This is a genomic window from Chryseobacterium sp. MMO-72 (assembly GCF_037146035.1).
GTDB lineage: Bacteria > Bacteroidota > Bacteroidia > Flavobacteriales > Weeksellaceae > Chryseobacterium > Chryseobacterium indicum.
This window is the reverse complement of the sequence record NZ_JBBCWG010000003.1, coordinates 346028-387832: the sequence shown is the minus strand read 5'-3', so window position 1 is coordinate 387832 and position 41805 is coordinate 346028. Positions and strand designations below refer to the sequence as shown.

Annotated in this window: 41 protein-coding genes and 1 tRNA gene (1 of these 42 running past the window's edge); 23 read left to right on the top strand and 19 right to left on the bottom strand. The window is 36.7% G+C overall.

Going from position 1 to position 41805, the window contains the following annotated elements; all coding sequences use genetic code 11:
* Positions 1 to 137: 137 nt before the first annotated feature.
* The 4 genes from WFH39_RS07025 to WFH39_RS07010 all read right to left on the bottom strand — a co-directional run bounded on the left by WFH39_RS07025 (position 138) and on the right by WFH39_RS07010 (position 4482).
* Positions 138 to 512: a VOC family protein gene (locus WFH39_RS07025; protein ID WP_336689323.1), complete on the bottom strand. Its 375-nt coding sequence runs from the start codon at positions 510 to 512 to the stop codon at positions 138 to 140.
* Positions 513 to 590: 78 nt separating this feature from the next.
* Complete coding sequence (gene uvrB / locus WFH39_RS07020) at positions 591 to 2582, bottom strand: excinuclease ABC subunit UvrB (protein ID WP_235132300.1); 1992 nt, start codon at positions 2580 to 2582, stop codon at positions 591 to 593.
* Positions 2583 to 2737: 155 nt separating this feature from the next.
* Positions 2738 to 4111 (bottom strand): M56 family metallopeptidase, encoded by a 1374-nt coding sequence (locus WFH39_RS07015; protein WP_336689322.1) that lies wholly within the window; start codon positions 4109 to 4111, stop codon positions 2738 to 2740.
* On the bottom strand, positions 4108 to 4482 hold the full coding sequence (locus WFH39_RS07010) for a BlaI/MecI/CopY family transcriptional regulator (protein ID WP_336689321.1): 375 nt from the start codon (positions 4480 to 4482) through the stop codon (positions 4108 to 4110). Before WFH39_RS07010 ends, WFH39_RS07015 begins: the two co-directional genes overlap by 4 nt.
* A 106-nt stretch (positions 4483 to 4588) precedes the next feature.
* On the opposite strand from WFH39_RS07010, the gene WFH39_RS07005 reads away from it, so the two are divergent.
* Positions 4589 to 5809, top strand: coding sequence for a PQQ-dependent sugar dehydrogenase (locus WFH39_RS07005; protein ID WP_336689320.1), 1221 nt, complete (start codon positions 4589 to 4591; stop codon positions 5807 to 5809).
* Positions 5810 to 5875: 66 nt separating this feature from the next.
* Here WFH39_RS07005 and WFH39_RS07000 read toward each other — a convergent pair whose 3' ends face one another.
* From WFH39_RS07000 to WFH39_RS06980, 5 genes are all read right to left on the bottom strand, one after another.
* Complete coding sequence (locus WFH39_RS07000; RefSeq protein WP_336689319.1) at positions 5876 to 8311, bottom strand: TonB-dependent receptor plug domain-containing protein; 2436 nt, start codon at positions 8309 to 8311, stop codon at positions 5876 to 5878.
* A 222-nt stretch (positions 8312 to 8533) separates the two neighbouring features.
* Positions 8534 to 9691 (bottom strand): pyridoxal phosphate-dependent aminotransferase, encoded by a 1158-nt coding sequence (locus WFH39_RS06995; protein WP_336689318.1) that lies wholly within the window; start codon positions 9689 to 9691, stop codon positions 8534 to 8536.
* 1 nt (position 9692) lies between these two features.
* Complete coding sequence (locus tag WFH39_RS06990) at positions 9693 to 10778, bottom strand: FAD-dependent oxidoreductase (protein WP_336689317.1); 1086 nt, start codon at positions 10776 to 10778, stop codon at positions 9693 to 9695.
* 206 nt (positions 10779 to 10984) lie between these two features.
* Positions 10985 to 11602, bottom strand: a complete 618-nt coding sequence (locus WFH39_RS06985) for a DUF502 domain-containing protein (RefSeq protein WP_214587972.1) — start codon at positions 11600 to 11602, stop codon at positions 10985 to 10987.
* Positions 11603 to 11614: 12 nt separating this feature from the next.
* Positions 11615 to 12196: a tRNA-(ms[2]io[6]A)-hydroxylase gene (locus WFH39_RS06980; RefSeq protein WP_214587974.1), complete on the bottom strand. Its 582-nt coding sequence runs from the start codon at positions 12194 to 12196 to the stop codon at positions 11615 to 11617.
* 151 nt (positions 12197 to 12347) lie between these two features.
* Here WFH39_RS06980 and WFH39_RS06975 point away from each other — a divergent pair, with 151 nt between their 5' ends.
* Entirely contained in the window at positions 12348 to 12590 is a 243-nt protein-coding gene (locus WFH39_RS06975; RefSeq protein ID WP_235132306.1) for a hypothetical protein, read from the top strand.
* Here the strand turns inward: WFH39_RS06975 and WFH39_RS06970 are convergent.
* The gene (locus WFH39_RS06970) at positions 12587 to 13678 is read right to left on the bottom strand and encodes an acyltransferase family protein (RefSeq protein ID WP_336689316.1); all 1092 of its coding nucleotides are present in this window, start codon (positions 13676 to 13678) and stop codon (positions 12587 to 12589) included. The genes WFH39_RS06975 and WFH39_RS06970 overlap by 4 nt on opposite strands.
* Positions 13679 to 13793: 115 nt before the next feature.
* The gene (locus tag WFH39_RS06965) at positions 13794 to 14681 is read right to left on the bottom strand and encodes a metalloprotease (RefSeq protein ID WP_214587978.1); all 888 of its coding nucleotides are present in this window, start codon (positions 14679 to 14681) and stop codon (positions 13794 to 13796) included.
* Positions 14682 to 14863: 182 nt separating this feature from the next.
* Here WFH39_RS06965 and rplU point away from each other — a divergent pair, with 182 nt between their 5' ends.
* From rplU to WFH39_RS06945, 4 genes are all read left to right on the top strand, one after another.
* Positions 14864 to 15253: a 50S ribosomal protein L21 gene (rplU, locus tag WFH39_RS06960; protein ID WP_336689315.1), complete on the top strand. Its 390-nt coding sequence runs from the start codon at positions 14864 to 14866 to the stop codon at positions 15251 to 15253.
* A 29-nt stretch (positions 15254 to 15282) separates the two neighbouring features.
* Entirely contained in the window at positions 15283 to 15540 is a 258-nt protein-coding gene (rpmA, locus tag WFH39_RS06955; RefSeq protein WP_100076262.1) for a 50S ribosomal protein L27, read from the top strand.
* 203 nt (positions 15541 to 15743) lie between these two features.
* A complete protein-coding gene (locus WFH39_RS06950) occupies positions 15744 to 15905 on the top strand; it encodes a bacteriocin-like protein (RefSeq protein ID WP_214587979.1) in 162 nt (53 codons plus the stop codon).
* A 61-nt stretch (positions 15906 to 15966) separates the two neighbouring features.
* Entirely contained in the window at positions 15967 to 16152 is a 186-nt protein-coding gene (locus tag WFH39_RS06945; RefSeq protein ID WP_336689314.1) for a bacteriocin-like protein, read from the top strand.
* A 36-nt stretch (positions 16153 to 16188) separates the two neighbouring features.
* Here the strand turns inward: WFH39_RS06945 and WFH39_RS06940 are convergent, their stop codons facing one another.
* The 4 genes from WFH39_RS06940 to WFH39_RS06925 form a co-directional block, all read right to left on the bottom strand.
* On the bottom strand, positions 16189 to 18714 hold the full coding sequence (locus tag WFH39_RS06940) for a DUF5686 family protein (protein WP_336689313.1): 2526 nt from the start codon (positions 18712 to 18714) through the stop codon (positions 16189 to 16191).
* A 243-nt stretch (positions 18715 to 18957) separates the two neighbouring features.
* A tRNA-Asn gene (locus tag WFH39_RS06935) sits at positions 18958 to 19034 on the bottom strand.
* Between the two features lie 80 nt (positions 19035 to 19114).
* The gene (gene rseP, locus WFH39_RS06930) at positions 19115 to 20464 is read right to left on the bottom strand and encodes an RIP metalloprotease RseP (protein ID WP_336689312.1); all 1350 of its coding nucleotides are present in this window, start codon (positions 20462 to 20464) and stop codon (positions 19115 to 19117) included.
* Between the two features lie 104 nt (positions 20465 to 20568).
* Entirely contained in the window at positions 20569 to 21009 is a 441-nt protein-coding gene (locus tag WFH39_RS06925; protein ID WP_336689311.1) for a DUF6646 family protein, read from the bottom strand.
* 104 nt (positions 21010 to 21113) lie between these two features.
* On the opposite strand from WFH39_RS06925, the gene WFH39_RS06920 reads away from it, so the two are divergent.
* Positions 21114 to 21866: a nitrilase family protein gene (locus WFH39_RS06920; RefSeq protein ID WP_336689310.1), complete on the top strand. Its 753-nt coding sequence runs from the start codon at positions 21114 to 21116 to the stop codon at positions 21864 to 21866.
* Positions 21867 to 21929: 63 nt separating this feature from the next.
* Here the strand turns inward: WFH39_RS06920 and WFH39_RS06915 are convergent, their stop codons facing one another.
* The gene (locus WFH39_RS06915) at positions 21930 to 22229 is read right to left on the bottom strand and encodes a thioredoxin family protein (RefSeq protein ID WP_116098328.1); all 300 of its coding nucleotides are present in this window, start codon (positions 22227 to 22229) and stop codon (positions 21930 to 21932) included.
* Between the two features lie 182 nt (positions 22230 to 22411).
* Positions 22412 to 23821: an MBL fold metallo-hydrolase gene (locus WFH39_RS06910; RefSeq protein WP_336689309.1), complete on the bottom strand. Its 1410-nt coding sequence runs from the start codon at positions 23819 to 23821 to the stop codon at positions 22412 to 22414.
* 271 nt (positions 23822 to 24092) lie between these two features.
* Between WFH39_RS06910 and WFH39_RS06905 the strand changes: the two genes are divergently transcribed.
* From WFH39_RS06905 to WFH39_RS06830, 16 genes are all read left to right on the top strand, one after another.
* Positions 24093 to 25625, top strand: coding sequence for a helicase HerA-like domain-containing protein (locus WFH39_RS06905; RefSeq protein WP_336689308.1), 1533 nt, complete (start codon positions 24093 to 24095; stop codon positions 25623 to 25625).
* 117 nt (positions 25626 to 25742) lie between these two features.
* The gene (locus tag WFH39_RS06900) at positions 25743 to 26966 is read left to right on the top strand and encodes a 3'-5' exonuclease (RefSeq protein WP_087708492.1); all 1224 of its coding nucleotides are present in this window, start codon (positions 25743 to 25745) and stop codon (positions 26964 to 26966) included.
* Between the two features lie 246 nt (positions 26967 to 27212).
* A complete protein-coding gene (gene lysA, locus WFH39_RS06895) occupies positions 27213 to 28412 on the top strand; it encodes a diaminopimelate decarboxylase (RefSeq protein ID WP_175608795.1) in 1200 nt (399 codons plus the stop codon).
* 46 nt (positions 28413 to 28458) lie between these two features.
* Positions 28459 to 28890 carry a hypothetical protein gene (locus tag WFH39_RS06890; RefSeq protein ID WP_336689307.1) on the top strand — a complete coding sequence of 144 codons (432 nt, stop codon included), beginning with the start codon at positions 28459 to 28461 and terminating at the stop codon, positions 28888 to 28890.
* A gap of 155 nt (positions 28891 to 29045) precedes the next feature.
* Positions 29046 to 30779, top strand: a complete 1734-nt coding sequence (locus tag WFH39_RS06885; RefSeq protein ID WP_336689306.1) for a thiamine pyrophosphate-dependent enzyme — start codon at positions 29046 to 29048, stop codon at positions 30777 to 30779.
* 83 nt (positions 30780 to 30862) lie between these two features.
* On the top strand, positions 30863 to 31351 hold the full coding sequence (locus tag WFH39_RS06880) for a hypothetical protein (RefSeq protein ID WP_214587996.1): 489 nt from the start codon (positions 30863 to 30865) through the stop codon (positions 31349 to 31351).
* Positions 31352 to 31368: 17 nt separating this feature from the next.
* A complete protein-coding gene (locus WFH39_RS06875) occupies positions 31369 to 31785 on the top strand; it encodes an energy transducer TonB (RefSeq protein WP_336689305.1) in 417 nt (138 codons plus the stop codon).
* A complete protein-coding gene (locus tag WFH39_RS06870) occupies positions 31778 to 32506 on the top strand; it encodes a hypothetical protein (protein WP_336689304.1) in 729 nt (242 codons plus the stop codon). Before WFH39_RS06875 ends, WFH39_RS06870 begins: the two co-directional genes overlap by 8 nt.
* A 126-nt stretch (positions 32507 to 32632) precedes the next feature.
* Positions 32633 to 34069 (top strand): tRNA (N6-isopentenyl adenosine(37)-C2)-methylthiotransferase MiaB, encoded by a 1437-nt coding sequence (gene miaB, locus WFH39_RS06865; RefSeq protein ID WP_336689303.1) that lies wholly within the window; start codon positions 32633 to 32635, stop codon positions 34067 to 34069.
* A 185-nt stretch (positions 34070 to 34254) separates the two neighbouring features.
* The gene (locus WFH39_RS06860) at positions 34255 to 35361 is read left to right on the top strand and encodes a PDDEXK nuclease domain-containing protein (RefSeq protein WP_336689302.1); all 1107 of its coding nucleotides are present in this window, start codon (positions 34255 to 34257) and stop codon (positions 35359 to 35361) included.
* The gene (locus tag WFH39_RS06855; protein WP_336689301.1) at positions 35345 to 35776 is read left to right on the top strand and encodes a hypothetical protein; all 432 of its coding nucleotides are present in this window, start codon (positions 35345 to 35347) and stop codon (positions 35774 to 35776) included. The genes WFH39_RS06860 and WFH39_RS06855 overlap by 17 nt, the downstream gene beginning before the upstream one ends.
* An 88-nt stretch (positions 35777 to 35864) precedes the next feature.
* Positions 35865 to 37157 (top strand): sigma-54 interaction domain-containing protein, encoded by a 1293-nt coding sequence (locus tag WFH39_RS06850; protein WP_336689300.1) that lies wholly within the window; start codon positions 35865 to 35867, stop codon positions 37155 to 37157.
* 18 nt (positions 37158 to 37175) lie between these two features.
* Positions 37176 to 37865 (top strand): hypothetical protein, encoded by a 690-nt coding sequence (locus tag WFH39_RS06845; RefSeq protein WP_336689299.1) that lies wholly within the window; start codon positions 37176 to 37178, stop codon positions 37863 to 37865.
* Positions 37855 to 38406, top strand: a complete 552-nt coding sequence (locus WFH39_RS06840; RefSeq protein ID WP_214588012.1) for an LptE family protein — start codon at positions 37855 to 37857, stop codon at positions 38404 to 38406. Before WFH39_RS06845 ends, WFH39_RS06840 begins: the two co-directional genes overlap by 11 nt.
* Before the next feature lies 1 nt (position 38407).
* Positions 38408 to 40753: a hypothetical protein gene (locus WFH39_RS06835; RefSeq protein WP_336689297.1), complete on the top strand. Its 2346-nt coding sequence runs from the start codon at positions 38408 to 38410 to the stop codon at positions 40751 to 40753.
* A gap of 15 nt (positions 40754 to 40768) precedes the next feature.
* Positions 40769 to 40960 carry a hypothetical protein gene (locus tag WFH39_RS06830; protein ID WP_336689295.1) on the top strand — a complete coding sequence of 64 codons (192 nt, stop codon included), beginning with the start codon at positions 40769 to 40771 and terminating at the stop codon, positions 40958 to 40960.
* 35 nt (positions 40961 to 40995) lie between these two features.
* On the opposite strand, the gene WFH39_RS06825 is transcribed toward WFH39_RS06830, so the two are convergent.
* Positions 40996 to 41604, bottom strand: coding sequence for a DUF4126 domain-containing protein (locus WFH39_RS06825; protein ID WP_336689294.1), 609 nt, complete (start codon positions 41602 to 41604; stop codon positions 40996 to 40998).
* A gap of 127 nt (positions 41605 to 41731) precedes the next feature.
* Positions 41732 to 41805, bottom strand: the final stretch of a protein-coding gene (rnpA, locus tag WFH39_RS06820; protein ID WP_271160089.1) for a ribonuclease P protein component. The gene runs 301 nt beyond the window's last position; only the last 74 of its 375 coding nucleotides appear in the window; the start codon falls outside the window, past its right edge; the stop codon is at positions 41732 to 41734.

Genomic DNA, 41805 nt, shown 5'->3' with positions numbered 1-41805 from the left:
GTTTGTGCGTATCCTTTGGGGGTGGGTTGTTCAATAAAAAAACCAAAAAAACAAAAACAATAAAAATATTACCAAAATTGTCGCCGCCCACCCCCCCCCCCCCCCGAAACTTTTTTTATCTCAAAATAAATCAAAAATTATTTAGGCTCCCAAAGCTCAACCTTATTTCCTTCAAGATCAAGAATATGTACAAACTTTCCGAAATCATAAACCGCGATCTCATCTAAAATTTCAACATTCTCTTTTTTCAGTTCTTCAACTAAAGCTTCAAGATTATCAACCGTATAATTAATCATAAAGTCCCTCGTGGAAGGCTCAAAATAATTAGTGGTTTCAGGAGAAGGACTCCATGTCAAAGAACCATTTGGATTGGATTCCGCAGCCTCTTTCCATTCGAAAGTTGCGCCGTATTCGTTAACATCAATTCCAAGATGAGTTGTATACCATTCTTTTAAAGCTTTTGGATCTTTACACTTGAAGAATATTCCGCCGATTCCTGTTGCTCTTTTCATTTTATAGCTGGTTGGTTTTTTAAATATATTTCAGGTTTCGGCGGTTGCGGCTTTGCCGCGACCGCCGAAACCTAATTATTATCCTTTCAAAGCAGCAATTTCATCTCTCAGTTTAGCTGCTTTAATAAAATCAAGATTTTTCGCTGCAGATTCCATTTCCTTCTGCTTTTGCGCAATTACCTTTTCCATATCTTCAGAAGTATAGCTTGCTTTTGCTTCGGCAACTTTCTGAAGAATTTCTTTTTGTGTATATTTTTCATCAGGAAAATCCTTGCTTCTTCCGACAAGACTTTCAGAAATCTTCTTATTTAAAGCTACCGGAACTTTTCCATGCTCTTCATTATACTGCATTTGTTTTGCACGACGGTATTCTGTTTCATCTAGCGTTGCCTGCATCGATTTGGTGATCTTATCGGCGTACATAATCGCTCTTCCGTTAAGATTTCTCGCGGCACGACCAACGGTTTGGATCATCGATCTTCGGCTTCTCAACATCCCCTCTTTATCAGCATCGAGGATGGCTACTAAAGACACTTCCGGCAAATCCAGACCTTCTCGCAATAAATTTACCCCGATTAAAACATCGAAAAGTCCCACACGCAGATCCTGCATAATCTGGATACGTTCCAAAGTTTCCACATCCGAATGAATATACCGTGTTCTGATCCCGAATTTGGTAAAATATTTTGTTAATTCTTCTGCCATTTTTTTAGTAAGGGTCGTTACAAGAACCCTTTCATCAAGATCCGCTCTTTTCTGAATTTCCTCCATTAAATCATCAATCTGATTCTGGGTAGGACGGATTTCAATAATCGGATCTAAAAGTCCGGTCGGACGGATAATCTGCTCAATATAAGCACCCCCGGTTTTTTCCAGTTCATAATCTGCCGGAGTTGCGGAAACATAAATAACCTGATTTTGGATCGCTTCAAATTCTTCAAATTTCAAAGGACGGTTATCCATTGCAGCAGGAAGCCTGAATCCATATTCCACCAAAGCTTCTTTTCGGCTGCGGTCGCCTCCGTACATGGCGTGAACCTGCGGAACCGTAACGTGGCTCTCGTCAATCACCATCAAATAATCTTTAGGGAAATAATCCAATAAACAGAAAGGTCTTGTTCCCGGTAATCTTCCGTCAAGATATCGCGAATAGTTTTCAATTCCGGAACAGTAGCCGAGTTCTTTTATCATTTCCAGATCAAGTTCGGTTCTTTCCTGTAATCTTTTGGCTTCCAGTGGTTTTTCAATCGAATTGAAAAAATCAACCTGCTTTACCAGATCATCCTGAATATCACGGATTGCGCCGTTCAGTGTTTCTTTCGATGTTACAAAAAGATTGGCAGGATAGATCTGAATCTGATCAAAAGCACCTGTCACATTTCCCGAAACCGGATCAAAGCTTTGGATTTTCTCAATTTCATCCCCGAAAAACTGAATTCTGATCGCATTGTCTGCATAAGCAGGGAAAACATCAATCACATCTCCTTTTACACGGAATGTTCCTCTTTGGAACTCATTTAATGTTCTGGAATATAATGCGTTAACTAAAGAGTGGAGCAGTGCGGTTCTTGTCACTTTTTCACCAATCGCAATGGAAATTAATGATTTGTGAAATTCCGTAGGGTTCCCGATACCGTAAATACATGAAACTGAGGCAACAATCAGAACATCTCGTCTTCCCGATAGTAAACTGGCAGTTGCGGAAAGTCTTAATTTTTCAACTTCTTCGTTGATACTCAGATCTTTTTCGATATAAGTTCCGGTTGTGGCGATGTAAGCTTCCGGCTGATAATAATCGTAGTAACTTACGAAATATTCAACAGCATTTTCAGGAAAGAATTCTTTAAACTCCATGAAGAGCTGTGCTGCCAAAGTTTTATTGTGGGCTAAAACCAAGGTTGGTTTCTGTACATTCTGCACCACGTTGGCAACGGTAAATGTTTTTCCGGATCCGGTAACTCCCAGAAGTGTCTGGTATTTTTCCCCGATTTCGATTCCTTCGGTGAGCTTTTCTATCGCTTGTGGCTGATCTCCGGTAGGTTTATATTCTGATTGAAGTTTGAAATTCATAAAAATTGTGATGTTATCCTAACAAAAATACGAAAGATATATTTGACATCAGAAAGTATTTCATACCACAGATTCATTAAAATAAGATGCATGATTATATTCAAAAACAAAACAGCATCCAATCTGAATGCTGTTTTATTTTAAAAAAATCGATCCTAATTTTGAAAGTACATCGTTAGCGGAATTCTCATGCTGTAACGAACAGGTTTTCCATCTTTTTCTGCGGGTTTCCAGACGATGTTTTCATTGGCTTTTTTGAAAGAATTTACTGCTTCTGTATTAAATGCTTCATTGTTTCCTGATGCTTTCACATCCGCAATATTTCCGTCTTCCAGAACAGTATAGTTGATCTCAGTTCTGTACGTTTCTTTGCTTACATTAACTTTAGCACCGTCAAATGCTTTCGACATTTTATTCCTCATTTCATTAATTCCACCCGGATATTGCGGAAGTAAAGTTGCCTCATCTTTTGTTGCCATGTTTTTACCCTCTTTCGGTCGGATGGTATCCTGAATAACTCCTTCATCAATAATGTTTTCACTTAATTGCTCAGTAATTCCACTTTCTGGGTTTAAAGATTCGTTTTTAACATCATTAGTAATGGGTTCATTACTTTCAGCAATCTGTTTTTTCACAGGTTCTGATATTGTTTCCTGCGTTTTTTCGATCATCTTCTCCATCGGAGTGGCATAGGTTTTCTGCACGAATAGTCCGAAAGCAATCAGCAAAACCGGAATGCTGATTACTTTTTTTAAGTCTGCCAGCTTAGATTTTTTGGTGTTCATCATAATAAATCGTTTTTTGGTGTTTTTGAAATTGAATGTATGCGTAAGGTTATAGTTTTGGCTTGAAATAATTTCTTCCAGAATTAAATTCTGATAGTCTTTTATGGCAAAATCGTTTTTTAAAACAGATTCATCTGCCAGAAATTCATGATTGGTAATTATTGCTTTCTTATATAAATAGACGGCAGGATTGAACCATGTAATTATCTTTATGATCTCGACAATAATAATATCAATGCTGTGTTTCTGTTCCAGATGACTCTTTTCGTGAAGAAATATTCTGGAATCTATTTTGTTGTCAATCAGATAGTTTTTTCCTAAATAAATCGTATTCCAGAAGCTGAAAGGCGAAACCGGATTTTCGGTGATGAGAATGTTCTGATTCTGATACAGCATTTTTTCACCTTTCAGATTTTTAATTTTTAAATATGAAAATATAGTTCTTATCAGGAAAGTCAATGTTACAGTTCCGTAGATTATCCAGATCAGATTCATCCAGTTAAAGCTTTCCTGTTTCGGTGTAATGTCTATAATCTGTTGTGTTGCTTCAATAGTAGTCTGCAAACGATTCGATGGTTTGGAAGTTTCTGATTGAATGGAAATAAATGGAACGGTATAGGAAAATACAAGGGAAAACAAAAGGTAAAACCTGTTGAAACCGTACATTTTCTCCTTCTGCAAAAACACGTAATATCCAGTCAAAAGCAAGGAAGAACACAGAATTATTTTTAAAACGATCATCATTTTTCGTTGATTTGCTGGTCGATAATTTCACGGAGTTCTTTCAGCTGTTTTTGGGAAAGCTTTGCATTGGACGTAAAAAACGATGCAAACTGCGTTACGGAACTGTTGAAAAAACGGTCAATCATAGAAGTCATTTCCTCTTTGAAATACTCTCCTTTCGCGATCTTTGGATAATATTCGCGGGAATTTCCATACAATTTGTAGCCAACAAAATCCTTATTCTGCATTCTTTTCAGAAGGGTGGCAATGGTTGTGGTGGCAGGTTTCGGTTCGGGATACGATTCTAAGATATCCTTCATGAAAACTTTTTCTTTTTCCCAGAGAATTTCCATAAGATCTTTTTCAGAATCGGTCAATTTTATTTCTTTCATATTCTACGAGTTGTTATTTGTTTCTACAAATGTAGAATAAAAATTTAAACTACCAAATTTTATGGCACTATTTTTCCATTTGAAATTGAATAATAATCGTAATTCAATGAAAATCAATAAATTTTATATTTCAGCAATCAGTTTAATTCTCCTGTCTTCATCATGTAAAGAAAATAAACTTAATGCCCAAAAGCTCGGAAAAGACGGAAGCGTAGAAACAAAAGAGCCTAATTCTCCGGAATATAAACCTGCTTTTGCCGGACAGACCAGAATAAAAGCTGTAAAAACCTCAACGCCTTATAATATCGAAATTTTAAATAAAGATCTGGGGAAACCTTGGGGAATTATCAATTTACCGGACGGAAGATTTTTAATTACAGATAAAAGAGGATATATGAATGTGGTTTCTGCCGACGGAAAAGAAATTTCAAAAATTGAAGGCTTCCCGAAAGTAGATTCCAAAGGGCAGGGCGGAATGCTTGACGTGGCTTTAGATCCTGATTTTAAAACAAACAATATCATTTATTTCAGTTTTTCAGAACCTTATGAAAATGGAAATCATACCGCTGTTGCAAAAGGAAAGCTTTCTCAGGATTTAAAAACAATTTCTGAAGTAAAAGTTATTTTCAGAGCAACTCCGACGTATGATGGAGACAAGCACTATGGAAGCCGATTGGCATTTGATAAAGACGGAAATTTATTTGTAAGTACAGGAGAAAGATCGGATAAGCAAACGAGAGTTTATGCGCAGAGAACGGATAATTATTTAGGTAAAATATTAAAAATAACAAAGGAAGGGAAGCCGGCTCCCGGAAATCCTTTCATAGGAAAAACAGGGTTTAAACCTGAAATTTATGCTTACGGAATAAGAAATCCACAAGGTCTGGCAATTGATCCGGGCGGAAATTTGTGGGATGTAGAAATGGGACCGAAAGGCGGAGATGAGATCAATCTAATAAAACCCGGGAAAAATTATGGTTGGGGAGATGTAACCTACGGAATCGAATATTCCGGAGATAAAATCAACAATGGGACAACTCAAAAAGCGGGAACAGAACAGCCTGTTTATTACTGGGATCCTGTGATTTCGCCAAGCGGAGTTACTTTCTACACCGGAAATATCGAAGAATGGAAAGGAAATCTGATGATTGGCTGTTTAAGCGGAGAACACATCAGCCGGATTGTAATGAAAGACAATAAAGTGATAGGAGAAGAAAGACTTCTTGAAGATCAGAACGAAAGATTCCGAGATGTTCTCAACGGAAGCGACGGAAATCTGTACGCTGTTACAGACAGTGGAAAATTGTATAAAATTTCTAAAAAATAATAGTTTTGTTCAGATAAATAATGGCTTCTGAATTTCCAGAAGCCATTATTTGTTATGGTATAAAGATTAAAATTTAAAATTAAATCTTGCAAAAATCTGTCTTCCTGCAAATCCCATCTGTACCGGATCAAAAATACCTCCTGATTCCGTATTTCCGGATGAAACAGCATCTCTTTGTAAAGTAGCATATCTGTTGAATAAATTTTTGCTTCCTATGGTCAGATTGATGTTTTTGGAAAATTCATAGCCAAAAGAAAGATCTGTCGTAACCTTCGGATTGTAAGTCTGGTAATCGTCTGGTCCGTTATAGCCTACCAGAGTCACTTTATCAAATCTAACCAGCTGTAAATTAGCATTGAATTTACTGATCTTATAATTCAGGTTTAAATTGATCTTCGTTTTCGGTGCTGAAGCCAAAATAAAAGCTCTTTCTCTAGGGCTGAGATAAATGTCTTCTTTTCCTTTCAGCCTGTCGGAAGTATTCACTTTTGTGATCTCCATTTCATTGTAGTTTCCGGCTAATGTTGCCGTCAGTTTTCCTTTTCCGATATTTTCGTTAAAACTTAAAATAACATCAAGTCCTTTAGTTCTTGTATCTATTGCATTGGTGAAAAACTGAGCCTGATCGATGCGGTTTTCAATTAAAATATTCCCGATCGCATCATCATCCTGCGAGAAATTTCCTGTTAAAACAATTCTGTCTTTTACCTTGATGTAATATCCATCTACTGTTGCCGTAAATTTTCCTGTGTTAAAGGTAAATCCGGCACTTCCATTCACAGAAGTTTCCTGTTTAAGCTGCGGAATTCCTACTGCTTTCGCCAGATTACTGTCATTAGACGCCAATTGAATGGTTACCAGATTTCCGCCCTGAAAATTGGTAAACTGTAAGCTGTAATATTTCTGAGCCAGAGAAGGAGCTCTGAATCCCGTAGAAAAAGAGCCGCGGAATGCAAACTGTGGTGTTATTTTGTATCTTGTAGCCAGTTTTCCGTTCAGGGTGCTTCCAAAATCATTATAATTTTCGAATCTTCCTGCAACGCTTACCATCCAGTTTTTGGTAATGTCTAGTTCGGTATCTACATACGCTGCAAAATTATTTCTCGATTTGTTAATTTCCTGAGAATATCCGGGAAAGCCCTGAGAACCGCCCGGTCTTACATTTCCGCTTAATGGGTTGATTACCAATAAGGTTGAAGGCGTACTTGCCGTCACGACATTTCCATTCACATCATACATCGCGTAAGAAGCTTCTTCACCTTTGATAATATTGAATTTTTCGTATCTGAACTCTGATCCGAACGCCACATTCAGCCCTTCCAGAACAGAAAACTGTCGGGTTGCATTGAAACCTGTTGTATTCTGCAGCAAAGAATGTCCTCCTGCATCAAAACTCGTTGGTGATTTTACACCCAGCGTTGCATTAATGGTATGATCGATCTGGTAAGTAAATCTGTTGCTTCCGAATGCATTGTACGCATCAACTTCCCACTCTGCAACTTTAAATTTTAAACCATTATCAAACGTGAAATCTGAAATACTGGTGTCCTGAACCGGATTGAAGCCATTGGGATAAACCTGCGGGATATTTCCGTCTGCATCCGCACTTCTTGTCCATGCATACGCGTTTGTATTCCTGTGCGAAAATCCCTGTCTGGAATAGAATTTTAAATTATCCGATATCGGAATCTCAATATTTCCGAAAAAATAAAAATTCTGTGATTTTGCATCCCCGAATCTCTGTCTCGGAGCATCGTATTTTTCAGGATTGGCATTACGGATCGCATATTCTTTATTGACAAATTCTGCCGTAAAATTTCCGAAACCGCCTTTAGAACCTATTTTTGTTCCGTAATTTCCGTAAAAGTCAAAAGTATTTCCGTCTATTTTCCGGTCAGAAACCACATCATGATCTCCCGGACTTTTAAAAAGATTCACTCCATAAAAAGCATTGCCTTCAAAACCGTGATTACGGTCATTTAAAATTACATTAATTACTCCTGCAATCGCATCTGAACCATATTGTGCCGATGCTCCGTCACGAAGAACCTCAATTCTTTTTATCGCACCTACAGGAATCGTGTTCATGTCAGATCCCGTATTCCCGCGGCCTTTTGTACCAAAAAGGTTGATTAATGAAGACTGATGATATCTTTTTCCGTTGAGCAAAAGCAAAGTCTGATCAGGACCAAGTCCTCTTAATGTTGCCGGATCTACTGCATCTGCTCCGTCTGATCCGGATTGTTTATTGGAATTAAATGAAGGTGCAGAAAACTGTAAAAGCTGGTTGACTTCGATCTGCCCTGTTGACTGGCTTACCTGTTTAATGTCGATGATGTCAATCGGAACCGGAGTGTCTACAACCGTTCTTTTTTTATTCCTGCTTCCTGTTATGGCTACCTCATCAATTTTTCCTTCTTTAGAGATGGTATCATTGGTCTGCTGAGAATACAGAACAGAAGATACTCCAAGAAAAAAGGCACTTATGTATTTAATTTTCATATTTCGTTGGATTTAAATTGACATTTATATCAAAAATATTAAATTTTGTTTTTAAATCAGTAATAAAATATGGTTTTATTTGATAAATGTATTTAAATTAAATAAAAACAGTGATTATGTAGAAAAATATGATCGGTATAATTTTAAGAAAAAAATGAATTTCTGAATGTTTTTTTTAATAAAAAACGGATTCAAATTTATTGAATCCGCTTTCATATTTTTTTAAAAACTGTTGATTATTCTGTTCAATCCTTCGGAGAGAATTTCCTGCGAAGTTGAAAAACAGATTCTGACGTGTCCTTCAGCGCCTTTTCCGAACCATCGTTCCGAGCCGGGAACTATCGCTACTTTTCCTTCTTTTAAAACATGTTGTGCAAATTCGTCGCTGGACATTCCATTGTTAATCTTAGGGAAAATAACAAATGTTGCTTCAGGATGATTAGGAATTAAAATACCCGAATTGCTAAGCATACTGTAAGCTAAATCTCTGTTGTTCTGTAAATGCGCAAGAAAATCATTAAACCATGGTTTTGCTTTATCTATAGCAACACTTGCCGCAATCTGCGACAGTGTAGAAACACCTTCGATGGTTGAATTAAACATGGATTTTTCTGTTAAATCATCCATTAATTCCTGATCGTTGCATAAAACCGCACCAATTCTCAATCCTGCAATTCCGAATGATTTTGAAAATCCGAAAACAGTAAAACTTTTCTTTTTAGCATTCTCGGAAACAGAAGAGTAAGTGTTGAACTCTTTTTTGTCGTACACAATATCGCTCCAGATTTCATCGCTCATTACCCAAAGATCATGAGCTGCCGCAATGTCTGCAATTTTCTGTAAAATTTCTTTGGAATATACTCTTCCTACAGGGTTGTGGGGATTACAGATGCTGATCAGTTTTGTTTTCGGAGAAATTAAAGAAACCAGCATTTCAAAGTCGATATCTCCTGTTTTGGAATCTACCGCGCATAATTTAATATTTCCGCCAACCGAATCCACTGTTTTTTTGAAAAGGAAATCCACCGGATCAAAAATAATCGCTTCGTCTCCCGGATTCAGCACATATTTGGCAACCATATACATTCCCATTGCGGCACTGTTTACAGCCAAAACATTTTCCGGAGTAAAGCTGCCTTTTTTTCCTGTATTAAAATGCTCTGCAACACTTTTTTTGAACTCAGGAAGTCCGGAGAACGGGCCATAACTCAAATAGCCGTCCTTAATATATTCTATAATTCCGTTTTCTATTTCTTTAGACATTCTGAAGTCCGGATCTGCTGCAGTTAAAGGGATAATACCTTCTTCCAGAGTTGCCCACCTTCCGTTGTAGGCTTTTCTTTTCAGCGCTTCAAAATTGATATCGTTGTTTGTGAACATTTTATTTATATGAAATTGGTAAGGTATTTTTAGGCTGTTCGTTCAGCGGTAAAAGGAATTGCTCCAGCAAAGCTCTTCCGTTTTTGATGTGGGTTTCGATTTCAGGCTTTCGGTCTTCTTCGTATTTTCTGAACGTTTCCTGAAGGTCATTTCCTTCGGCTAAAAGATTTGTTAATGTGAAAGAATCTTTCAACGCAGAAGTAACACCCTGACTTGTAAAAGGAATCAGCGGATGTGCGGCATCGCCGATGAAAACGACATTCTGATGGTAAAAAGGATTTAATTTTTCAAGTTCATACACTCTCCAGATATGAGCGTTTTCATAACTTGAACCTTCAATAATGGATGAAACAAGAGCATTCCAGCCGCCAAAATTATCCAGCATAAACTGTTTAATGCAGTCCGGACTATAATCTTCGTTGATGAAATGTTTGGTAATATCAAACTGACAGTACCAAAGAATTTTTGTAGAAGAAAGTTTTAAAACACCAAAAGTAAGTCCGCCGTTTTCATGATGAAATTTCAGGAAATTGCTTTCAATTCGGCTTGCGAGTTCTTCATTTTCGATGATATTTACCACTTCATTTTCCAGAACGGCCCTCATGATTTCGTCCTGAAAAATGGTTCTTCTGATACGGCTTCTTGATCCGTCTGAGGCAACGACAACGTCTGCTTCTAAAGTGTTATTTTCGTCCAGCGTAATTTGTGCTTTTCCCTCCGAAAATCCATTCAGTGCCACAGTTGAATTGTAAGAAATTTTATCTGATGGAATTCTCTTCGCAAGAATTTCAATCAAAGTACTTCTGGAAACGACAAAAACATCATCCAGATCCTTTTCGGAAAGAATTTCGCCGCTTTGGTTGTAATGGATGTATTTTTTCAGAAAACTTCCTCTGGCGTAAAGATCATTAATATCAATAATAGCTGAAAGATGCTCAATTCCTTCTTTGGGAATGATAAATCCATGTCCTTTCAGATCGTTTGGGGTTCTTCTTTCGTAGAGATGATAGTCGATATTATTTTTTTCCAAATAATTTGCCATACTCAGTCCGGATACACCGGCTCCTATGATTGCAACTTTGCCCATCTTTTTATTGTTGTTAGTTTTGTTTTTTAATTTGTAAAATTTTCATTAAAACAGAATAATCTGCGTAAATTTTTTATTTGTGAAAACAGGATTATCCGTTAATGAATATGAAAAGAATGTTTCCTTACTGCTAAAATTCAGCCCTTTGAAGGAAATGTGAAATAGATAATATCTCCTGTGATATTATTTCAGAATAAAAAGAAAGACTATTCCGGTGCCTTGAAAATATTATCATCGGAATGGAACCCCGCAACACCGCCGCTTACCGCAAATTTCATTGCAGAAGCAGCCGTCATCCCTACAACAGGTTTGATGTTTTTTTCTTCCGTAACGATTACCCAGCCCGAAATGGCATAAGAGTGGGGAAGATAAACCGCAACATAATTGTGTTTTTCAACATCAGCCATTTCTTTTTGCGTTAAAAACCCGATTCTCCATATTTCAGGATTTTCGTTGGTCTTTACCCAGACCGGATCGTTGAATTTTTTTTTGTCTCCTACGAAGGAGGACATTACGTCTTTAGTAGGGGTGTAGATATGTTTTACACCGGGTGTTTTTTCAAGAAGGCGATCCATGGAATCGAAAAAGAATCTTCCGACAACGAATTTATTTCCCAAAAAGCCTAAAAGTGCGGTAAATAAAATGGTCGAGATAAAAACAAGACCGGGAATTTCCTTTGCAACGGAAGGAATAATGTTATCAATAGACGTTACAATATACCAGATAACAAAAATTGTCAGTCCGATGGGACCGATAATCACTAGTCCCTGAAAGAAATTTTTCAGGAAAAAATTGGCAATATTTTCAAACGTCAGTTTTTTCAATCTAAATACTATTTATCCGTGGATGGTTTCTCCTTTTCCGTAAGACTTTATGACTTTTGCTTCATATTCCAGCCATTCTTCCCATCGTTTATTTACTTTTTCTTCGTCTCCAAGCTGTCTTGCAAATCCGATGAAGGTGGTGTAATGGTTGGCTTCTGAAATCATCAGTTCTCTGTAGAAAGTTTTAAGCTCCTCATCTTTGATATTCTCAGTCAGAACTTTAAATCTTTCACAGCTTCTGGCTTCAATCATAGCTGCGAAAAGCATTTTATCTACAATAAGATCGTCTCTGTTGCCGCCTTTTTGGATAAAATTCACCAGTTCATTCACATAGTCGTCTTTTCGGGTACGTCCGAAAGTATATCCTCTTTTTTTTATAATTTCATGAACCTGACGAAAATGCTCCAGTTCTTCCTGTGCGATGGCAAGAAGTTCTGTCACGATTTCCGGATATTCAGGAAGCATGGTGATTAATCCGATGGCATTGGTAGCTGCTTTTTGCTCGCACCACGCATGATCCGTTAAAATTTCTTCAATGTTTCCTTCTGCAATATTTGCCCACCTTGGATCGGTAGGAAGTTTCAACTTAAACATGTTTTAAAATTTTCTGTAAAATTAAAATAATTTGCAATACGATTAAAGTTTATTTAAAGATTCAGAACGTTGAAAAAATATTTTTCTTAATAATTTAAAAATCTTGGTATTTAATTTGTTTTCAATTAAAAACCAAATTAAAATATAAACAATGGAAACTATTACAACTTTAAAATCTAAAGCAGGGGCTTTACTTTCAGCAATTTTTGTTCTTTTTATGTCAGCTTTCAGCTTCGCACAGGAAACTAAAACGGGAGGCGGAACCGTAACAACAGAACAAACTACAACAACAACGACAGAATGGTATGCAAATCCTACTTACATTATCATCGGAGCTGTTGTTTTAATTGTAATCATCGCACTTATTGCAAGAGGAGGAAGAGAAAGGGATTAATGAGATGCAGTTTTGCTTCTTAAAAGCTCTAAAACTTTCCAACCCCATTCATCAACTTTTTTCAAGCCGGCTGAAATGATGAATGCCAAAATAATATTGATTCCGTAAATTAAAATCATTAAAATCCACCAAGGCATATTTTCTTTCATTGGAACGACTAAAAAGTAAACCAGTGAAGAGCTTATTCCCTGTGCAAAATAAAAAAATATCGCATTTTTCCCAATGTAGGTCACAATATTTTCTTTTGTGATCTTTAATCTGTTATAAAAAACAAAAAGCGTTACCAGAGAAAACAGCGTCCAGATAATATAAGGAATCTGAGGCGGAAATTTATTTTTATTGATTTTGTAAAATATTTCCGGTCCGTAAAATCCGAAGAGTCCTGCTAACGCAATCGCAACAAATCCGTATAATACAGGAACCATTCTGTCCGGAATTTTTTTACCTTTCATTCTGTTTCCAATCAGAAAAACAGTCAGGTAAAAAGCAACATATCCCACCTGTCCGGAAGGATAAATTTCCGGAAAAATATTAAATAATAAGGTCAATCCGGCACAAAGCCCAATGAACCAGTTAACATGTTTCGGAAAGAATTTTAATATTAAAACACCAAAAACGGTTAAAATATAATATACTTTTAAATACCAGAAACTTCCCATTACCACAGGAAAAGTATCTGCTTTGTTGTATTGATGAAGATACCAGTTTCCTAAATTTTCCCATTGTGGAACGGTAGAAATTTTCGTAGCTGCATAGTTTGATCCGAATGTCAGATAAAAATTCTGCAGCCATTCCAGAGAAAAGAAAGTGAGCCCGAAAACTTTAAAGAAATAATCCAGAAAGAACAGAAGGGTTACAAAAATCATATATGTGATCTGCAGTTTCAGCAGCCTGTATAATGTTTTTTCGATATTGGAACCGGATGTTATCCCGCTTAATGCGTAAAATAATGCAACATCAAATACCAAAGAGAAAACTCTCACTTCAGGCTGGATATAAAATTGCCCCGACCAGAAAGCGGTATGGATGAAGATGATGGAAATGGTAGCCAGTCCTTTTGCGAAATCAATATAGAGGTCTCTGTTCATTTTTTTTGATATGATGTTTCAAAAGTAATAAACTTTAAGAATATGCAGACAAATAAAAAGAGACAGGAATCGTGTCCCTGCCTCTTCGAGAAAGATATTTCCAAAAAATGATAATCTATTTCAGGTTTTTAAATTCTTCGGCAGAGATTTCTCCGGTCTGAATTTGTTTAAGCTCCTCAAGATACTGCTGCATATAAGCATCAAGTTCAGGATATTGCGTATTTTTTGCCATTTTGTAAGTTCCGTTCAGTACTCCCTGATAATAATAGAAGAAGTTGTAGTCGAAATCTGCAGCAGTAAGGCTGTACTGCCCCAGTAAAAATCCTAAACGGACAGCAGATCTTCTCTGTGCAGGAGTTCCGTGGTGACCCGGACTTGTAGTCTGGTAATCGCCAATGCTTTGTGCAAATTCGTAAGCGGCTGCAATCTGCGTAAAGCTTGTCTGGTTGTATCCGTTTGGCCTTCTCAGATAGTATCCTGCAAAGCCATCTGCTTCCAGTTCGTTTGGTCTTGCTGTGGATTCTGTTACCGTAGGCAGTCCAAAAATGTACTGAAGCTGATGTCCGTACTCATGAGCAAGAATCATCGCGTTTACAATATCTCCGCCTTTTGCTTTTGCATCGTAATAAATAGCGTAGCCGTAATAGATTTTTCCTGTAGAATACGAAATTGCATTGTAGGTAGAATTAAAGTTCGAAGGATCGTTCACGAATCTCAATGTAGGATTGCTTCTTCCCCACATGCTGGCAATTTTTGTCATCTGAGAATTCATAAAATTAGTGTCTGTAGAATTCTGTAATGATGTAAGCAGTACAGATGAAGAACTCCAGTTGTTATCTACATAATAGCAGACTTTCTCCAGACCATTCGGTTGTTCCGGTTTTAAGCTTTCTGCCTTTTGCTCCTGTTGTACAGGTGTTTCCATGGTGTCGTCGTTACATGCTGACAGAGAAAGTGCAGCAATGGCTCCCAAAAGAATCGGGAATTGGATTTTTCTTTTCATATATACAAATATTTTGGTGAAAACGAAGATATAAAATAAAACGGAATTTCATATCACTTTATTGTGAAAAAATATTCAAAACATAGTTAAAATTTTATTTTAAAAAAGATTGAATTGAATTTGAAGAGATTAGAAAATATTTCTTATATTTGCACCTCGAAATAACTAAAAATTTATAAACAATGTTTGCAATTGTAGAAATAGCAGGGCTTCAATACAAAGTTGAGCAAGACCAGAAGTTGTTTGTAAACCGTTTAAAAGGAGATAAAGGAGGAAAAGTATCTTTTGATAAAGTACTTCTTACTGTAAACGGAGCAATCACGGTAGGCGCCCCAGCTGTAAGCGGAATCACTGTAGAGGCAGAGATCCTGGATCATTTAAAAGCTGATAAAGTAATCGTTTTCAAAAAGAAAAGAAGAAAAGGTTACAAAGTGAAAAATGGTCACAGACAATCATTAACTCAAATTCAGATTACTGGTATTACAGGATTTGAAGGAGCTAAAAAAGCAGAAAAACCTGCTAAAAAGACAACTAAAAAAGCTGACGCTGAAGCAACTGAAGGCGCAGAATAATTTTTTAAACCAAAAAACCTTAAAATAAAATGGCACACAAGAAAGGAGTTGGTAGTTCCAAAAACGGTAGAGAATCTCACTCTAAAAGATTAGGTGTAAAGATTTTCGGCGGTCAAGAGGCTATTGCGGGTAACATTATCGTTAGACAAAGAGGTACTCAGCATCATCCAGGTGCAAACGTGGGTATCGGTAAAGATCACACTTTGTTCGCATTAGTTGACGGAAAAGTAGTTTTCAGAAAGAAAGCAAACAACAGATCTTTCGTATCTGTAGAAGCAAACGCATAATATATAAGCGTTTTATAAAAATTAAAAGCCTTGGCAATTTTGCTGAGGCTTTTTTCTTGTGTCCTGAAGTGAGGAAAAGTTAAAATTTTTATATTTATTCAATTTAACGGGAAATATTTATATATTTGGTAACTATCAAATAACTAATATATTGCGTAAGCCGAAAAGCATACAGAGTAGGCGACAAATTAAACCAAACTAATATGAAAAATCTAAAAAAATTAACAAAAAGACAGCTTAAAACAATTGCTGGAGGAGAAAAATGTCCTGCCTTAGCCAGTTGGTGTTCTGAATGGTGTACTTGGACGGCATGGCAAAAAGCACATTGCCTGAATGCGGTAATTGATACTCCTTGTGATTGCTAAACTTAAGAATTCAGGCCTCTTTTTTGAGGCTGTTTTACCAACTTTATAAAAATCTATAACTATGAAAAATTTAAAAAAAATCCAAAGACAGGATCTTAAAAATGTAATGGGAGGAGCATCTCCGGATCAGGGATGCTTACCTTGCGATGTGTATTGTAGACTTCCGGAAGGACAGAGACCGCCATGCAAAATTGTTTACATTGTAGCGCATTGCAATAGCTGTAAAGATTATCCTGTTGAATCTTAAGAAAAAAACTCCTTCGCACTGAAGGAGTTTTATATTTTAAAAGCCGACTTGAAAACCTGCTTTAATTCCGAAAGTTGAAATATCCGGTCTGTTGAGGTAATTTCCGCGCCAGTTGAAATCTACTCTGAAAATTCGAAGGTTTCCGAAACCGATATTTTCGATTCCGAAACCGTATTCATAATAAATATGCTCACTTGGAGCAGAATATTTGAATCCTTCCACATTAATCGTTTTAGAAGCGTCGCTTAATGTTCCGTAAGCTCCTCTGATGAAGGCAATCTCTCTTAATTTTAATTTTTTGATCAAAGGAATATAAGAAAGGATTTTCCCGTTAAAATGATGCTCTAAATGAAGCGTTGTATAGGTATCTGCCACAAATTCATAGTAATTAAGCTGTGCAAATGTATTCTGAGCGAGACTGTATGACTGGTTTCCCGGAATTACGTTCTGTAAAGCCAAGGGAACAGTATTGAAATTCTTTCCAGCCTCAAAGCTGACTACTGTTTTTCCCCAGCTTCCGATCAGAAAAGGCTTATAGAAAAGGAACTGCAATTTGTTATAATTAAAATCCGACCCGAATAAACCTTCAACACCTTTTGTGTATTTCAGGACAATAGTGGGGGCAAGAGTTCCGTGTTCGTGTCTGTCTATTCCGGTCTGGGAAAATTTTGCACCCGGTCTTGCGATTAAGCTTAATGTAAAATGCGAATCATTGGTTGTTTTTCTCAAATCTCCGTTTTTGTAATACATGAGATTAAATCCTTCGGGATTTGCCGATTTAATGCTTTGCATGGTTCCGTCTAATCTGATCTGGAAATTTTTCCAGGGCTCGATAGAAGTAAATACATTCGTCTGGTTTATCGAGCTTAGTGAAGCGTTTTCTCCTCTTGCAAAAATCGTTGAAGAAGCAAACGTTCTTGCCATAATTCCATCATCATTGGTCAGCCGGACACCAAGCTGTAAAATATCTCTTCTTGTTCCTGCTCCTACCGTAAAACGGTTTACTCTGTTAAACATAAATCTTCCTTCAACACCATATTTTACCTGTTGGTCTTTGAATCCATAAGCGGTGTAAAACTGAACTCTCCAGGGATCGTTCCGTGTGAAATATGTTCTTGCTCCAATTCGTATCCGGTCGCCTTCTACCTGGTTTTTTCCATACACAGAAAAAATAGGACCTAAATCAATACCTTTTGTAATGTTATAATATCCGGAACCCAGCGTTTCGTAAAGTTTTACAATACGGTTAAATTTTGGGGTCTGCTCAAGCTTATCAAGCATATCATAGATGCCCTGCTCACTTTTTGACAGGGAATCTGGTCTTGCTTTTACCCAATATGCATCATCTTTTTCTACAAATTTGTCATTGTATTCCTCTTCCGTTCTTTTAAAAATTTTGTCTTCAAGCGGTTTATTAAACTGGTATTCTGAATAATCTACAGATCTTTTGGCAATAATACTTTTTGAAGTTTTCTTTTTTGAAAAAGGAGTCATTTCAATTTCTGTAACAAATTTCCTCGGCAAAAAAGTATTTTCGTCGGGATTGTCATATTCCAGTTCTGTAGAAATTCCGTTAATAAAATTTACATTAATTTTTTGAGTGGATTTTAAGGTTGCACCCAAAACCGCATAACTGTCTGTATCAATATAAAGATATCCCTGAAAAGCTAAAACTTCTGTCCTTTTCGGCTGATATCGGATTTTGAAAGCATTTTCTCCGCGTATGGAAATAGTATCTACCAGATTATAATCATACGTACTGAAGCCTGTTTCTCCGGCAGGACTTGGAAATCCGATGTCGAAATAATTTAAAGTATTATCATAAATATTGATGTCGCGGTAAAGGTTTTTAGCCATCAGAGTAATGATCTGGTTATCCTGAAAACCTGATGTTTTCTGTGCTGTGAGAAGCCTTTTTGTACGTTGGGAAGGTCTGTTTTCTCCGTAATTTTCATAAACGGCTTCATTGAGGAAAATAGGAAGTGCTATTTTTCCGCTTGCCGTGGAATCTTTATAATCAAAAATGAATTCAAGTTTATTGAAGATTTTTCTCTTCATGAATGCACTGTCCAGATTATTGGCATCAAACTGAATTTTCTCGTACTCTTTATAGGTATAGGTGTCGAATTTATCTAAACCGTTGTTTCTCTTCCGTTCCCAGACTTTCTGCATGATTGCGTAAGCGGGATTTTCCTTTTTGTTTTTATATTTCGGTTTTTCGTTATGAATAACAACTTCCTGTATACTCCCGACTTTTTCCTGAGCCAGTTTCACAAAAATATTGCTGGCATTCTGTGGAGTTACATCAACACTTTCTAAAGAATAATTTTTTCTTAAAAATCTGAGTTTATAAATCAGGCTGTCTGACTGTACGGTAAATTTTCCGGAAGTGGTTGTAAGAGAGGGGTTTTGATTTTCATTAATGAAAATATCTACTCCCGAGACCTCCTTATTGGTCTTTGCGTCTACAATTCTGCCGTTTGCCGAATTTTGTGAGTATACGAGATCTGCAAAAAATAGAAATAAAAAGAGGGAATAATATTTGGAATTGTTAATTAACATTTGTTGTTTCTTCAAGCTATTTGCATAACAAAAAGTATGCACTTTTATTATAAAAAAATAAATATTATTTAAACTTTTAATGGTTTAAATACAAAACTGTAAATGTAATGAAATAACATCATCGTTTTGACGGTGTTATAGTTATTGTTTTGTTAAAATATGATGATTTTTAAAAAATTATTTTTTAATGGTATGATTCCAAATCGCAGAAATAAAAAAGACCTACATTTCTGTAAGTCTTTTTGGCTCCTCCTGCTGGGCTCGAACCAGCGACCCTCTGATTAACAGTCAGATGCTCTAACCAACTGAGCTAAGGAGGAATGTCCTTTGTTTTAAGTGGTGCAAATATAGGACGAATATTTATACCCTGCAAATATTTTTTTAAAATTTTGTAAAGATATTATAATTTCCCCGCGAAGATCTTGAAGATGTCGCTTCCAAAGATTACTAACATCAAGCCTAACAGGAAGATAACACCAATCGTCTGTGCATTTTCTAAAACTTTCTGAGGAACAGGTTTACCCACAATCATCTCATAAAGAGTGAAAATAACGTGTCCTCCATCCAGTCCTGGAATAGGAATAAGGTTTAGGAATGCCAGCCAAACCGAGAACATCGCAGTAAAGCCCCAAAATGCAGCCCAATTGATAGAAATTTCTCCGTCTGCATTTTTATCTACCGGCATATTTTTTACAATCGCAATCGGTCCTCCTACATTTTTGTATCCCTGAATTTTAGAGTTAAACATAATTTTAAACTGCTTCACCTGCATCGTTAAAGACTCAATAGATCTTTCAAAACCTCTGGGAATAGATTCCCCGAAAGAATATTTTTTATCTGTAATGAAGTTTGCTAATGCTTTCTGATCTACACCAACACCTAATTTTCCGTTTTTGTCAACAGATGCAGCAATTGTTTCGGGTTTTCCGTTTCTTACAACTTCTATGTTTACCGTTTTTCCTTTGTTTTCAGATAAAGAAGAACTTACTTCATCAAAATAAGGAGTCTGTTTTCCGTTAATCGCAACAATTTGGTCTCCTTTTTTAAGCCCTGAAGCCTGAGAAACAGGAGTTGCCAGAGAATCGATAATCATAGGAAATCTCGGCGTAATGTAAAGTTTAGCCTCTCTTTGTTTTAAAACTTCTGCAACGCCATCCTTATTAACAGGAAAAGTTACTTCTTTCCCGTTTCTAAGTACCGTTACATTATCTCCTAAAAGAATATTAATGGAAGCATTTTCCAGTCTTTCAGCGGGTTTTCCATCGATATTAATGATCTTATCACCATTCTGGAAACCCATTTTTTTCCCGGCTTCTGTAACTCCTATTCCGTTGTTGAATTTGGTAAGATCTGTGTATGTTTCACCGTTAAAAAGCGAAAGACACGAGTAAATTAACCAGGCTAAGAAAAAGTTAACTGTAACACCGCCTAACATGATGATCAGTCTTTGCCAAGCCGGTTTTGCACGGAATTCCCATGGTTGTGCAGGTTGCTTCAACTGTTCGGTATCCATGCTTTCATCCACCATTCCGGCAATTTTTACATATCCTCCGAATGGAAGCCATCCGATTCCGTATTCCGTTTCGCCAATTTTCTTCTTGGCTAAAGAAAACCACGGATCGAAGAACAGATAGAATTTTTCAACTTTGGTTTTAAAGTATTTGGCGGGTAAGAAATGCCCAAGTTCGTGTAGGATAACCAGGATAGAAATGCTCAATATAAATTGAAACAGTTTGATTGCTATTTCCATTAATGCTTTTTATGTTTAATTTGCAAAGGTAACAATTATCAAAACTATGCCAAATAAAAAAGCTTCCCGAAACGAGAAGCTTTGTCATATAATGGGATGATTTATTACAAATTAATCGAAACTCCGAGACTGCCATTGTTGCCGACTTCTGCAAAAACGCCGATTCTTTCAGTAAAAAAGTACCTCGCTCCGATATGGGCTCCCAATCCAAAACTGTTTCCTACAACTCCTACATCTGCTCCGGGATAAATATCGAGTTTTTCAGGAAGCTGTAAAGCGTCTTTCAGGTGGAAATTGATTCTTCCGAATACAAAAGCACGGTTTTTATCATCATTATTCTTATAATTATCAAAATAAATGTTCAATCCGGCTCCTACGGAAATTAGTTTATTCAATCCATAGTCATAAGTTCCGGTAACTCCTGTTCCGTAACCCCATGCGCTGAGTCCGGCATTGATTTTCTGATCTCCTTTTCCTGTCCATGCCTGAGCATCGGCAAATGTTCCCGCAAGCATAAGAATAAACATAAAAAACAACTTGTTCATAAATTTTACTTTTTACTAATTTTTATCGATTAAATATTCGCAACAAAAATAAAACCGAAATCATTGAAAAATCGTATTTTTAGGGAAGTTTTTTAACAAAGTTTATGAAGATTACAGGATTGAATTTAGATATTATCTGGAAAAATAAGGCAGAAAACTTTAAAATTATTGAAAAGGAATTGCAGAATCAGGAGGCAGATCTCTTTCTTTTGCCTGAAATGTTTTCCACAGGGTTTTGTATGGATGCATCCGAAGTTTCCGACAGAAATCTGGAATCACGGGAATTTTTAAAAAAAATGGCGAAGGAAAAAAACGCGGCATTCTGCGGAAGTGCTCCGGTTGAGGAAAACGGAAAGTTCTACAACAGAATGTATTTTGTGCAGCCCGATTCTCAGGTTGAATTTTATGATAAAAGACATCTTTTTTCTTTTTCGGGGGAAGATAAAGTGTACACTCCCGGAAAAGAAAGGGTGATTGTAAATTATTTAGGTTTCAGAATCCTTTTGCAGGTTTGCTATGATCTTCGTTTTCCGGTTTTTGCAAGAAATAATGACGATTATGATGCGATCTTATATGTGGCAAACTGGCCCGAAAAAAGAGTAGGGGCTTGGGAACATCTGTTAAAAGCGAGAGCTATTGAAAATCTGTCTTTCGTTTTTGGATTAAACAGAATCGGAACCGATGGAAATAACCTTTTTTATCAGGAAAGTTCTCATTGTTTTTTTGCAGACGGAAAAGAAATTTCACAGAAAAACGGAAATCTTGTAACGGCAGAATTAAATTTAGAAGAACTGAAAGATTTCAGAAACCATTTTCAGTTTTTAAATGATCGCGATTCTTTTTCAATTGAATTTTAAAGAAAGGTTTAATAGTTAAAATTAAGGCTAAAATATTCTCAATCTTAGCCTTAACCTTTATTTTTATGCATACTGCTTTAGAAGCTGAGTCAAAGTATTCACATCATGAACACCGCTTTCTTTCCACAGCATTTCTCCCTGTTTGAATATGGCTAATGTCGGAACACCACGAACACCGTACTGATTGGCAAGAGCAGGATACTGATCCACATCTACTTTAATAATTCTAGCTGCAGTTCCTATATTTTCCTTTACCGTATTCAAAACAGACGACTGTACTTTGCAGGGTTGACACCAGGTTGCAAAAAAGTCGATAAGAACAGGTCTTTCGGAATCGATAATTTCCTGAAATGCTTGAGACATTGTTGTTGGTTTTTATTAAAAAAGAAACACTTTAGTTTAATAATCCGAAAAGCTTACTATCTAAAATCACTTAAAAAAATCGAAGGTTACCGAAAACTTTGTGCTGTTAAATGTTTTTCAGTCAATAAACTAAAGTGTCATGACTTTATATTTAATACAATGATAATTTCAAAAAAGAGGTATTATATTGTTTTTGACTGACATACAAAATCCGAAGTCGGGAATTTCTCGGTTTTCTTAATTGCGCCGAAACCTCCTTCTATTTCAGTAAAGTTTCTGATTCCGTTGGAGTTAAGGATGCTTGCTGCAATCATGCTTCTGTAGCCTCCTGCACAATGAAGGAAAAAATGCTCAGAATCATCAATCCTGTGAACCCAGTCGCTGATTACGTCCAAAGGTTTGTTGTAAGCATTATCAATATGTTCGGCAGAATATTCCGAGATCTTACGAACATCAATTACTTTTGAGTTTTCATTATAAAGTTCTGCAAATTCTGCAGAAGAAATTCTTTTAACCTCATCCGTTTCTTTTCCGCTGTTCTTCCAAGCTTCAAAACCTCCTTTAAGATAGCCAAGAACATTGTCGAATCCAACGCGGCTCAGTCTTGTGATGGCTTCTTCTTCCATGCCTTCATCTACAATAAGCAGTAAAGGATGCTTTACATCCACAATCAGAGTTCCCACCCATGGTGCAAAATCTCCTTTTAATCCGATATTTACAGAATTCGGAACAAATCCTTTATAAAACTCTCCCGGACTTCTTGTATCTAAAATTAACGCGCCTGTTTCTTCTGCAAATGCTTCGAAATCTTCAACGGAAACCGCCGTTAAACCTTTATCCATTACCGAATCAAGACTTTCATAACCGCCTTTGTTCATGGCAACATTCATCCCGAAATATTTCGGTGGAGCCGTTAAACCGTCTAAAACTTCACGGATAAAAGATTCTTTATCAGGCTGATTTAAAGCATAGTTTGTTCTTTTTTGATTTCCCAGAATATCAACTGTTTCCTTCTGCATATTTTTTCCACACGCAGAACCCGCTCCATGAGCCGGATAAACCGTGATGCTGTCATCCAAAGGCATAATTTTCGTGTGAAGACTGTCGTACAAAATCCCTGCAAGATCTTCCTGAGTAATACTTCCTGCTTTCTGGGCAAGATCCGGTCTTCCCACGTCTCCTAAAAATAAAGTATCTCCTGTGAAAATGGCTGTTTCAACTCCGTTTTCGTCAATCAGAAGATAAGTCGTGCTTTCCATCGTATGACCGGGTGTATGAAGAACTTTTATTTTTATTTTTCCTATTTCAAAAATCTGATCGTCTTCTGCAATAATAGCTTCAAACTCAGGCTGAGCGGTAGGTCCGTAAACAATAGGAGCGCCTGTTTTCTTGCTTAAATCCAGATGTCCCGAGACAAAATCTGCATGAAAATGGGTTTCAAAAATATATTTTAAAGTTACATTGTCTTTTTCCAGACGATCCAGATAAGGCTTTACTTCCCTTAAAGGATCGATAATTACTGCTTCATTTTCAGATACGATGTAGTACGCACCCTGAGCCAGACATCCCGTGTATATTTGTTCGACTTTCATTATGTGATTGTAACCGTTTTAATGTTTTATATTTGAAATACAAAAATCGTGTTTATTTTTTTAAATACCATCAAAATAAAAAATGGATACTGATAGAATAAATCTATAAAGTTTTTATTTGTTCTAATTTACGATTTCCTGTCTGAAAATTCCTGAAAGAATTGGGGAATTTATTGATTATATGAAATATTTCACAATGGAAATTAATTTGATGATTCATCGTGGTCAGGTTTTACAAAAAACTTTATATTTATAGGTTAAAAAAGAGCAAATGGCAGACAAAACACAATTCATTGAAGAATTAAATGCGAGATACACTCCCAAAGGAGATCATATTATATTAGGAAAAGGAATGCTGGATGGCGAAGTCGTTCCTGAAGTTAATGTTACCATTCCGTTAAAAACCATCAACCGCCACGGATTAATTGCCGGAGCAACAGGAACCGGAAAAACAAAAACATTACAGGTTTTCGCAGAACAGCTTTCGCATCAGGGAATTCCGTCTCTGGTTTTGGATATTAAAGGAGATTTTTCAGGGATTGCAGAAGCGGGAACTGAAAATCCTGCGATTCAGGAAAGATATGCCAAAACACAGCTTCCATACAATCCACAGGCTTTTCCGGTAGAATTAATGACCATTTCCGGCGAAAGAGGCGTGAAGCTGAGAGCCACCGTTACAGAATTCGGTCCGGTTCTATTAAGTAAAATCTTACAGTTGAATGATACTCAGCAAAGCATCATGTCGATTGTATTTAAATATTGTGATGATAAAGGTCTTCCGTTGATTGATCTGAATGACCTGAAAAAAGTGCTTCAGTACGTCACAGAAAATCCACAGGGAAAAGCTGAACTTTCTTCCAATTACGGTTCGATAGCTTCTGCTTCTCTGGGCGCGATTTTAAGATCCATCGTTGCTTTGGAGCAGCAGGGAGCTTCCAGTTTCTTTGGAGAACTGAGTTTTGATGTTCACGATTTACTGGAAACAAGAGACGGAAAAGGAGTAGTAAACATTCTTAGAGTTGCAGACATTCAAAGCAAGCCGCAGTTGTTTTCAACATTTATGCTTTCGCTCTTTGCGGAAATCTACATGACCTTTCCAGAGGAAGGCGACAGTGGAAAACCGAAGCTGGTTTTGTTTATCGATGAAGCGCATTTAATTTTTGATGAATCTTCAAAAGCTTTGGTCTCGCAAATTGAAACCATGGTAAAACTGATCCGTTCAAAAGGAGTCGGAATTTATTTTATCACGCAAATTCCGGGTGATGTTCCCGAATCTGTGCTTTCTCAGCTCGGTCTGAAAATTCAGCACGCATTACGAGGGTTTACCGCTAAAGATAAAAAAGAAATCTCCAAAGCAGTAGAAAATTATCCGACCACAGAATTTTATGATGCTCCAACGCTGATCCAGAATCTGGGAATCGGTGAAGCTTTCGTTACCGCTCTGGATGAAAAAGGAATTCCAACACCGCTGGTTCATACTTATTTAATTTCACCGGAATCAAGAATGGACGTTCTGAATGACGCGGAAATTTCAGATTTAACAAAAAGATCAGCTTTGGTTGCCAAATATGAAAAAGTAGTGGATAACGAATCTGCATATGAAATTTTGGTGGGCAGGATGGAACAGGCTGCACAGGAAGCATCGCAGACTTCTAACCAGAAAACAAAACCGGTAAAAGAAGAACCCGGAATTTTCGAGCAGGTTTTACAAAGCAGGGCGGGAAGAACATTTACCAGCACACTGATGCGCGAAGGCGCAAAAGCAATTCTGGGAATGCTTGGTCTGGGAGGAAGACGAAGATAAATATTTTTATTATTTTAGCAGAATTGCCTTATTCCTATTCATTTATTGGCATAAGTTATGTTTCCAGATGTAAAGGAAATAAATCGTTAATCTAAAAAGAAGTTGTAAAAAATTTAAATGTATTCAATAATAGACATAGAAAGTAATGGTGCAGGTTACAGGAAAGAATGCATTATCGATATTGCTGTTTACCGATACGATGGTCAGAAAATTGTAGATCAGTTTATCTCATTGGTAAACCCCGAAAGTGATATTACCCCTTTTGTGCAGAAATTAACCAACATTACCCCGAAAATGGTTAAAACTGCACCAAAATTCCATGAAATTGCGCGTAGAATTGTTGAAATTACGGCAAATACAACTTTGGTAGGTCATAATATCGATTTTGATTACAGAATGCTTCGTCAATCGTTTCAGAGGTTAGGTTATGAATTTAAAATCAATACTTTAGATACAATTCCTTTAGCTAAAAAGCTGATTCCGGATGAGGTAAGCTATTCTCTCGGAAAACTCGTAAAATCTTTGGGAATACCTTTAACCAATCATCACAGAGCGGAAGGAGATGCGAGAGCAACGCTGGAATTATTCAAACTTCTGATTTCAAAAGACACAGAAAACGAAATTATTCAGAAACAGCATGATGAAACCAATTCCAAGACTTACATCAACAAAATCAAAGAATTAACGCAGGATCTTCCCAATGAAAAAGGCTTTGTGTATTTTCAGAATGAAGCGGGAAAGATTATTTTTTCCGATCATGTTCAGGATATTAATAAATTTTCAAAAAAAGTTTTTAATTCCAAATCTAAAAAGTGGGAAACCATTCAGAAAGACGTTGAACAGATCAATTACGAACTTACAGGAACGGATATCATTGCCAAACTAATTCTGAATTCTAAAGGAATTAAAAAAAGAGAAATTCTTCCATTCGGTCTGTATTGCAGAAACGGAAAATACGTCGTGGAAAAAAACAAGCTGAATAAACTGGAAAAACCGATTTTAAAATTCAGGTCTTTTACACAAGGCTCGAAAGCGGTACAGTTCATCGGAAAGTTCGAAGAATATAATGATATAGAGGTTTTTAAAAAGAAAATCGAATTCAGAAAACGAAATGAACTTTGGTTAGGACAAGGCAGAAAACTGGGTGAAAAACTGTTTTTGATTATCGAAAACGGAAAAGTGGTTTCTTACGGTTTTTATGAACTGTTTACGCAGATTCAGACCTTAAGCAAGCTTAATAAATTAAAGATCGATCTGCTTTCCCAATCTGCAGACCTCGTTAATGAGCTTCAGCTGGCTTTGCTGAGAGGAGATTTTGAAACCCTGCCATTGCCAAAATAATAGAACACGGCTGAATCTGAAAGGAATCATTTTAAAATCAGTTTTTTAAAAGTAAAAAAGAATTAGTATTTTTGTAAAAAATTAAAGAAAGCAATGCTAAATTTTAAACAACATAAAACCGGTAAAAAGGGAACTGTAAAGTTCTCTAAGGTTTGGAATGTATAAAGAGTTGTATTGCATAAAAAATAATGTTAATGGCAGACTCTTTTTCCGAAGAATCTGCCTTTTTTATGCTAAAAAGAAATTATGAATTCAAAAGAATTATTAAAGATTGCCAATGAGTTTGGCACCCCGGTGTACGTTTATGATGCCGAATCCATTAAAACACAATACGAGAAACTTACCTCTTCTTTCCTAAAACACACAAAGTTTTTCTACGCAGCGAAAGCACTTACCAATATCAACATCCTGAAGTATGTGAAAAATCTGGGAGCTTCATTAGATTGTGTATCCATCAATGAAGTAAAACTGGGATTAAAAGCAGGCTTTACGAAAGAAAAAATACTTTTCACGCCCAATTGTGTGGATCTTGCCGAAATTGAAGAAGCGATGACTTTCGGGGTGCACATCAATATCGATAATATTTCTATTCTGGAACAGTTCGGGAACAAATACGGAAATTCTTACCCGATTTTAGTAAGAATCAACCCGCATATTTTTGCCGGCGGAAACTATAAAATTTCTACAGGACATATCGACAGTAAATTCGGGATTTCCATCCATCAGGTTCGTCATATCGAAAGAGTGATGAAATCTACCAACCTTAATGTGGAAGGTCTTCATATGCACACCGGAAGCGAGATCAAAGATCCGGATGTTTTCCTTCAGGCTTTGGAAATCATGCTGGAATTATCCGAACATTTCCCGAATCTGAAATATCTGGATATGGGAAGCGGTTTCAAAATTCCTTATCAGGACACGGAAGAAGAAACCGACGTAAAAACATTAGGAAAAAAAGTGGAAAAAGTAATCTCCGAATTTTCGAAATCAACCGGAAAAAAATTCGAATTATGGTTTGAACCGGGTAAATTCCTTGTTGGAAAAAGCGGATATTTACTGGTGAAAGCCAACGTAATCAAACAGACGACAGCAACAGTTTTTGTCGGGGTGAATTCAGGATTCAACCACCTCATCCGTCCGATGTTCTACGATTCTTACCATGTGATCGAAAATTTATCGAACCCGAAAGGAGCGGAAAGAATTTATACTGTGGTAGGAAACATCTGCGAAACGGATACTTTTGCATGGGACAGAAAGCTGAATGAAGTAAGAGAAGGCGATATTCTGGCGTTTCACAATGCAGGAGCTTATGGTTTTGAGATGAGTTCCAACTTTAATTCAAGGTTAAAACCTGCCGAAGTTCTGTTTTTAGACGGAAAAGCACATCTCATCAGAAAAAGAGATGAATTCGAAGATCTTCTGAAAAATCAGATCGAGGTATTGTAGATTCTTAAAAAAGGCTTAACTTTATAAAACAAAATAGTAATAATTTATGAAAAAAATATTTTCAGTTTTGGCACTAACAGTTTTTGCCTTTTCATTTTCCCAGACGTATGTAAATGTTTCTTCGGTTAAAAATCAGATAGAAAATGTTTACAAAGGCGGACAGGAAAAATTTGAATATGATCTTACCAATAATTTGAGATATACAGCAAATTCATTTCAGGCAAATGGTGATTTTACATTGAATTTTAAAGTAAATGAAAAGGGAGATATTACCGATGTTAAACTTTTACCTGAGCTTTATGATAAAGGATTTGAAAGAGAAGTGAAGAGAGATTTGGGCAGAATGAAAAAGCATTTTGCAGTAAATAAACCTGAAAATGTTTCCGTTAGATTAAGTTTTGGAAGAGATTTGAAACCTTCAGATGGCAGATTGGCGTTTCAGGGAAGAGACTCTTTTGCGAATCAGAATACAAAATAATCCGGCTCGAAGATATATGGAAGCTCCGCATTTTTTGCGGAGCTTTTTTATTGTTTTTTAATATTTATTTTATGCTCTTGGCATAATCTTTACATCTCTACATTATCAGTACATTCCAAAATATTTCTGAAACAACAACACTAAAATATCAAAATATGGCTAAAAATATTGCAGAGCAAATTGTAGAAATGCTCGAAAACGCCAATGTGAAAAGAATTTATGCCGTTACAGGCGACAGTTTAAACCATTTAAATATAGCCGTAAAAAAAAGCAGCATCGAATGGATTCACGTAAGGCACGAAGAAGCCGGAGCGTATGCAGCTGCTGCGGAAGCGGAACTGGATGGTTTTGCAGTTTGCGCCGGAAGCTGCGGACCGGGACATGTTCATCTGATCAATGGTGTTTATGAAGCGCACCGTTCTCATGTTCCGATGTTGGTTATTGCTTCCACCATCCCAAGTGAAGAAATGGGCATGGATTATTTTCAGGAAACCAATACCATTAAATTGTTCGACGACTGCAGTTATTACAACCAAATGATTACAAGACCGGAACAGGTTCAGAGAACGGTGCAGACGGCAATTCAGCATGCAATTTCCAAAAAAGGCGTTGCCGTAATCGGTCTTCCGGGTGATGTTTCGGAATTGGATGCAGAAGAAGCGGTGACTTCCAATAAAATTTTCAGAACAAATCCTGTTATTCGTCCTTCAGATGAAGAATTAAAAGAACTCGCAGATTTAATCAACGACAGTAAAAAAGTAACGCTTTATTGCGGAATTGGCGCAGAAAAAGCCAACCCAGAAGTGGTTGAGCTTTCAAAATATTTAAAAGCTCCGGTGGGATATTCTTTCCGCGGAAAAATGTCTATTCAGCCCAACAATCCCAATGAAGTAGGCTTAACCGGACTTTTGGGACTTCCTTCTGCTTATCACGCCATGCACGAAGCTGATCTTCTGATTCTTCTGGGGACAGATTTCCCTTACGAGAAATTTATGCCCGTCAAAAACAAAATTGTACAAATTGATGAAGCCCCTGAACGATTGGGAAGAAGAGCTAAACTGGAATTGGGATTAACGGGCGATGTAAAAGAAACCATCAAAGCACTTTTGCCATTATTGAAAGAAAAAACAGACAGTAATTTCCTTAAACAGCAGCTTGAGTTTTATGAAAAGGTTAAAGAAAATCAGCTTACGTATGTGAAAGATCCGGGAACCGAAAATGCCATTCAGCCGGAATTTGTTACCCATACTTTGGATAAACTGACAAAGAAAGATGGAATTTTTACCGTAGATACAGGAATGTGTTGTGTTTGGGGCGCAAGATACATCACAGGAACCGGAGAACGGAAAATGCTCGGTTCTTTCAATCACGGTTCGATGGCGAATGCGATGCCGATGGCAATTGGAGCTTCTTTAGCGTATCCTGAAAGACAGGTTGTTGCTCTATGCGGCGACGGAGGTTTATCCATGCTTTTGGGAGATATGGCAACAATTTTTCAATATAAATTGCCGGTGAAAATTATTGTGTTCAATAACCGGTCTTTAGGAATGGTAAAACTGGAAATGGAAGTCGGGGGAATGCCGGACAATGAAACAGATATGGTGAATCCGGATTTTGCAATGATTGCCCATGCAATGGGATATCCCGGAAAAAATGTAAACAAACCTGAAGATGTGGAAGCTGCCATTAAAGAATGTCTTGATTATAATGGTCCTTATCTTTTAAATATTTTTACCAATCCGAATGCACTGGCTTTACCGCCAAAAATTGAAGCCGCTCAGGTTTTAGGAATGACAAAATCCATTGCTCAGCTTATGTTGGGAGGAAAAATGGAAGAAGCGCTCGACACTGTGAAAAGCAATTACAAACACATTAAAGATCTTTTGTAATGCACATCATGAGATAATACTTTTCTCTATTTGGTTTAAGTAGTATCTTTGTTTAAGTAAATTTAATTTTAATGAAAAATCCTATGAGAACGATATTAGTACTTCTTACGTTTTTCGCATCAAACTTTGCAATAGCACAGTTTAATGATGTAGAAGAAAGAGATGATAATTTTATGACGGAGAACAATAAAAATATTCTCAAAATAGATATAAAAGAACCTTTGCTGCAGGTTGCCGTAAAAAACTGTAACGATTTTAAGGCGGCAAGTTTCGAAGGCGGAATTCCGGCTTACAAAGAAATGCTGAGAAAATATATGTACGATTACCTGAATACAGATTTTTATGTTCTGAACGGTGATTTCACATTTACCCTTACCGTAGACCAAAACGGAAAAGTAACCAATATCGAAGGAACTCCAAAAGTTTCAAACAGTCAGGTATTTTTTGATGATATGAAGTATGTGGTAAGGAGAATTAAGAAAAACTGGATTCCTGCAAGCTGCAACGGACAACCTGTAACATCTCAGATCAAAATAAAAATGAATCTGTCTTCCATTGCAACAGATGTATAAGACAACTTTTAATAACCATGAAAAAATATCTTTTAATTTTACCTTTATTGCTTATTAGCGGTAAAGGCTTTTCTCAGGAAAATACTACTCAGGTTCAGCAGACAGCGGAAAGTTACCAGAAAGCAGAATTTCCGGGAGGCGATCAGGCTTTTCAGAAAGAATTCATGAATATGGTTCATGCCTATATCGATATGGCTCTTTATGCCATTCAGGGAAAAGTGACTTTTGTGTTTAATATTGATGCCAAAGGAAAAATCAGTCAGATCGATGTCCTTCCGAAATTCAAAAACAATGAAATGTTTATCGACGATATGAAATATGCGGCGAAAAAAGTAAAAGGAAAATGGACTCCCGCAAAGAAGAACGGCGTTCCGGTCGATTCAAAATTTGTTATGAAGGTGAATTTCAGTACGAATACTTATGATCATGATTAAAAAGTTTTTGAGTTTTTCTGCAATCATTATCTTTTTTGTATCGAATGCTCAGGTTTTAGATGAATACCCTAAAAATCAGGAATTTTATGAAGGCGGACCGGTGAATTTTTATAAAGAAGCCCATGATTATTTGTCTAAAGGTAATTTTAAAAAATGCAGTGATCAGGAAATTTATCAGCCAAGATTTGTGGTAACAAAAGATGTGGCTGTGAAACTGGTAAAAGATAATGACACTGCAAATATTGCAAAAAACAGATGTGCATACGATCTGTCGCTTGAACTTCTGAAAAATCTGAAACACTGGAAACCTGCTGAAATTAAAGGAGGAAAATTCGGTGCTTTGGCAGAATTCATATTGTATCCGAAAGATGTTATGGAAAATTATAAAGAAGGATATAATGCGGATAATTATGTTTTGTCTGCACAGTATCCAAAAGGGTACGAGAGATTTAGAAAGGATTTCCATGATGAATTTATGAGTTTGTTTGCAGACTATCATATTAACGGGAACGTTAATCTGGAGTTTTATATCAATCAAAAAGGAGAAATTACAAACCCGAGAATCTATCCCGAGATTTATGATCCAAAATTTAATATCGATTTTCTGAGAACTTTGTCTCGACTTAAAAAAGTCTGGAAGCCAGCTTTATATTCCAACATTCCGATAAAAGAGAAAATAGTTTATCCCATAATTTTTTCTACAAATTTCTATGAAAGATAATCCTGACATTCTGTCACAATATTTTGTATCTTTGCAAATTCAATAGTTCAGAATTTAATGTTTTGAGTTCAAATCTGTATGTGTAGAACCTTAGACGTTAAATTTTAAACCTAAAATTCGATTATCGTGCAGGAAAAATATATAGACGAAACAAAACAGGGAGAAGCTTTTGCCATTGCGGAAAAAGCAGAAAACTCAAAGAAATTATTCTTGGAGAGCTACGGTTGTCAGATGAATTTCTCTGACTCTGAGATTGTTGCATCCATACTTAATGAACAGGGGTATAATACCACTTTAAAAGCGGAAGAAGCAGATTTAATTCTTTTAAACACCTGTTCTATCCGTGAAAAAGCCGAGCAGACTGTAAGAATGCGTCTTTCACAGTTCAAAAACCTGAAAAAAGAAAAACCAAACATGACGGTTGGTGTTTTGGGCTGTATGGCAGAAAGATTAAAAACAAAATTCTTAGAAGAAGAACAGTTGGTAGATCTTGTAGTTGGTCCCGATGCCTACAGAGACTTGCCTAATCTTTTAAAAGAAACTGAGGACGGAAGAGATGCCATTAACGTAATTCTTTCCAAAGAAGAAACATATGCAGATATCAATCCGGTTCGTTTAGGTGGAAATGGGGTTACAGCTTTTGTAACGATTACAAGAGGTTGCGATAATATGTGTACGTTCTGCGTTGTTCCTTTCACGAGAGGAAGAGAAAGAAGCCGTGATCCGCATTCTATTCTGGATGAATGTAAAAGCCTTTGGGAAAGCGGTTATAAAGAAATTACCCTATTAGGACAAAACGTAGATTCTTACCTTTGGTATGGAGGCGGTCCTAAAAAAGATTTTGCCAAAGCATCTGAAATGCAGAAAGCTACAGCCGTGAATTTTGCCCAGTTGCTTGATTTGGTTGCAAAAGCCGTTCCTGAAATGAGAATCCGTTTCTCTACTTCCAATCCGCAGGATATGAGTCTGGATGTATTCAGAATGATGGCAAAACACGATAACATCTGTAAATATGTTCACCTTCCGGTTCAGAGCGGAAGTAACAATATGCTGGAAGCCATGAACAGACAGCACACCCGCGAAGAATATTTAGATTTAATTAAAAAAGCAAAAGAAATCGTTCCCGAAGTTGCTTTTTCTCAGGATATGATCGTCGGTTTCTGCAGCGAAACAGAAGAAGATCATCAGGATACATTAAGCTTAATGAGAGAAGTGGAATACGACTACGGTTATATGTTCGCTTACTCAGAAAGACCGGGAACTCCTGCTCACAAAAAGATGGAGGACAATATTCCGGCAGACGTTAAACAGAGACGTTTGGCGGAAGTCATTGCTTTACAGGGAGAACTGTCCAGAAAAAGAATGAAATCTTATGTAGGAAGAGTTCACCAGATTTTAATTGAAGGAACTTCCAAAAAGAACGAAAACCAGTGGAAAGGAAGAAACTCCCAGAATGCAGTTTGCGTCTTCGATAAACTGGAAGGTCAGAAAATTGGTGACATTGTGGACGTTTTTGTTTTTGATAATACGCAGGGCACACTTTTGGGGGAAACGGTAAAGTAATTTATTGGGCAGCTTAGAACTTCGTTCGTAGCTTTCGATTAAAGCCTTCGCTTTTATCTTATGTATGCCTTCCGTTCCCGCTTTTTTATTTTTTTGGAAAAATAAAAAGAGCTCCACTCAAGTCGGGCTGCATGCATCTCAATAGTGAGTAAATTTTAATATAAAATTGAGAATATTCTTTCAAAATGAAAGATTTACAAAATACACAACTTTTACAAAATATTTCTTCATTACTCGATAATGCAAGAAAAAAAGTTGCTGTTGCTGTAAATCAGACCATCGTTCTTACCTATTATGAAATAGGAAGAATGATTGTTGAAGATGAACAGAATGGAGAAAACAGAGCAGAATATGGAAAAGCTGTTCTTAAAGATTTGTCATTACATCTTACAGAAAGATTTGGTAAGGGGTTTTCTGTTTCAAATCTTAAACAAATTAGGCAATTTTATATTGTCTATTCAAAAGGACAAACACCGTCTGTCTTTTTGCAAGATTCGGATAAGCATAATGAAAAAGGACAAACACTGTCTGACGAATCGGGAGTAATAACAAATCAAAAACCAGCCCGGCAAGATTCTATAAAATTCAACCTTTCATGGTCTCATTATCTGAAATTAATGAGAATCAATGATATTAATGAGAGAAGGTTCTACGAGATTGAAAGTTATAAAAACAACTGGAGCCTAAGAGAATTGCAGAGACAGTACGATTCCGCTTTATATGCAAGACTGTCTTTGAGCAAAAATAAAGAAGAGATTCTTCAGCTTGCTGAAAAAGGACAGATTATAGAAAAGCCAAAAGATCTCATCAAAGATCCTTATGTTCTGGAGTTTTTAGGTTTATCTGAAAAACCTCATTATTCTGAAAACGAATTAGAGTCCGAATTAATTGATAAACTGGAACATTTTCTTCTGGAATTAGGAACAGGATTTACCTTTGTTGCAAGACAGGACAGAATAACCTTTGATGAAAAGCAATTCCGTATAGATTTGGTGTTTTACAACAGAGTTTTGAGATGTTTTGTCTTAATTGACTTAAAAATCGGCGAACTGAAACATCAGGATATTGGGCAAATGCAGATGTACGTCAACTATTACGATAGAGAAAAACGCCTTGAAGGTGAAAATAAAACCATAGGCATTATTCTTTGTCAGGATAAAAGTGAAGCTTTGGTAAGATATACTTTACCGGAAGATAACGAACAGATTTTTGCAAGTAAATATTTTACCATATTGCCAAGTAAACAAGATTTTATTAACATTTTAAACTCAGACAATGGAAAAATTTCATAAATATTGCCTAAGTGTATTGTTAGTAATAATCTGCAGCAATATTTCAGCTCAAATTTCCAACGGAACAGCCGAAAGTGAAGACTGTAAACAGCTTTATGAGCTTTATAACCGGATTTTAAATCAGGATTGCGAAGATTTGCAGGAAACCTGTACAAAAGAAAATCCTGTACAGAATAAAACGATCAGTCAAAAGCATCCTGCAGTTGATCTTATCGGTAAAATTTTTCCAAATAAACAAAAGAACAATTTTCAACAAAATAAAACAGGAACAGATTTTTCTGAAAAAGAAAAACATAATCAGCTCCTGAAAAATTTTGAAAAGAACAGCAGAGAAAATCTCTTCGCTGAAATTTTATATTTTAAAACCAGAGTTTCAAAAGTCAGAAATAAAGATTATTTGGACGTTGTAAGTTAAATTTAAATCGAATTAATTTTAAACTAAACAGCAGATTTACAGAGATTAATGTAGATCCTATTCAAATCAATAATCTAAAAATTTACTTATGAGCAACGAGCTTCAAAATATAAAAAACCGTTTCGGAATTATCGGAAACTTTCCGGCTTTAAACCGTGCTTTGGAAAAAGCCATTCAGGTCGCACCAACCGACATTTCAGTCCTTGTGATCGGGGAAAGTGGAGTGGGGAAAGAATTTATTCCGAAAATTATCCATTCAGAATCCAAAAGGAAACATCAGCCTTATATTGTCGTTAACTGTGGAGCAATTCCCGAAGGAACCATTGATTCCGAACTGTTCGGACACGAAAAAGGAGCATTTACAGGAGCTACAGCAACCAGAAAAGGATATTTTGAGGTTGCCGATGGCGGAACGATCTTTTTAGATGAGGTGGGAGAGCTTCCTTTACAGACGCAGGTTCGTTTACTTCGTGTTTTGGAAAGCGGCGAATTTATGAAAGTAGGTTCTTCACAGGTTCAGAAAACGAATGTAAGAATTGTCGCTGCAACAAATGTGAACATGATGAAGGCAATTCAGGACGGAAGATTTCGAGAAGACCTTTATTATCGTCTCAATACAGTGCAGATTGATATGCCGCCTTTACGCGAAAGAAAAGGGGATATTCATTTGCTTTTCAGAAAATTTGCCATCGATTTTGCTGAAAAATACAGAATGCCGGAACTTGAACTTGAGCCAAGCGCAGTACATTACATCGAAAATTATACGTTTCCCGGAAATATTCGTCAATTGAGAAATTTGGTGGAGCAAATGACGGTCGTGGAAAGAAACAGACACGTAGAAGTTGAAAAACTGGAGGAATATATTCCCATGGAATCACATCTTCCCATGGTTGTCAATACTCCGAATATGCCAAAGCAGAACGATTTCGGAAGCGAAAGAGAAATCATGTACAAAATTCTATTTGACATGAGAAACGATATTAATGATTTAAAATCCTTAACTTCGGAATTGATAAAAAACAGAGGAACATCCGATCTTAGCAGTCACGAGAAAAACTTAATCAACAGGATTTATACTCCTGAAACACAGCAGAATGTTGCTCCGGGTTCTTTACTGTATTTTGAAAACAGCAGTAATCATAATCCGGTAGTTCAGAATCCGACAATTATTTCAGAGCCAGACAACAGCTACGAAGATATTGAAGATATTGAAATTGAAGAAAACAGACCGGAATCTTTATCGCTTCAGAATAACGAAAAAGACCTGATTATCAAAGCGCTTGAAAAGCATAAAGGAAGAAGAAATAAAGCAGCGGATGAACTGGGAATTTCCCAAAGAACTTTGTACAGAAAAATAAAACAGTATAACTTAGAAGAATAATAAACTAAAAATTAAATCATGGTGAAAATTAATGCAAAACCGGTCAATTTCAAATTAGGAGATTACATCAGCGACGGATACGAATTCTACAAAGCAAATTTTGGAAATTTGTTGGGCGCTTTCTTCCTTGCAATGATTATGTCGATCATTCCTTTTTGCGGACTTTTGGCTGTGGGTAATTTCTATAAATATTGCCGTGATTTAAGAGCGGGGAGGCAGGTAAGTGCAGGAGATATTTTCAATTTTGATAATTTCACGCCTTACTTCATGATTCAGCTTATTTTATTCGCCGGAGTAATGGTTATTTATATTCCTATGATTATCATGATGGTCGCAATGGGAGAACAAGATCCTTCCGCAGGACCGCCTGCATTTTTTTTCATTTATATGTTTTTTGTGTATGTTGGGATTTTATTCGTAGCCCTGAAAGGTTTTTATATGCCCGCTTTAATTTCCCTTGCAGGAGTTACAGAGATTAAACAGGCATGGAAAATCTCTTCTGTGATGAGTAAAGGAAACCTTTGGTCCATCTTTTTATATTCACTGGCAGTAGCATTTTTATCTCAGTTAGGTGTTATCGCATGTTTTATTGGCTTGATTTTTACAATACCTTTTGCATATGCTTCTCACTATTTTGCGTATGAAGATGCTTTAAAGCAGGTTACTTATGACGAAATTCAGGAAATTGGAATTAAAAATGAATTTTAAAATTAAAAATATTAAAATCGGACAGCCGAAATTTTGGCTTTTAGTGCTGTGCTTATCAGTGCTGAATTCGTGCTATAGTTTTACGGGATCATCTCTTAAAGATGAAAAAACAATTCAGATCAATGAATTTCCCAATAATGCCCCCTTGGTAAATCCCACATTGTCGCAACAGTTTTCAACAGATGTCCAGAACAGATTCCTTCAGAGAACCACTCTGAAAGGGACAAAAGAAAATCCGGACATTTTGGTGGAAGGTGAAATAACGGATTATTCTATTACACCGACAACGATTGGTTCCAACACGGTTACCAATCAGAGTACAGGAGGAGTTGTACAGCAATCTCAGAACAAACTTACCATCACGGTGAAAGTTCATTACGAGAATAAGCTTCATCCGGAGCTGAGTTTCGACAGAACATACAGTGATGAAGCGGTGTTCAACAGCAGCCTTTCCCAGTCTGAGATAGAATCTTCTCAGGTGAAAATTGCGACGGACAGAATTATAAACAAGATATTTAACGATATTGTAGCGAATTGGTAAGATGAATCATAGAGTTTTAGAATTATTAAAGACCCCGAAAAACATTCAGTCAGAGGATCTCCATCTTCTGAAAGAAGAGATTAATTCTTTTCCCTATATTCAGAATATCAGAGCGTTGTATTTGTATGGGGTACATCTGTATGATAAAGACAATTATCAGAAAGTACTTTCTACAACAGCTGCTTATACTACAGATAAAAAGATTCTTTATCAGCTGATTAACGGTAAAATTCAGCAGAAGCCAAAACCTGAAATAAAACAGGAAACGGTAAAGGAAAAAATCATTCCTGCGGAAAATCCGCTTAAGATTTTGTATCAGACAAAGGCGGGTAGTTTTCCGCTTAAAAGAGAAGAAAATCCTGTGGCTGAATCTCAGCAGCAAATCGTTGAGAAAACGGTACCGAAAATCCTTACATCAGAAGAAGAAAACCGCATTCTTCCGCCTCCGAGAGAAGAAATTAAGCATTTGTATGTAAACGGAGAACGAAACAGAATTCTGTTCGAAGGAGAAGAAAATTTCCTTGAAGACAATACTTTTGAAACAATTGATCTCGAATCCACGCTGGAATCCGGTTCTATCGTAACTCAGAAAGCTGAGAAAAAAGAAGAGCCTGTTTCAGAAGAAAAACCGGCTGAAAATATTCCGGCTGTAGAAGAAAGTGAGGAATTCATTCCTGAAACTACCGTTGAAGAAGAAAATTTAAATACTAAGCCTGAGCAAGAGGAAATTCCAGATAATTCGGAATCAGAATCCTCTGAACAGGAAGCTGCATCTGCAATTCAGGTTCAGGAAGAAGAAAATGAATCAACAGAAGAGCAGTCTGATCATATTTTAGATAAAGCTGAAAACTCAGAGGAAAAGCCTTCTGAAGAAATGTCAGAATTTACCACTGAAACGATTGTTGAAGAGGAAAATCTAAGTAATGAAACTGAAAAAGAAGAAATTTCAGATAAATCAGAATTAAGTTTCCATGAAACAGAAGCTTTCCTTCCTGAAGTGCAGGTCTCTGCAAATGAAGCTATTGAGGAACCAAAACATGAAAAAAGCGAATCTGAAGATTCAGATATAATTTCCTCAGAAGAATCCGCAGAATTTACGCCTGAGACCATTATTGATGAAGATCAGATTTCATCTGATAAAGAAGAAAAAACGATTCAGAATGATTCTGAGCTAAGTTTCCACGGAACAGAATCTTTCCTTCCGGAAGTAAAAATTCAGGCAAATACAGAAGAAAAAATTACGGAAGCTCCACAGCTTAACCTCAATAAACATGAAGACGAAATGCGCCGTCTGATTGAGGAAGTGGAGAAGAAAATGAAGGAAAAAGCAGCTGCGGAAGAACATAAAAAAGAAGAAGAACCTGAAAATATTGGTCACGACATCAGTTTTGCTGAAACCCAAAGTTTTGAGGTGAAACCTATTGAAACACAATCTAAAGAAGAGACTGCAAAGGAAAATCCAGCAGCAGAAAACAATTCTGAACAGATTGAAGAACCAAAAGCCGAAATCACTGAAGAAAAAGTAGAAATTCCGGTAAAAGAAGAGGCCGAGGTGAAATCTGCATGGAAACCAATGTCTTTCGATTCCAACCTTCCTGATTCTCTGATCAGTAAATCTCCCGAAGTTCCTCAGCCTAAAACTGAAGAGCTTAAAACAGATGAAACAGTGGAAATTCAGCAGCCGGAGATTGCAGAGCAGGAGCAAGTTGCAGAAGCCGAAACTGAGTCGGATTCCGACGAAGAAAGCATAGTGTCTGAAATTTCAGAAGAAACAACTGAACAAAATACCGATGAAAATGTTTCTGAGAGTTCAGAAGAAAATAAAGAGGAAGTTCCGGTAATGAACGTTTCGTTTTTCGGATCGGGATGGACGATTCCTCAACCAGAAAAAGAAAAAATGACAGAAGAACCCAAACAGGAAAGCAAAGAAGAAGAAAATACAGTTGAAATTCCTGTGGAAAAACCTGCAAAAACAGCCAAACCGAACACGTTCGACAGCAATGTTCCGGGATTCATCAATACATGGCAAAGCTGGCTAAAAATCGACAGAACGGAAGAAAAACCTAAAGAGGAGAAAACCGATCTGAAAACAAAAGTAATTGAAACTTTTATCGAAAACAATCCGAGAATCAGTCAGTTAAAAGAAGAAAGTACCTTTGTCGTGAAAGAAAAAGGAGACGATATCTCGCATTTGATGACAGAAACACTGGCAAATCTTTATTTTGAGCAGAAATTATACACTAAAGCTATAAAAGCATTTGAAATTCTGATTAAGAAAACTCCCGAAAAGAAAAAATATTACGAAGGTAAAATTCAGGAAATTAAAGATTTCAGAACCAAAGGATAACCTAAAAACGATACAATGAGCTTATTGTCTATTAACACTTTTCAGATCCTTTTTGGTGCGGTTGCGGTCATCATTTTATACATTGCGGCAATTGCTGTTCTGTTGAGAACAAAATCAGGAATCCTGCCTTATTTGGCATTAATCCTTTTTCCGGTCATAGGTCCTTTAGGAATTCTTCTTGGAAATTATAACAGGAAAATTAAATAAACAAAAGAGCGGAGAATTTTTCCGCTCTTTTGCCTTTATGTCTGTTGAGGAAGTTCTTTATTTTTCCTGAATTTCCGCCATAGTTTTCGTCCGAACAGGATAACTCCTATGACAATTAAAATTGCGCAGATTCCGGCAATAACAGGAGCTGACATCGCCAGAAATGCCATAATTCCTGCTCCGGCTGTTTCTGCAGTTCCGACGACCGAATTTCCCAAACCTCCCGTTGTTGCCGTAGATGCAGCCCGAAGTCCCGCAAATCCAGAACTGATGGTGGCTGCGGTTCCCCCTCCCGCAATTAAAGCTAAAGCCCACTGTGGAAAAGTTCCCAGATCTGCAAACTGACTGGCAAACAAAACAGAACCTGCAATCGTCGCCATCGGAACAGAAATCGTATCCAGTAAATGGTCTACAAAAGGAATGTAGTAGGCTAAAATTTCTACAACCGTTGCAATTCCGGTGGTGATTAAAGTGGGAAGTCCCGAAAGCCATTCAAAATTTTCGTTCATAGGAATCCAGTGCATATACGAAGCAAGACTTACGGCAAACATCGGAAGAAATACTCTGAATCCGCTTGCTGCAGCCAGTCCGATGCCAATAAATGCACTCAGGAGATAAGGTAAATAAGGAACGTTGTCTAACATGTTAATTTTCAGATTGATTGTTTTCCCTAAGGTACAAAAAAATAAATTCTGAGAAATTTTCTGATAAAAATACTGTTGAATGAAATTCAACCTAAAAAATAAACGGAAAAATAATCAATAGAAAAGATTAAGATTTCTTCTGAGCCTGACAAAGTTTGATAAACTGCGCTTCTACATCCTGAAATTTTTCGGGCATTTCCG

What these genes read in the sequence shown, in the direction of transcription:
- WFH39_RS07005 (WP_336689320.1), top strand. Translation starts at nt 4,589, where the DNA reads ATGAAAATCAATAAATTTTATATTTCAGCAATCAGTTTAATTCTCCTG.
- rpmA (WP_100076262.1), top strand. Translation starts at nt 15,283, where the DNA reads ATGGCACACAAGAAAGGAGTTGGTAGTTCCAAAAACGGTAGAGAATCT.
- WFH39_RS06915 (WP_116098328.1), bottom strand. Translation starts at nt 22,229, where the DNA reads ATGTCTCAAGCATTTCAGGAAATTATCGATTCCGAAAGACCTGTTCTT.
- WFH39_RS06925 (WP_336689311.1), bottom strand. Translation starts at nt 21,009, where the DNA reads ATGAACAAGTTGTTTTTTATGTTTATTCTTATGCTTGCGGGAACATTT.
- WFH39_RS06990 (WP_336689317.1), bottom strand. Translation starts at nt 10,778, where the DNA reads ATGGGCAAAGTTGCAATCATAGGAGCCGGTGTATCCGGACTGAGTATG.
- WFH39_RS06840 (WP_214588012.1), top strand. Translation starts at nt 37,855, where the DNA reads ATGAATTTTAAAATTAAAAATATTAAAATCGGACAGCCGAAATTTTGG.
- WFH39_RS06980 (WP_214587974.1), bottom strand. Translation starts at nt 12,196, where the DNA reads ATGTTTAAGTTGAAACTTCCTACCGATCCAAGGTGGGCAAATATTGCA.
- WFH39_RS07010 (WP_336689321.1), bottom strand. Translation starts at nt 4,482, where the DNA reads ATGAAAGAAATAAAATTGACCGATTCTGAAAAAGATCTTATGGAAATT.
- WFH39_RS07000 (WP_336689319.1), bottom strand. Translation starts at nt 8,311, where the DNA reads ATGAAAATTAAATACATAAGTGCCTTTTTTCTTGGAGTATCTTCTGTT.
- uvrB (WP_235132300.1), bottom strand. Translation starts at nt 2,582, where the DNA reads ATGAATTTCAAACTTCAATCAGAATATAAACCTACCGGAGATCAGCCA.
- WFH39_RS06910 (WP_336689309.1), bottom strand. Translation starts at nt 23,821, where the DNA reads ATGAAAGTCGAACAAATATACACGGGATGTCTGGCTCAGGGTGCGTAC.
- WFH39_RS06945 (WP_336689314.1), top strand. Translation starts at nt 15,967, where the DNA reads ATGAAAAATTTAAAAAAAATCCAAAGACAGGATCTTAAAAATGTAATG.
- WFH39_RS06855 (WP_336689301.1), top strand. Translation starts at nt 35,345, where the DNA reads ATGGAAAAATTTCATAAATATTGCCTAAGTGTATTGTTAGTAATAATC.
- WFH39_RS06835 (WP_336689297.1), top strand. Translation starts at nt 38,408, where the DNA reads ATGAATCATAGAGTTTTAGAATTATTAAAGACCCCGAAAAACATTCAG.
- WFH39_RS06880 (WP_214587996.1), top strand. Translation starts at nt 30,863, where the DNA reads ATGAGAACGATATTAGTACTTCTTACGTTTTTCGCATCAAACTTTGCA.
- rplU (WP_336689315.1), top strand. Translation starts at nt 14,864, where the DNA reads ATGTTTGCAATTGTAGAAATAGCAGGGCTTCAATACAAAGTTGAGCAA.
- WFH39_RS06900 (WP_087708492.1), top strand. Translation starts at nt 25,743, where the DNA reads ATGTATTCAATAATAGACATAGAAAGTAATGGTGCAGGTTACAGGAAA.
- WFH39_RS06825 (WP_336689294.1), bottom strand. Translation starts at nt 41,604, where the DNA reads ATGTTAGACAACGTTCCTTATTTACCTTATCTCCTGAGTGCATTTATT.
- WFH39_RS06870 (WP_336689304.1), top strand. Translation starts at nt 31,778, where the DNA reads ATGATTAAAAAGTTTTTGAGTTTTTCTGCAATCATTATCTTTTTTGTA.
- WFH39_RS06850 (WP_336689300.1), top strand. Translation starts at nt 35,865, where the DNA reads ATGAGCAACGAGCTTCAAAATATAAAAAACCGTTTCGGAATTATCGGA.
- WFH39_RS06920 (WP_336689310.1), top strand. Translation starts at nt 21,114, where the DNA reads ATGAAGATTACAGGATTGAATTTAGATATTATCTGGAAAAATAAGGCA.
- WFH39_RS06905 (WP_336689308.1), top strand. Translation starts at nt 24,093, where the DNA reads ATGGCAGACAAAACACAATTCATTGAAGAATTAAATGCGAGATACACT.
- WFH39_RS06830 (WP_336689295.1), top strand. Translation starts at nt 40,769, where the DNA reads ATGAGCTTATTGTCTATTAACACTTTTCAGATCCTTTTTGGTGCGGTT.
- WFH39_RS06940 (WP_336689313.1), bottom strand. Translation starts at nt 18,714, where the DNA reads ATGTTAATTAACAATTCCAAATATTATTCCCTCTTTTTATTTCTATTT.
- WFH39_RS06965 (WP_214587978.1), bottom strand. Translation starts at nt 14,681, where the DNA reads ATGAAAAGAAAAATCCAATTCCCGATTCTTTTGGGAGCCATTGCTGCA.
- WFH39_RS06845 (WP_336689299.1), top strand. Translation starts at nt 37,176, where the DNA reads ATGGTGAAAATTAATGCAAAACCGGTCAATTTCAAATTAGGAGATTAC.
- WFH39_RS06970 (WP_336689316.1), bottom strand. Translation starts at nt 13,678, where the DNA reads ATGAACAGAGACCTCTATATTGATTTCGCAAAAGGACTGGCTACCATT.
- WFH39_RS06890 (WP_336689307.1), top strand. Translation starts at nt 28,459, where the DNA reads ATGAAAAAAATATTTTCAGTTTTGGCACTAACAGTTTTTGCCTTTTCA.
- WFH39_RS07015 (WP_336689322.1), bottom strand. Translation starts at nt 4,111, where the DNA reads ATGATGATCGTTTTAAAAATAATTCTGTGTTCTTCCTTGCTTTTGACT.
- WFH39_RS06875 (WP_336689305.1), top strand. Translation starts at nt 31,369, where the DNA reads ATGAAAAAATATCTTTTAATTTTACCTTTATTGCTTATTAGCGGTAAA.
- WFH39_RS06950 (WP_214587979.1), top strand. Translation starts at nt 15,744, where the DNA reads ATGAAAAATCTAAAAAAATTAACAAAAAGACAGCTTAAAACAATTGCT.
- WFH39_RS06860 (WP_336689302.1), top strand. Translation starts at nt 34,255, where the DNA reads ATGAAAGATTTACAAAATACACAACTTTTACAAAATATTTCTTCATTA.
- WFH39_RS06975 (WP_235132306.1), top strand. Translation starts at nt 12,348, where the DNA reads ATGGAAACTATTACAACTTTAAAATCTAAAGCAGGGGCTTTACTTTCA.
- lysA (WP_175608795.1), top strand. Translation starts at nt 27,213, where the DNA reads ATGAATTCAAAAGAATTATTAAAGATTGCCAATGAGTTTGGCACCCCG.
- WFH39_RS06885 (WP_336689306.1), top strand. Translation starts at nt 29,046, where the DNA reads ATGGCTAAAAATATTGCAGAGCAAATTGTAGAAATGCTCGAAAACGCC.
- WFH39_RS06995 (WP_336689318.1), bottom strand. Translation starts at nt 9,691, where the DNA reads ATGTTCACAAACAACGATATCAATTTTGAAGCGCTGAAAAGAAAAGCC.
- WFH39_RS07025 (WP_336689323.1), bottom strand. Translation starts at nt 512, where the DNA reads ATGAAAAGAGCAACAGGAATCGGCGGAATATTCTTCAAGTGTAAAGAT.
- rseP (WP_336689312.1), bottom strand. Translation starts at nt 20,464, where the DNA reads ATGGAAATAGCAATCAAACTGTTTCAATTTATATTGAGCATTTCTATC.